The organism is Gordonia sp. NB41Y, assembly GCF_030718915.1.
Taxonomy (GTDB): domain Bacteria; phylum Actinomycetota; class Actinomycetes; order Mycobacteriales; family Mycobacteriaceae; genus Gordonia; species Gordonia desulfuricans.
In genome coordinates this window covers 5,180,871-5,238,541 of the sequence record NZ_CP132196.1, presented here as the reverse complement: position 1 = coordinate 5,238,541, position 57,671 = coordinate 5,180,871, and the positions used below count along the sequence as shown (strand labels likewise).

The following is a 57,671-nucleotide window of genomic DNA, read 5'->3' as shown; positions in this document are numbered from 1 at the left end:
GGGATCGGGTTGTCGGCGCACACCTCGCGGAAGGCCACCGCCAGTGCGGTGGTCAGGGCGGCGTCGGCGAGGTCGGCGAGGTAGGCGCCGACCTCCGGGAACCACATCACCTGCTCGTCCTCGACGGTCGAGGCGACGTCGTGGGCGGCGAGCTGCAGGACCAGGTTGCGGTAGGCGTCGCGCATCGCGACCACGGCCTTGGGTCCGCTGAACGCGGCGCGATAGATCTTGTTGCCCTGCTCCACCTCGCCGGGTTCGGCGACCGCACCGACCGAGGCGAGCATGTGCTCGTTGATCTCGGCGACGTCGGGCAGGGTGTCGCGGGTCAGCAGCCGCCAGCAGCCGACCCCGGCGGTCAGGTGGTCACCGAGGGTGTCCGACGACCCGATCACACCGAACAGACGTCCGCGGAAGCCGGTGTCGGTACGCAGCAGGGCGTCGATCTCCGACCAGTCGTCACCGACGGCCCCACGCAACCGCATGAGGGTACGCAGGGCCAGGTCGGCGTCCGGGGCACGCGAGAGCGCCCAGAGCAGCCCGACCGACCCCTCGTCGTCCCAGCCGAGTTCTGCGAGGTTCTCCGGCGCCGACGAGTCGAGGAACCCGAGCCGTCCCGCACTGGGCACGCCACCGCGGCCATAGAGCGAAGTCACGTAACGAAAATAGCGACTCGCCCGGACATGCGGGTGGGCGGTCCGCGTTTTGCGACGCAGAACCCGCCGTCGGCGCCCGGCCGGAAACCTCCACGGGTCTCCTCGGTGCGCCGACGGCGGGTTCGCGGGACGGCTACAGCGGCAGGTAGTTCTGCAGCTCGAACGGCGTGACCAGACTGCGGTAGTTGGTCCACTCCGTCCACTTGTTGCGCAGGAAGTAGTCGAAGACGTGCTCGCCGAGCGCCTCGGCCACCAGCTCCGAGTTCTCCATCGCGTGCAGGGCCTCGGCCAGGCTGCCGGGCAGTTCCTGGTAGCCCATCGCGCGACGCTCGGCCGGCGTGAGGGCCCAGACGTCGTCCTCGGCCTCCTCGGGCAGCTCGTAGTCCTCGGTGATGCCCTTGAGCCCCGCGGCCAGCAGCACCGCGAAGGTCAGGTACGGGTTGCAGGCCGAGTCCGGGCTGCGCACCTCGATCCGTCGCGACGACGCCTTGTTCGGGGTGTAGAGCGGCAGGCGGATGAGCGCCGACCGGTTGGCCCCGCCCCAGGTGGCCGCGGTGGGCGCCTCGCCGCCGTGGATCAGGCGCTTGTAGCTGTTGACCCACTGGTTGGTGACGGCACTGATCTCGGAGGCGTGGTGCAGGATGCCGGCGATGAACTTCTTGCCGGTCTCCGACAGCTGCATCGGGTCGTCGGGGTTGTGGAAGGCGTTGGTGTCACCCTCGAACAGGCTCATGTGGGTGTGCATGGCCGAGCCGGGGTGATCGCTGAACGGCTTGGGCATGAAGGTGGCCCACACGCCCTCGTTGATCGCCACTTCCTTGATCAGGTAGCGGAAGGTCATCACGTTGTCGGCCATCGACAGCGCGTCGGCGTAGCGCAGGTCGATCTCCTGCTGGCCGGGCGCACCCTCGTGATGGGAGAACTCCACCGAGATACCCATCGACTCGAGGGCGTCGATGGCGTGGCGCCGGAAGTTGGGGGCCGAGTCGTGTACGGCCTGGTCGAAGTAGCCGCCGGTGTCGGCGGGCACCGGGACGCTGCCGTCCAGCGGCGCCTCACGCAGCAGGAAGAACTCGATCTCGGGATGGACGTAGCAGCTGAAGCCCATCTCGGCGGCCTTGTTGAGCTGTCGGCGCAGCACGTGGCGCGAGTCGGCCCAGCTCGGGGTGCCGTCGGGCATCGCGATGTCGCAGAACATGCGGGCCGAGTGATGGCGGCCGGCCGAGGTGGTCCACGGCAGCACCTGGAAGGACGACGGGTCGGGTTTGGCGACGGTGTCGGCCTCCGACACCCGGGAGAAGCCCTCGATGGCAGAGCCGTCGAAGCCGATACCCTCCGAGAACGCACCCTCCAGTTCGGCCGGAGCGATCGCCACTGACTTCAGATAACCCAGGACGTCGGTGAACCACAGGCGTACGAATCGGATGTCGCGCTCCTCGAGAGTCCGCAGCACGAATTCCTTTTGGCGATCCATGGTCGCCGACATTAGGGATTCCCTGTTAAATCCGTGTTACAGACACAATTCGAACTCGACACCCTGGGGTTTTTCGGAAGTGATCTCACCATATGGACTTCAAGTATCGGTTCATGAGACCCATCCCGGTGAGCGGTGCTCGCCGATCCTAACCACACCCCCAACCCCCGGCCCCCGGGGTGGCCGTCGCGCCGCCGCCCCGGCCGCCACGCCGGTGTGACCAAATGCACAGCTCGTGGCGCCGATCACGCCCGATCCCGGTGCCACAATAGATGGCGTCCCACCCGCCCGGGTACCTGCGCCGCAGGACTCGAGGAAGAAAAGAGACAACGATGTCCGACGTTTCGATCTACGGCGCCTCGAACTCTGCCCCGGCCGGCGACTCCGCCGCCCCGCGCCGCCGTATCACCCGCGTGCACCACCTGGCCCAGATGAAGTCCGAGGGCGAGAAGTGGTCGATGCTCACCGCCTACGACTACTCCACCGCCCGGATCTTCGACGAGGCCGGCATCCCCGTCCTGCTGGTCGGCGACTCCGCCGCCAACGTCGTCCTCGGCTACGACACCACCATCCCGGTCTCCATCGACGAGCTGATCCCGCTGGCCCGTGCCGTGGTCCGCGGTGCCCCGCATGCCCTCGTCGTCGCCGACCTGCCGTTCGGCAGCTACGAGGCGAGCCCGCAGCAGGCCCTCGAGACCGCGGTGCGGTTCTTCAAGGAGACCGGCGCGCACGCGGTCAAGCTCGAGGGCGGCGAGCGCGTGGCCGATCAGATCGCGACGCTCACCGCCGCAGGCATCCCGGTGATGGCCCACATCGGCTTCACCCCGCAGAGCGTCAACGGCCTCGGCGGCTTCCGCGTGCAGGGCCGTGGCGACGGCGCCGACCAGCTGATCGCCGACGCCATCGCCGTCCAGGAGGCCGGCGCCTTCTCGGTCGTCATGGAGATGGTCCCGGCCGACATCGCCGGACAGGTCACCCGCAAACTCACCATCCCGACCATCGGCATCGGCGCGGGCAACGAGACCGACGCGCAGGTGCTGGTCTGGCAGGACATGGCAGGCATGACCCACGGCAAGACCGCCAAGTTCGTCAAGCGGTTCGCCGACGTGGGCGGCGAACTGCGCACCGCCGCAGCCCAATACGCCGACGAGGTACGCCGCGGCGCCTTCCCCGGCCCCGAGCACAGCTACTGACCCGACATCATCCGACGCCGCGCCGGCCTCCTCGGGGAGCGGCGCGGCGTCGCCTATTGTCTGCAGGTATGCGCGAGTTCTATCCGGAGATCGAGCCGTATGCCGACGGCCACCTGCCCACCACCGACGGCCACGAGATCTACTGGGAGACCTCGGGCAACCCCGAGGGCAAGCCGGTGGTGTTCGTGCACGGCGGTCCCGGCGGCGGCACCGCCGGCAACCAGCGCCGGTTCTTCGATCCCGCCCGCTATCGGATCGTGCTGTTCGATCAGCGCAACTGCGGCCGGTCACGCCCCCATGTCGCCGACGGCGCGGACCTGTCGACCAACACCACACCCCACCTGATCGCCGACATGGAGGCCCTGCGCGAGCACCTGGGCATCGAGTCCTGGCAGGTGTTCGGCGGGTCCTGGGGGTCGACGCTGGGCCTGGCCTACGCGCAGGCGCATCCCGACCGGGTCACCGAACTCGTGCTGCGCGGCATCTTCCTGCTGCGCCGTAGCGAGATCGACTGGTACTACAACGGCGGTGCGTCGCACATCTACCCGGATGTGTGGGAGAGCTACCTGGACCCGATCCCGGAGGCCGAACGCGACGGCGACCTCGTCGCCGCCTATCACCGGCTGCTCACCTCCGACGACCCGGCGGTGGCGCAGGCCGCGGCCCGGGCCTGGACCGGCTGGGAGCAGGCCACCAGCTATCTGCTGCCCAAGCCCGACGAGGCCGCGGCGGCCAAGGAGGACGCCGGCCCGCGTTTCGATCTGGCGTTCGCGGCCATCGAGAACCACTACTTCGTCAACCACGGCTTCCTCGAGGACGGTCAGCTGCTGCGCGACATCGATCGCATCGCCCACATCCCGGCCGTCATCGTGCAGGGCCGTTACGACGTCGTCTGTCCGATGCGCAGCGCCTGGGACCTGCATCGGGCGTGGCCGTCGGCGAGCCTGCACATCGTCGACGACGCCGGGCACGCGTCGTTCGAGCCCGGCATCGCCCATCACCTGATCGAGGCGACCGACGCGTTCGCCGATCGGTGAGCCGCCGACCTTCCGTGCCGCCGACCGGATCGACGCCGACCACCTAGACTCGGACACGTACGTCGTTTTCCGACAGGAGGATCCGTGGCCGCAGCCGAGCAGGTCGAGGTGGAGCTCAAGTTCGATGTCGAGGCAGGTGCCACCGCACCGGACCTGAGGGTCCTGCCCGGTGTCGTCGCACAGCGAGGACCGCAGACCTACGCCCTCGACGCCACCTATCTGGACACCGAGAATCTCGATCTCGCAGGGAACAAGATCACCCTGCGACGCCGCACCGGCGGCACCGACAGCGGATGGCATCTGAAGCGCCCCACCGGGATTCCCGGTGCACGCAAGGAGCTGCAGGTGACCTTCGACGAGGCCCCCGCCGCTGCCGGCGTGCCCGAGGACCTGCTCACGCCGGTACTCGCGATCACCCGCAACCGGCCGCTCGTCCCGGTCGCGGTGATCTCCACCACGCGTACCGTCACCACGTTGCTCGGCGTCGACGACCTGCCGCTGGCCGAGTTCGCCGAGGACGCGGTGACCGCACAGTCGCTGCTGCCCGACGGCGAGGCCCGGCAGTGGTCGGAGTGGGAGTTCGAACTGCTCGAGGGCGGCACCCCGCGCCTGCTGAAGGCGGCCGCCAAGTTACTCCGGGCGTCCGGCGGGAACGAGCCGTCGAGTGCGTCGAAACTCGCCCGCGCCATCGGCTCCACCCCCACCATCTCCGAACCGCGGATCGGGAAGCGACCCACCGCACTGGAATTGGTGGTCACCGACCTCGCGATCCACCGGAACTCCTTGCTCGCCTACGACCCGGAGGTCCGCGTCGACGCCTACGACGCGGTCCACCAGATGCGGGTGGCCACGCGCCGCATCCGCAGCATCCTGTCGGGATTCCCGACCGTGCTCGATCGTGGGCGCACCGCACACATCGACGGCGAACTGCGCCTGCTGGCACGAATCCTCGGCGATGCGCGCGACTCCGAGGTGCAGATGGAGATCGACTCGGGGCTGCTGCAAGGGCAGTCGGCGTCGCCGGCGCTGATCGCCGCGCTCACCGGAACCGGGACCGCGATCCACGACCGTGCCCTGCGCGCCGCCCATGCCGCGATGGGCTCGGATCGGTACTTCCGGTTGCTCGACGACCTGGACGCCCTGATCGTCGACCCACCCGTCGGCCCCGACGCCGACATCCCCGCGGTGGCCGCGGTCGACAAGGCGATCGCCAAGTCCCGCAAGCAGATCCGTAAGGCCCAAGCCGACCTCGCCGCACTCACCGAGGGGTCCGACGACTGGGAGGAACAACTCCACACCATCCGCAAACGCGCGAAGAAGCTGCGGTACGCGACGGATGCGGGTGAGCCGCTGCAGGTCAAGAAGCACCGTCAGATCGCCTCGGTCGCCAAACGGATCCAGAGTGCCCTCGGCGACTACAACGACACCCGGATCAACCGGGCCCGGCTCGCCGAACTCGCCGCCGGAGACAACGGTCTGGCCAACTCCGACCTGTTCCTGCTCGGTCGGATCGATGCTTTGCAGGAGGCCGCGGGCGATCGCGCGATCGCCGCCTACCGCCGCGCCGCCAAGGATCTGTGACCTGCGTGCGTTGTCGGTGGCCGTGGTCGCCGACAACGCTGCGTCACCGGATTTCGACACGGGTCCTCGCCCTACGGGGCTGTTGCAAAATGGCCGACAGCCAGAATGTTGAGGTCGAACGCTCAGTTCGCCGAAGGTGATTTGGTCCCCAAATCGCTTACGCGGCGATTCAGCCCCTCTTTTCCGAGGACCAGCTGGCTATGTTCTTGAAAATGAAACAGCCCCCTACAGGGCTCGGTCCCGGCTCAATCACCGTGGTAACCGCTGGTCAAGCCGGTCCCGGCCCGGTCACCGAGGTACCCCCGCTGATTGAGCCTCCACCCCTGCCCGACCAACGACGAGCCCCCGCTGATTGAGCCTCGACCTCGCCCGACCAACGACGAGCCCCCGATGGTTGAGCCGACGAGGAGCGCCAGCGACGAGACGTGTCGAAACCTCCGCCGCCCGACCACCCACGGCAACCACCCTCGACGCCGGCCACCGACACCGTCACCCCACCAGATTTCGACACGGGTCCTCGCCCTACAGGGCTCGGTCCCGGCTCAATCACCGTGGTAACCGCTGGTCAAGCCGGTCCCGGCCCGGTCACCGAGGTACCCCCGCTGATTGAGCCTCCACCCCTGCCCGACCAACGACGAGCCCCCGATGGTTGAGCCGACGAGGAGCGCCAGCGACGAGACGAGTCGAAACCTCCGCCACCCAACCACCCACGGCAACCACCCCCGACGCCGGCCACCGACACCGTCACCCCACCAGATTTCGACACGGGTCCTCGCCCTACAGGGCTCGGTCCCGGCTCAATCACCGTGGCACCCACTGGTCAAGCCGGTCCCGGCCCGGTCACCGAGGTACCCCCGCTGATTGAGCCTCCACCCCTGCCCGACCAACAACGAGCCCCCGATGGTTGAGCCGACGAGGAGCGCCAGCGACGAGACGAGTCGAAACCTCCGCCACCCAACCACCCACGGCAACCACCCCCGACGCCGGCCACCGACACCGTCACCCCACCAGATTTCGACACGGGTCCTCGCCCTACGGGGCTGTTTCAAAATGGCCGACAGCCAGAATGTTGAGGTCGAACGCTCAGTTCGCCGAAGGTGATTTGGTCCCCAAATCGCTTACGCGGCGATTCAGCCCCTCTTTTCCGAGGACCAGCTGGCTATGTTCTTGAAAATGAAACAGCCCCCTACAGGGCTCGGTCCCGGCTCAATCACCGTGGCACCCACTGGTCAAGCCGGCCCCTGCCCGATCACCGAGGCAACCACTGGTCAAGCCGGTCCCGGCTCGATCACCGTGGTAACCGCTGGTCAAGCCGGCCCCTGCCCGATCACCGAGGTAGCGGCGACCACATCCCACCATCACGCCGGCGCGAACTCGACGCTGCGCGTGTCCGGGTCGGCGGCGGCGAGGACGACGGGCAACCGGACGGCGGCGTCGGGGGTGCCGCTGCACGCGGCGATCACCGGGGGTTCGGTGACGAAGATCTTGGCCGGGCGCTTGTCCGTGCCCGCCGACAACACCACCGCGTCGAACCGCTCGCCCACCCGGCCAGCCAGGACCACCGATTCGGTCAGGTCGATGCTCTCCCGGTCCGCCGACGACCCGAGCGAGTCCGCCGACCGCAAGATCTTCGGCAGGGTCGGCAGGGCCCGGACCACCCAGTCGGGGACGGGGCGGCCCGCCGACACCGACAGGCACACCTCGGTGGCGAACCGGTCGCCGAGGCGCCGCAGCGGGGCGGTCACATGCGCATAGATCCCCCCGATCGCCGCATGCACCATCTCGTCGTGGGTCAGCTCGGGTTCCCCGGCGTCGAGCACCTTGTATCCGGCACCGCGCATCAGCGTCCCGGCGTGGCTCATCAACGCGAGCGTCGACGGCGCATCCTGCGGCAGACCCGCCAGGAACTCCCCCGGCGTCGCCCCGTCGGGCCACGGCACCCGCAACGCCGCGGCGGTGGCCCGCAACTGCTCGACGGCATCTGCCGGGGCGGGTGGCAGCGTCCGCAGCAATCCGATTCCGGCGTCGGCCATGATCGTGCCCGCGCACATCCCGGTCATCAGCGACACCTGCGAGTTCCACATGTCGGCGGGAGTGCGGGGCGCGATCTGCAGCGTCCACGGGCCGTCGGCCGGTGAGCGCACGACCTCCTGGTCGGGCAGGTCGAGTTCGATCGCCCCGCGCGCCAACGCCGTCCGGCGGCGGAGCTCGCCGAACCGCGGGAGGTCGACGATCGACGGGTGCAGTCGCCCGGCCGCGGCGTCGGCGGCCACTCCGGCGTAGTCGAGGCGCGCTCGTGAACGCACCCGGGCCCGCGCGACGCTCACCTCGACGACCTCGCCCGCGCCGCTGACCCGCATGGTCCACAGCACCGCAGCACGCTCGACGTCGGGCAGCAACGATCCGCGACCCTCCGACAGCACCCGCGGATGCAGTGGCACCGACCGGTCCGGGAAGTAGATGGTGGCGCCGCGGCGTCGGCTCTCGGCGTCGAGGGCGCCCTCCGGCTCGATCAGCGCGGCGACGTCGGCGATCGCATAGTCGACGACGATGTCGTCACCGTCGGCGCGCAGGCACACCGCCTGATCGAGGTCCATCGAACCGGGCGGATCGATGGTGACCAGCGGGATGTCGGTGCGGTCGATGCGGTCGGCGGCATGCCGGTCGACGGCGTTCTCGGCCTCGGTGAGCGCGTCCTGCCCGTAGTTCTCGTCGACGCCGAGTTCGCCACGGATGGCGTCGAAGTCGATGTCGGGGGCGGAGAGTCTGCGTTGCACTCCCCGACCCTAGCCAGAGCGGCCGGGGTGTGGGGCGAACGAGTCGGCGTGTAAGCCGGATCCTGTCCCGACCACGAGGGTCGGTGGCGACCATCCATCTGGGCACACCGTCGCCGGGTACCTCGAGCGGCCCACCCGCGGACTCGGGCGAGCAGCCCTCATACATCCGCGCACACGCACCTGACGGTCCGTGCTTCGGCCTTGCTCCGGGTGGGGTTTACCTAGCCGATGCGGTCACCCGTATCGCTGGTGCGCTCTTACCGCACCGTTTCACCCTTACCGACCTGACGGCCGGCGGTCTGTTCTCTGTGGCACTGTCCCGCGGGTCACCCCGGGTTGCCGTTGACAACCACCCTGCTCTGCGGAGTCCGGACTTTCCTCGGCGAGCGGCGTGTCCAGTGACTGGCCGTCCCGCGCGCCGCGGCCGCCCGGCCGACTCGTTCGCCTGTACAGGATACGCTGCGCGTCCCAGCGCTCAGAACAGGTGTGCGGTCTCGTTGACCGCCTTCACCGCGGCACCGCCGTCGGGATAGAACTCGGCGATCGACACCGACGCCAGATCCAGGTGCAACCGGAACAGCAGCTGCGGTCCGACGTCGAGGGCATGACGCAGCAACGACTTGATCGGGGTCACATGCGACACCACGAGCACGGTCTGCCCGGCGTACTCGGTGAGCAGCCGATCGGTGGCCTCGACGACGCGGCGCGCCACCTCGTCGAAGCTCTCCCCGCCCGGGGCGGGCAGCGAGGTGTCCGACAGCCAGTGCGTGTGCAGGTCCGGATCGCGACCGGCGGCCTCGGCGAAGGTCAGTCCCTCCCATCGCCCGAAGTCGGTCTCGATGAACCCGTCGTCGGTCACCACGTCGAGACCGAGTGCCGCGGCCGCGGCGTCGGCGGTCTGGCGGGTGCGGGTCAACGGCGACGACACGATGGCCGCGATGTCGGTCTCCCGGGCGACGCGGTGCGCGGCCGCCGCCGCCTGGGCGAGACCGAGTTCGGTCAGTTCCGGATTTCCGCGGCCGGAGTACCGACGCTGCACCGACAACGGGGTCTGCCCGTGGCGCAACAGGATCAGACGCGTGGGGGTGGTGCGCTGCCCCTGCCAGGTCGGCTGCGCCCTGCCCGCATCGGCGGCGAGGGCCGACCGGCCCTCGCCGGTGGCCGCGTCAGCCGTGTCGGTGGCGTCGGTGCTCATCAGAGGCCGGATTCGTGGTTGCGGACCAGGATCGCACCGCATTCCTCGCAGCGCACCACGTCGTCGTCGGCGAGGGCGGCGATCCGGGTGAGGGTGCCGCGGTCGATCTCCATCCGGCATGCCCCGCACCGGCGCTGACGCAGCAGTCCGGCACCGATCCGGTTGTCGGCGCGTTGGCGGTCGTAGATGGCGAGCAGTTCGGCGGGCACGTCCTGGGCGATCCCGGCGCGACGCTGCGCGGCCACCTCGCGCTCGGCGGTGACCGCACCCAGCGACTCGGCGCGGCGGGCCTGCAGGGTGTCGACCTGTTCCTGGAGCTGGGCCACGGTCGCCGAGGCGCGCTCCTGCTCGGTGGCCACGGCCTCCTGCTGCTCCATCAGCTGCAGCATGTCGTCCTCGAGTGCCGATCGGCGCCGGCCGAGTCCGTTCAGTTCGTGCTGCAGCTCGGAGAGGGCCCGCGGCGCCAGTCCGCCGGCGGTCAGCTGTGCGGAGTCCTTCTGCTCGCGGTCACGCATGCCGGTGATCTCGCTGTCCATCTTGCGATAGTCGCGGTCGAGATCCTCCGCGGAGATCTCGGCGCGCACCAGATCCTCACGCGCGGCCTCGATCCGGCTGGTGGCCTCGGCGATCTCGGCATCCTCGGGCAGGGTCCGGGCACGGTGGTCGAGTCGGGCCACAGCGGCGTCGGCGTCGGCCAGTTCGAGCAGGAGTCGTTGCCGGGCGGCATCGACCTTCATCGGGTGTCTCCTCGGTCGTGGGGTGAATCACCGGTGTCCGGAGCAGGGCTGTCGGGGTGGCCGGGATGAGATGACCACGTTACGCGCCCACCCGCCCCGTCAGGTACCGGCCGCCCGCCGCGGCCGTTCTCATGCCGTCGGCGCTGCACCGTTCACGACGAACGGGTCGGTGGTCGGACGGTGGACGTCGGCGGTCAGCCCGGTGTGCTCGGTGATCAGTGCCGCGGCCTGCGCGCACCACGGGAACTCGGTGGCCCAGTGCCCGGCGTCGACGAGGGCGGGCCCGCCGGTGCGCAACGACTCGTCCACCGGGTGATGCCGCAGGTCGCCGGTCAGGTAGACGTCCACCCCCGCACCCCGCACCGTCGACAGCAACGAGTCCCCGGCGCCGCCGCACACCGCCACGTGCTCGACGATGCGCGCCGGGTCACCTGCCCCGCGGACCCCCCACGGCCCGCCGAGAGCAGCCGCGGCATGGTCGACGAAGTCACGCAAGGTCATCGGCACCGGCAGCCGGCCGATCCGGCCGAGACCGAGATCGGTGGGCAGGGTGGCCAGTTCGAGGACGTCGAAGGCCGGTTCCTCGTACGGGTGGGCACCGCGCAGGGCGGCCAGCACCGCCGGGCGCAGGCCGCGCGCGGCGACCATCTCGACCCGCGACTCGTCGACGCGTTCGCGGACACCGATCTCCCCGATCGTCGGGTTGGCGCCGTCCTGCGCCTCGAACTGTCCGACGCCGACCACCGACCATGCGCAGTCGCGGTAGTCGCCGATCGCCCCGGCACCGGCGGCGAACATCGCCTCGCTGACCTGTTCGGCGTTGCCCTCGGGGACCATCACCACCCACTTGTCGAGCGGGGCGGCAGGCGCAGGCTCCAGCGGGCGCAGGTCGACCAGTCCGAGCGCCTCGGCGAGGGCGTCGGAGACGCCGGGGCGGGCCCGGTCGGCGTTGGTGTGGGCGCTGTAGAGGGAGATCCCGGCGCGGATGAGCCGGTGCAGCACCGACCCTTTCGCGGTGTCGGCGGCCACCGAGTCCACCCCGCGCAGCAGCAGCGGGTGATGGGCCAGGATCAGCCCGTATCCGCCGGCGATCGCGGCGTCGACGACGTCGGCGGTGACGTCCACGCAGACCAGCACCCGGCGCGCGGGTTCGGTGCGGTCACCACAGACCAGGCCGACCGAATCCCAGCTCTCGGCCAGCCGTGGCGGGTAGGCGGCGTCGAGGACGTCGAGCACCGTCGACACCGCCACCGAGCCCGCACCCGTCACCGAATCCGAGACGTCCGTGCCAGAAGAGTTGTCGGTAGTCACTCACTTCACCTCCGTCGGGACCCGACGGAGGGCCTCGACCAGGCGGGTCACCTGATCGTCGGACCGTACCGCCAGGCGCAGATGATCGTCGGTCAGGCCGACGAAGTTCGCGCAGCTTCGCACCGCGATACCGGTGCGCCGCAGTTCTTCCCGCACCGAGAGTGCATTCGCCACCTCGAACAGCACGTAGGGTGCGCGTGGGTCGGCGACAGGTCGCCACCCGACCTCGGCGAGCCGGGCGAGCATGGCGTCGCGCTCGACGGCCACCAGCCGGGCCTGCTCGTCGCAGTAGCTCTCCCCCTCCGGCCCGCAGCAGGCGGCGAGCGCGGCCAGTGCCGGGGTCGACATCGGCCAGGCCCGCCGGCCCGCCGACAACCGGGCCGCGAGCGCCGGGTCGGCGAGGAGATATCCGGCGCGCAGGCCGGCCAGTCCGAAGGTCTTGGTGACACTGCGGATCACCACCAGCCCGGGCAGCCGCACACCGGCCAGCGATTCCGGTTCACGCATCCCGGTGACCTCGTCGACGGTGAGATCGGCGAACGCCTCGTCCACCACGACGATCCGCCCGGGCCGGCACAGTGCCTCGATCGCGGTCCGCGGATGCAGCACCGACGTCGGATTGGTGGGGTTGCCGATCACGACGAGATCGGCGTCGTCGGGGATCCTCGCCGCCGCATGCGCATCGAGCGGCCGGGTGGGGTCGAGCGGCACCTGCACGATGGGCACGCCCGCAGCCCGCAGCACCAGTTCCGGTTCGGTGAACGACGGCTGCAGCAGCGCGGCCCGGCGCGCACCGAGGCGGCCGAGCAACTCGAATCCGTCGGAGGCCCCGGCCAGCAGCAGTACCTCGCCGGGGTCGCGCCCGTGCAGTGCGGCGATCTGCGCGGTGACGGCATCGAACAGTTCCGACGACGGGTATCGCGCCAGGTCGTCGAGCGTGGCGGCGATCGCCGACCGCACGAACCCCGGTGGCGCACCCCGGACGTTGACGGCGAAATCGAGCATTCCCGGCGCCCAGTCCCGGTCGCCGTGCCGGTCGAGTGCGAACAGCCCCGATGTCATGGACATCGAGCCTACGTGCACGATGGTGAGGTGATGTCGCGACCGGACCCCGCTGATCCCACCACCGTTCTGCTCGTCGATCTCGACGGCACGATCACCGACAGTTTCGCCGGAATCGCCAACAGTTTCCGGCATGCCCTCGTCGAGGTCGGCGCTCCGCCGGCCCCCGAATCCGTCGTCGCCGGGATCGCCGGACCCCCGATGATCGACACCCTGCTCGGGCTCGGACTCGAGCAGGCCACCGCCGACGCCGCGATGACCGCCTACCGCGCCCGCTACACCGACGTCGGATGGCTGGAGAACTCGGTGTTCGACGGGATGGGACAGCTGCTCGCCGATCTCGACGCCTCGGGCCGCACCCTGGCGATCGCCACGTCGAAGAACCAGACCACCGCCCATCGCATCCTGGAACATTTCGGTCTGGTCGACCACTTCCGGGTGGTCGCCGGCGCCGGGGACGACGGTGTGCGCCGCCACAAGCCCGACGTGATCGCCCATGCGCTGGCACAATTGGACATATCGCTCGACCCGGAGACCCGCCGGCCGGCTCGGCCGGTGGTGATGATCGGCGACCGATCCCACGACATCGAGGGAGCCGGACAATTCGGTATCCCCACGATCCACGTGCAGTGGGGTTACGCTCTGCCGGGGGAGCGCGACGCTGCCGCTTGGAGCGTCGAGTCCACAGCACATCTGCGCGAGGTACTCGGTGTCTGATCTACTCCATATCTGTTTCGTGTGTACCGGCAACATCTGCCGGTCACCGATGGCCCAGAACATCTTTGCCAAACTGCTCGCCGACGAGGGTCTGGCCGACCGCGTCGAGGTCAGCAGTTGCGGCACCAGCGGGTGGCATGTCGGCGAGCCGGCCGACAACCGGGCCCGCACCGAACTGCTGGCCAACGGTTACCCGGACGGGCACGCCGCCAGCCAGCTCGGCAGCGAACACATCGAGGCCGACCTGTTCGTCGCCGCCGATGCCGGTCATGTGAAGGAACTCGAACGCAAACGTCTCGGCGACCGCGTCCGGCTGCTGCGCAGCTTCGACCCGGCGGCCGGTGACGATCTCGACCTCGCCGAGCCGTACTACGGGACACCCGAGGATTTCGCGGCGACCCGCCGACAGATCGAGGCCGCGGTGCCCGGTCTGCTGCTCTGGGTGCGCGAACAACTCGACGACTGAACCCGTCACCCGCCCACCCCGGTGCACCTGAGTACCGTGGTGGGTATGCGCGTGCTGCGGACCCTTCTCCGGCCGGGCTGGATCGCCCTGGTCATCGTGGTCGTGGCGTTCGCGGCGGCCTGTTTCATGATCCTCGCCCCCTGGCAGCTGGGAAAGAACGCGTCCACCTCCGAACGCAACGACCTGATCAAACATGCGGTCGCGACCGGACCGGCCCCGATCGACGAGGTCGCGCCCGCCGGGGTGCCGTTCGTGAGGTCCACCGAATGGCGTGAGGTCACCCTCACCGGCACCTATCTGACCGACGAGCAGGCCCTGGTGCGGCTGCGTTCGGCCGGTGAGCGCCCGGCGATCGAGGTCCTCACCCCGTTCCGGGTCGCCGGCACCGACCGGGTCCTCGCCGTCGACCGCGGCTTCGTCCGCCCCGACCAGAGCCAGACGCCGGTGATCCCCGCCCCGCCCGCCGGGCAGACCACGATCACCGCCCGCATCCGGGCCAGCGAGGGGACGTCGGAGGGCCGTGGCGCCCGCGTCGAGGACGGCTCGCTGACCGTCTACACGATCGACCCGGCCGAACTGTCGAAGGCCACGGGTACCGCGATGGACCCGTTCTATCTGCAGTTGTCACCGGATCAGCCGGGTTCGCTGGGCGAGATCGCGCTCCCCCAGCTCGATTCCGGTCCGTATCTCTCCTATGGCCTGCAGTGGCTGGCCTTCGGCATCATGGCGCCGCTCGGCGTGGGGTACTTCCTGTACTCGGAGATCCGTCAGCGCCGTCGGTCCAAGGCCGCCGCCGCGGCCGCGGCCGCGAGCTCCCCCGCCGTGGCGGCGACATCCGGTGCCGAGACCTCGGAAGCCGGTGTGTCCGTGGCCGCACCGGTGGCCGACGCGGGCGGTCTCAGCCGGTCCGACCGGCGCAAACGACTCCGCGCCGAACTCCGCAACGCCGGGAGCACCGCCGCGCCCGAGGCGGAGGCCGACGACACCTCGATGCCCGTCGGCATCGGCGCCGGACCCGACACCGAGCATTCCGAGGGCGTGGTCCGCGACAAACTCACCCAGCGCTACGGCGGCTGAGCAGCACCGCCACCCCCGCCGACACCGCCAGCGCACCGAGCTGCACCCGCCGCGACAGTGCCACCGCCGCCCGGAGATCCGCGGTTCCCGGTGGTCGGCCGTCGCCGAGCACCGGCCGCTGTTCGACCCGATGCGGATACACCGTCTCCCCGCCCAGACGCAGACCGAGGGCCCCGGCGAAACTCGCCTCCACCACCCCCGCATTGGGGCTCGGGTGTGCGGCCGCGTCGTCTCGCCAGGCGCGCAGCGCACCGCGACGGTCCGGCCCCAGCGCCACCACCAGCAGCCCCGACAGCCGGGCCGGCACCAGGTTGAGTACGTCGTCGAACCGTGCTGCGGCCCACCCGAACCGCTCGTAGCGCCGATTGTGGTGGCCGATCATGGCGTCGAGGGTGTTGGCCATCCGGTAGCCGAGCAGACCGGGCAGGCCGGCGACCGCACCCCACACCAGGGGTCCGACGGTGGCGTCGGCGGTGTTCTCGGCGATCGATTCGGTGGCGGCCCGGCAGATCCCCGCGGCGTCGAGGGCCTGCGGATCTCGTCCGCACAGGCTGGGCACCAGCGCGCGACCGGCGTCGAGGTCACCGGCGTCGAGGGCGTCGGCCATCTGTTCGCCGACCCCGGCCAGGGTGGTCCCGCCGCACACCGCCCAGGTCGCGGCGGCGGTCACCAGGATGCGGGCGCCGGGATGCGAGGACACGACCGCCGCGGTGAGTCCACCGACTCCGGCAGCGGCTCCGACGCATACCGCGACCTGCACCACACCGGCACCGCGACGGTCGGCGTAGAGCCGGGCCTCCAGCGCGGCGGCACCCTGCCCCATCCCCGCGACGGGATGGAATCGGCGCGGATCCCCGAGGACGCGGTCGGCGAGCAGGCCCACCGCCAGGCCGGTCGGCGACGGTCGCAACGCCCGCCACATCATTCGGGTCATCCGACTCATCAGAACCCCGACACGATCGTCGTCGTCCGGCCGTCCCGGACCAGCACCGCCTGCTCGTCGCCGACGAAGTCCAGCGCGAACCGGTCGCCGAACTCGGTGCGGACCCGGTCGATCCGTTCGGGCGGATACCACGGCAGTTGTCCGTCGGCGTGGGGGATGACGACGTGGTCGATCAGGCCCAGCCCGCGCGGGTCGACCGGTCCGGGCGCCTCGGCCGGGTCGTCCATGTCGCCGATCGGTGCGATCGACGGGCCCACGATCACCGATCCGGCGCTGCACCCGATGTAGGGCAGACCGGCGCGGACACGCTCGGCGAGGACGTCGGCGGCACCGGCCCGGCGCAACGCCCACAGCAGGGCGTAGATGTTGCCGCCGGAGACGTACACGGCGTCGGCGGTGTCGAGGGTGGCGGTGAACGCGTCGAGGTCGAGCTCGGCCGCCGACACGTCGACCACCGCGCAGCCGAGTTCGGCCAGCCGGGCCCGCTCGGAATGCACCCACGGGGCGTCGGCATACGGGATCTGGGCGCCGCCGAGGTAGCCGATGGTCAGTGCCTCGGGAGCACGGCCGGTGGCCACGGTCAGGAAGTCGTGCGCCGCACCGAATCCCAGCGACAACAGCAGCAGGTTCACCCCGGCAACGCTACCGGTGCCGCCGGGAGCCCCCGACAGGTGAACCGCGCGGGCGCATAGACTGCGTCCCCGATGGCCCGACCACACCCCACCCCCGTCGCCGGCGAGTACCCGATCGACTGCGGGACCGCCCAGCTCGCACCCGACCCGGTGTCGGGCGGCTGGTTGCTGCAGATCAACGGCACGCATTCCTCGCACATCGATCCCGACGACCCGACCGTCCTGGACTTCGAGTACCTGCGGCAGATGGCCGCGGTGATCGAGGACCGCCATCCCGCCGACGCCCACCTGCGCGCACTGCATCTCGGCGGGGCGGCATGTGCGCTCCCCCGCTATCTCGCGCACCGGTACGCGTCGTCGCGGCAGGTGGCGGTGGAGATCGACGCCGAACTCGCGCGGCTGGTCCGCGAGTGGTTCGACCTGCCGCGCGCCCCACGGCTGCGTATCCGGGTCGGCGACGCCCGCGCCGTCGTCGAGTCGCTGCAGCCGCAGTCACGGGATGTGGTGGTGCGTGACACCTTCTCCGGTGACCGCACACCCGAACACCTGACGACGGTGGAGTTCGTGACCGCCGTGCACCGGGTTCTGGCGCCGGGCGGGCTGTACCTGGCCAACTGCGGGGACTCGCGTGATCTGGGCAATGTCCGTGCCGACGTCGCCGCGACCGCCGAGGTCTTCGCTCATGTGCTGCTGGTGGCCGATCCGGCGATGTTCAAGGGTCGACGCACCGGCAATGTGGTGATCGTCGGCAGCGACGCCCCGCTCGACCCATCGGCGGCGCTGGTCCGGCGGCTGCTCTCCGATCCGCTGCCGGCACACACCGTCGCCGGCGACGACGCCCGGGCGTTCGGTCGCGGACAGGCACGCCACGATCCGACCGGTCCGACCGGCTAGATCGAGTCGCCGACCGGCTCCTGCGGCGAGCCGGACGACCGGCTCCTGACTCGTGTGGCTCGGCTGACTCGTGTGGCTCGGCTAGATCGTGTAGTTCAGCGTGTCCAGGATGGCTGCGGCGAGGCCGGCATCCCCGGTCACGGTCACCGATGCGGGGTCGGCGCTGCGGCGTCCGCCGGCGAGCCGGGCCAGATCCACGCCGTCGACGGTGAGCGTGACGTCGGCGGTCGCGTCGCCACCGGGAAATGCCTCCACCAGGCCGGCCCGACCGTCCACCGCGATCCGTACGGTGCGCGGTGCGAGACCGGTCACCTCGATCACCACGCGGCTGCCGTCGGGTGCCCCGGCCCGTTTACCGACGACGAACGGCAACGACGCGGCGAGTTCGTCCAGGGCGAATCCGGCCGGAACCGGATCGGTGGGGGTCCCCGCGCCGCTGCCGTCACGCAGGTCGATCTCGTGGAACCAGCAGTCGAACACCCGGATTCGCATGAACCGGCCGTAGGTGTCGGTGCCCGCCGGGGTGAGCGCCTCGGCGTCGAAGTCGGTCTGCGTCATCGCCTGGAGTGCGGCGGTCCGAACCGCGGTGATCTCGTCGAGTGCGGCGAGCACGTCGGCCTGGGTGTGGCCCCGGAAGTGTTCCACCCATTTCTCGTTGAGTTCGGCGATCGGATTGTGGACGTGGTCGCGGTCGGCGAGGCCGGCCGGTGCGTCGACGTCGCGGCCGGCGAGCATCGACTCGGTGCCGATGATGTGGGCGACGATGTCGGCGTCGGACCAGCCGGGCAGGATCGACGGTGCGGTCCACTGCTGCGCCGACAGCCGTGCCGCGACCTCCCGGATCGCGGCCCACTGGGCGATCAGGGCGCCGGTGATCTCGACGACGGGGACGATCGTGCGTGCCATGGACGTTCTCCGGTTCGGTCTGAGTTCTGTGAGGTCTGAGTTCTGTGAGGTATGAGTGCCGGTGGGGCTGTTGGGTCATGTGTGGTGAGGCGGTTGTCCCCAACCCTAGGGCCGACCACCGACCATCGTGAGAGAAACGGCGGTCGCACCCTTTAGGCTGTTCCGGTGCGTGTGCGTCGGGTCGGTTCCCTGTGGTGTGGTGTCGTCGTCGTTCTCGGCGTGGTGGTCTCGGTGCTCGGCATCTCGGGACTCGGTGTCGCCGGATTCGGTGCCACCGCCGCGGCCTCGCCGGCCGGCACAGTGACCGAGGTCGCCGCCTGCACCACGCGTACCGCACTCGCCCCGGGCACCACCGTGCGCACCACCAAGGTCAAGGGCGTCAAGCGCAGCTATCGGCTGCACATCCCGCAGGGCTACAACCGTTCCCGGGCCTATCCGCTGATCCTCGCCTACCACGGCCATGCCGAGAACACCGCGGCCTTCGAGCGCTACACCGGACTGTCACGGCTGCCGGCCATCGTGGTGTACCCGACCGGCCTGGCCGGCACCGACGGCACCTCCTCGTGGCAGGGCGCACCGTATTCGGCGCCCAAGGCCGACGACATCGCCTTCACCTCGACCATCCTGCGCGAGGTCCGCGGCCTGGCGTGCGTGGACCGGGCGCGGACCTACGCGGTGGGCCGCTCCAACGGGGGCGGGCTGGTGTCCATGCTGACGTGTCGTCTGCCCCGCGAGTTCGCCGCCTACGCCGTGGTCAACCCCGCGCTGTACGCCCAGACCTGGCGGGCGTGTCCGAGTGCCCCGCCGGCCTCGGTGATCAGCTTCCACGGCACCGCCGACCCGGTGATCCACTACGCCGGCGGCGTGCGATTCGGGTCGCGCTACACCGGCATCGCCGACGCGACGCAGACCTGGGCCCGCCGCGCCGGATGCGTGCCGGTGCCGATCACCACTCCGGTCAACGGCGTTGTCGTGCGTGAGAACTGGCCGCTGTGCTCGTCGCTCGGAGAGGAGATCGTGCACTACCGGATCTCCGGTGGCAGCCATCTGTGGCCGGGCTCGTCGGTGCGCACCAGTCGCACCGGACCCAGCGACAGCATCTCCGCGACGTCCCTGATCTGGCAGTTCTTCGGCCGCCACCCCGCGTTCTGACGGAGGAACCGATGAGTCACCCCGACGATCGCTCGGGAACCACGCTCGGGCACTACCGGCTCGAGGAGTTGCTGGGCCGCGGCGGCATGGGCGAGGTCTACCGCGCCACCGACACCCGCAAGGAGCGCGTCGTCGCCCTCAAACTGCTGCATTCGACGCTGGCCGGCAACAGCAACTTCCGCGACCGGTTCCTCCGGGAATCGCGGGTCGCCGCACGGCTGAACGAGCCGCATGTGGTGCCGATCCACGACTGGGGCGAGATCGACGGACTGCTGTTCATCGACATGCGGCTGGTCGGCGGAGCCGACCTGCGCCGGCTGCTCACCGACTCGGGGGCGCTGGATCCGGCACGGGCGGTGATGATCCTGGGTCAGGTGGCCGACGCCCTCGACGCCGCACACGAGAGCGGGCTGGTCCATCGGGACGTCAAACCCGACAACATCCTGGTCGACGTCCGCGACTTCACCTATCTCGCGGATTTCGGTCTGGCCCAAGCCGATTCCGACACGCGACTGACCTCCACCGGTGCGGCGATCGGGTCGTTCGGCTACATGGCGCCCGAACGGTTCGGATCCGACGAGGTGGGTGCCGCCGGCGACATCTACGCCCTGGCGTGCGTCCTGTTCGAAAGTGTCACCGGCACACAGCCGTTCGCGTCGGCGACCAATATCGAACAGCTCATCACCGCCCATCTGCACAAACAGCCGCCGGCCACCGGGTCCCCGCTCGACCCGGTGATCGCCCGCGGCATGGCCAAGGATCCCGCCGCGCGCCATGCCACTGCCGGCGAGCTGATCGCCGCGGCCCGCGCGGCGCTCGAAGCACCGGCCCCACAGGGCGGTTCGGCCGTCTCGCCGCCCACCGTCGTGCCGTCGGCACCGACTCCCCCGCCGCCGTCGGAGCGGTTTCCCACGGTGACGCCCCCGCCGTCCGGACGGATTCCATCGGCCACGCCCCCGCCGCCGTCCGGGCGGATTCCGTCCACCACACCCACGCTGCCACCGTCGTCGTATCCGTCGGGTCCGCGTCCGGTCACCGGATCGACCAGCGCCTACGCGCCGACCGGCCAGGTTCCGTATCCGCCCGCCTCCTACCCGTATCCGGCGGCCCCCGCACAACCGAGGCGTGGCTCGGCGGCCGCGATCGCGCTGGGCGTGGTCGCAGTGCTGCTGCTGGCCGGGATCGGGATCGGCGGCTGGGTGCTGCTGTCGGGGGATTCGTCGTCGGGCACTGCGGCGTCGGGCGGCTCCGACGCGCAGATTCCCGCCACGGCCGCGACCACCGAGGCCACCACCGTGACCTCCGCCCCCACCGAGACCGCGACCGCCACCGTCACCCAGACGGCCACACCGACGACGCAGGCGCGCAGCTCGAGTGACCTGGGGCTGACCACCCCGATCAGTCACCCCGCCTGCGACGGCACCGGGATCGTCGTCGTCGGCAATGCCGTCACCCCCGGCCAGTACCCGGCCGACATCCAGCGCATCCTCGACCAGTACCCGGGGTCGAGCTATCTGCGCACCGACGAGTCGTGCGGGTCCCTGCGCGACCGTGACGACAACGGCAACGTGATCTATGCCGTCTACCAGGTGGCCGGGTCTTCGCTCGCCGACATCTGCCGGCTGCGTAACCAGCTCGGTGGCGAGTCCTACGGCAAGTGGCTCGACAACACCACCGACCCCACCACGTTCATCACGCCCAGTCAGTGCGGTGCCTGAGCGGGAGTCTCTGCCCAATGCGGACACCGGCTGTCCGCGATGTCCGGCACGATGGACGCCATGCTGGAGACCTCGGCCCGACTGTTGCAGTTGCTGTCGCTGCTGCAGGTTCGACGCGAATGGTCGGGACAGGAGCTCGCCGACCGGTTGCAGATCACCACGCGCACGGTGCGGCGCGACATCGACCGGCTGCGTGAACTCGGCTATCCGGTGGACGCCACGGTCGGCGTCGGCGGCGGGTATCGGCTCGGTGCGGGCGCCCAGATGCCGCCGCTGCTGCTCGACGACCAGGAGGTTCTCGCCGTCGCGCTCGGTCTCGACGCGGTGACCACCGGTCCGGTGTCGGACATGGCCGAGGCGTCGGCCGGCGCACTGTCCAAGTTGCGGCAGGTGATGCCGTCCCGATTGCGGCATCGGCTCGATGCCCTCGCGCTCGAAGCCATCCCCCACGAACCGCGGGCCGCCGACGTGTCGGCCGAGGTGCTCACCGACATCGCCACCACCTGCCATCGGTACGAGCGACTGCGGTTCGACTATCGGCGTCACGACGGCACCGAGTCCCGGCGTGATGTCGAGCCGTACCGGCTGGTCCGCAACGGGATGCGTTGGTATCTGGTCGCCTTCGACCCCGACCGCGACGACTGGCGGTCGTTCCGGATCGACCGCATGGTCCCCAAGACCCCGACCGGTCCCCGATTCGTCCCCCGCGAGCTGCCGGAGGGCGGGGCGTCGGCATTTCTCGAACGCAGTATCGGCGCGGTCTACCGTGCGGTGTCGGCGCGGGTGCGGATGCACGCGCCGCTGGAGACCATCGCCCCGATGATGTCGGATTCCTGGGGCACCATCGAGGCCGGTGACGAGTCGAGCTGTGAACTGCGCATGTACTCGTCGTCGCTCACCTCGATCGCCCGCTGGATGTATGCCTTCGGTGTCGACTTCACCGTGATCGAGCCCGACGCCCTGCGCGACGAATGCCGCAGTGTCGCCGACTATCACGACGAACTCGCGGCGCGATACCGCCGGGCCGCCCACCACGACGGCCCCTGACGATCTGCCCGGTTCCGGCCGGTTTGGGAGTTGCCCCGTTCAGCGACTACATTCGTTGACTGGTGCGGGCGTCGCGACGTCCGTCCCGCGCGTATAGCTCAGCGGTAGAGCTCTGGTCTTACACACCAGCGGTCAGGGGTTCGAATCCCTTTGCGCGCACCATCATCGACGCAGGCAGCGGGCTGTCCATACGATCGCGACCAGTGTCCCGATTCCCCGCAGTGTGCCGCGGGTGTGCCAACGCACGGTTGGCGAGCCCCAAGTTCAGACGGCCTTATCCGTCCGGTTCTCCGAACAATTGCTCACTACTCGTCCTCTTCGTCGGCGACACCGTCGCCGATATTGTCCAGCTCCTCGGACTCGCGGCGAGCAATCGACTCAGCACGGATGCCCTTCACGCCCTTCTTGCGGTTATCCCGCACCAGGATTCGCCGGCCAGACGGTCCGCTCTCGGCCGTATCCGGTCTCGGCCAGCATCATCGTCGACGGCCGCTGACACCGCTGCCCGTACGGCAGTGAGTCGTCGGCGACCCCGCCTTGACCACTGTAACAACGATCACCTACAGTCCCGCAAGAACGTTTGCGCAATCGTTCTTTCACCTTTCGGTCGCTCCCCCTGACGAGATGCGCCCCCGAGTGTGCGAGGTAGACATGGCCAAGGAGATCATCGTCAGCTTCGGTATCGACATCGATGCCGTCGCGGGTTGGATCGGTTCGTACGGCGGCGCCGACTCGCCGTCCGACATCCAGCGTGGAGTGTGGGCCGGACAGGTCGGCGTCCCGCGATTGCTCAAGATGTTCAAGCGTCACGGAATCCGGACCAGCTGGTTCATCCCCGGCCACAGCATCGAGACCTTCCCGGACGAGTGCGCGATGGTCGCCGCGGACGGCCACGAGATCGGTGCGCACGGCTACCTCCACGAGAACCCCGTGGCGATGACCGCGGCCCAGGAAGAGGACGTGCTCGCCCGCGCGGTGGAACTGGTCACCGAGCTCAGCGGCAAGGCGCCGCGCGGATACGTCGCACCGTGGTGGGAGCTGTCGTCCAACACCCCGGACCTGCTGCTCAAGTACGGGTTCGAGTACGACCACAGCCAGGGATTCAAGGACTTCGTCCCGTTCTACGCACGTTCGGGTGACTCGTGGACGGGCATCGACTACTCCAAGCAGGCCGCCGACTGGATGAAGCCGATGGTGCACGGCACCGAGATCGACCTGGTCGAGATCGGCGCCAACTGGTACGTCGACGACCTGCCCCCGATGATGTTCATGAAGGCCTCGCCCAACTCGCACGGATTCGTCAACCCGCGCGACATCGAAGAGCTCTGGCGTGACCAGTTCGACTGGGTGTACCGCGAACTGGACTACGCGATCTTCCCGATCACGATCCACCCGGACGTCTCCGGCCTGCCGCAGGTCCTGCTCATACTCGAGCGCCTCATCGACTACATCAACGGCCACGAAGGTGTCCGCTGGATGACCATGGAGGAGACCGCCGCCGACTTCCGCAGCCGCTTCCCCTTCGCCGGCACCGAACGCCCCGTCGACTACTGATCGACGGCAGCAGCTGAATGTGTGGGATGTGCGGGACACCCGTGCCGCCGGCGCAATGGTGCGGGGCGGGCATCGTCGACGACGCCGGTGCGCGCCGCCGCGCCCGCGCGGCATCGGTCCGGGTCCTCGCCGCGATGCTGGCCGGGTCGGCGGTCCGGGTGACCGCCGATCTGGCCGGCATCGGCTACACCGTCAGCTCGGCCGACGGACGCAGCCGCGTGGTGTCCGATCTCGCGGCCGTGTGGCCGACCCTCGCCGAACTGACCGGCCGGCCGTTCGATCCCCTCGACCCCGGCATGCTGGCTCGGCTGCGGGAGCTCGGAGCGGCCGACCGATGACCATCCACACCCCCGTCGACAGCCTGGACCGCCGGCTCTCGCTGACCGTCGTCGGCGGCTTCCTCGGTTCGGGCAAGACGACCCTGGTCGACCGCGCCTACCGTGACCCCGACACCGCGATCATCGTCAACGACGCCGGTGATCGAGCCCCCGACCTGGCGACCGGTGTGTACGCGCTGCTCGGCGGCTGCGCGTGTTGTGACCGACGAGATGCGCTGGCGGAGTTGCTCCGGGACCTGTGCGCAGCCCGACACTCCGGTGCGGGGCCGCGGCGCGCGGTCCTGGAGACCAGCGGCCTGGCCGATCCCGCCGGTGTGCTGCACGCGATCGAGGCAGATCCGGTCCTGTCATCGAATGTGGTCGTCGCCGACGTCGTCATCGTCGTCGATGCCGAGCGGGGGCTCTCCGACCTGGTGCATGAGCAGCTGGCCCGGGTCCAGTTGGAGCAGGCCGACTCGGTGATCGTGTCGAAGACCGACCTGGTCGACGCCGCCGCGCTCGCAACGGTGGCCGCGACGGTCACCGCACTGAACCCCGGAGCAGCGATACGGGCCGCGACGTTCGGCGACCTCCGACCGATGGGATCGTTCGACGGGGCCGCCGCGGTTCCGCTACCGGCGACGACCGACCTGTCCGCGCCCCGCTCGCGGTGGATACCGGTCCCCGGCACCGTCGACTGGACCGTGCTGTCACTGTGGCTCGGCGCCCTCGTCACCGCCCACCCGCAGCAGATCCTGCGGGTCAAGGGCCTCGTGCGCACCCCGGCCGGACCGGTGATCCTGCATGCCGCGCGCGGCGCCATCGGCGTGCCCACCCGTCGTCGCGACGCCGACGTCACCGACGACGACTGCGGCCTGCTCGGCCTCGTCCGCGACCTCGATCCCGATGCCGTCGCAGAGTCGTGGAACGTCCACCGCCGAGCGCTGAGCGCCGATCCCTGACCCCTCGACCACCGCCGGCCGCGCCGCGCCGATGATCTCAGCCGTACCCGTGATCTCCCCAGAAGGACAATCGTGACCGCAGCATCGTCCAGCTTGCCCCGCATCGACTACTTCGCCCTCGGCGGCACCATCGCCAGCGTCCGCGGTGACGTCGCCGGTGCGGTCCCCACCCTGACCGCCCAGGACATCGCCGACTCGGTCGACGGCCTCCACGAGGTGGCCGACGTCCGGGCGCACCAGTTCCTGCTCACACCGTCACCGGAGATCACGATCGAGGATCTCATCCGGCTGCGCGACGCCATCGCGGCCGCAGTCGCCGACGGGGCCGTCGGCGCGGTGGTCTCCCAGGGCACCGACTCCATCGAAGAGACGTCGTTCGTCCTGGATCTGCTGTGGTCCGGCGATCCGCCGATCGTGTTCACCGGCGCGATGCGCAATCCGTCGCTGCCGGGTTCCGAAGGGCCGGCGAATCTGCTCGGCGCCGTCCAGGTGGCCGCCTCGGCGCAGGCCGTCGGCACCGGCGTGACCGTCTGTCTCGGCGACGAGATCCATTCCGCCCGTTACGTTCACAAAGGTCACACGGCCAGCCCGGCCACCTTTGTCTCGCCGGGTCTCGGCCCCATCGGGTGGGTCGCCGAGGGGCGACCGGTCATCGCCCTGCGCCCGGCGACACGGCACCACCTCACCCTGCCTGACGATCCTGCGGTCCCGCCGGTGGCGCTGGTCCGGCTCGGACTCGGTGACGACGGTCGGCAGCTGCGGGCCCTCGCCGACCTCGGCTATCGCGGGGTGGTGATCGAGGCGTTCGGCGGTGGTCACGTCCCGGTGGCCGCACTGCCGGCGATCGCCGACCTGGTCGCGGTGATGCCGGTGGTCCTCGCGTCCCGCGCCGGGGCCGGTGAGGTTCTCACCGCCACCTACCGATTCCCCGGTTCGGAGATCGAGCTGATGGCGATGGGCCTGGTCCGGGCCGGAGCGCTCGACGGGCTCAAATCCCGCCTGCTGCTGACCCTCTGCCTCGCCGGTGATCTGGATGCGGATGCCATCGCGACCACATTCCAGTCGGTCGGTTCGACGACAGGACCGACCCGGATCTGAGGTGATCGCCGGTTCGCGAACCCTCATTCGGATCGCCGACGCGGACTCGCTCCTCGCCCACCGGTGCGCCGAAACACCCTAGGGTGCTTCACATGCTGGGCATCGTCGCGGTCTTCCTCCTGATCCTCGTGATGATCGCCGTCGCCGTCCCGATCGCGACCGTGGTGTTCAACAAGAACCGCGACCGGCGGCCGCCGGGCCACCCACCGAGTGGGCCGGTCGTCGGCCCCGGCAACGGCAACGGCAACGGCCACCAGATTCGTTGACCGGGTATCGGATTCACGAGCTGCCGATGACGTCCTGCTGCGGCAGCACCGACCGGATGCGGCGCGTCACCGCAGCCCGGACAGCGGCCGGTACCCGTGGTCCGGTGGCCAGGTAGAGGGGTACCGGCGGCAGTGGCGGGAGATCGCGCACCCGCTCGAGACCGTCCGGGCGCGCACCGATGCGCGGGAGCGGGGTCATGCCCTCCCGGTGGCGCACCGCCGACACCACCACGGTGCGACTCGCCCGTCCGCCACGGTCATGGGGTCACTCCCGGTGACCCCATGACCAGACCCCATGACCAGGCCCCATGATCGCGCCCCGACGACGGGGTCCGACCGCGGCGACACACCATTTCGGTATCGTCGACGCGGGCTGCACGGCCGGAGCATGCCGAGGGGACGGTTTTCTGTGAGCGGGGAGTATGTGGGCTCGATCGCGGGCTATCGCCTGCTCGGGCCGATACGCATCGACGGCATCGGGCAGGTGTTCCTCGGCGACCACGACACCCCGCCCCGACGCGAGGACGTGCGCGTCCTCCCTCCCGGGGCGACCGCCGACGATTCCGGCGCACGATTCGGTGCGCAGACGCGCGCACTCACCCATCTCGACCATCCCGGACTCCCCCGGATCACCCATCACGGCATCGATCAGCAGTACGCATGGGTCGCCACCACCCACGTGGACGGCGCGCCGCTCGGTCCCGGGCGCCGCGACGACGCCGAGGCCTTCGGTGTCGGCGCCCTGATCGCCGACGCCCTCGACCACGCCCACCGCAACGGAGTGCTGCATTCCGATCTCGCACCCGAGGGCATCCTGCTCACCGCCGCCTCGCCGCCCGGTGCTCCGGGAAGCGTCGTCGTCCTCGACATCGGCGTCATCGGCCTGATGCCCCGACGCTCGGCCAACCCGTTGTCCGGTGGGCCGTCCTACACTGCCCCGGAAGTACGCACGGGAGGCACAGCCGAGGCTCCTGCCGACCAGTATTCGCTGGCCGCCATCCTGCTCACCCTGCTCACCGGCACGCCGCCCGGTCCGGCGTTCACCGGGTTCGGCGCCCATCGCACCGATCTCACCGTGCTCGACCCGATCTTCGCCCGCGCCCTGGCCGACTCACCCGCCCACCGCTACCCCGATTGCCGCAGCTTCATCGGCTCGGTGACGGCAGCGCGCTCGGCGACGATCCCGGTCGCCGACCCGGTTCCCTCGCTCCGGGGCCGGGCGCAGCCGACGATCGTCCCCACCGGCGACCCGAAACACACCGGCAGCCCGAAACACGGCGACGCCCCGGAGCGCACCGGTATCCGGGCCGAGCTCCCACCGGCCGGCGGCCTCTCCGCCGGTTCACCCCCTGCCGCGTCACCCCCTGCCGCGTCACCCTCTGCTGCACCACCCCCTGCTGCGTCACCCTCTGCCGTTCTCCCCGCCGGCGGTGCCATCGACCGCCCCTCCGGCGACACGCTCCCGCCCCGAACGCTCCCACCCCAAGCCCCGCCCGCCAGGCCGACACCACCGGCCCCCGACGCGCCGACCGACGCCCACGCCGCCACCTCCGGCACCCACAGCACCGACCCCGCGTCCGGTGCGATCACCGAACCCGCACATCGGCGTCGGAGCACCCGCACGGTCGGCATGATCGCCGGCGGAATCGTATTGCTGCTGGTCGTAACCCTGGTCTCGGTGGGCACCACGCTCGCCCTCACCCGAGAACCCGCACTCGTCCAGACCACCACGTCGAGCCTCGCGATCGCCAACGCCACCACCTGCACCGTCCACGACGGTGCGGTCTGGTGCTGGGGCGACAACGCACACGGCGAGGTCGGCGACGGGACCACCGAGAACCGCAACGCCCCGACCCGGGTCCCCGGACTGGCCGACGTCACCAGCATCGCCGTCGGGTGGACGTCGGTCTGCGCGATCGCCGGCGGTTCGCTCTACTGCTGGGGCGGCAACGAGAACGGCCAGATCGGCGACGGGACCACCGCCGACCGGACCACGCCGACCAAGGTCGAGGCGCTCCACCATGTCACCTCCGTCTCGACCGGTACCGACATCGACCTCGTCGACGGCGAGATCACACCACGATCGACCACCTGCGCGGTGGCCGACGGCGGTGCGTACTGCTGGGGCGCCAACACCTACGGGCAGATCGGGGACGGGACCACCGAGAACCGACTCGTCCCGGCCCGCGTGCACGGCCCCGCCGACTTCACCGTGCTCGACACCGGGTCGGCGATCACCTGTGGTCTGACCGCCCCCGGCGATGTGTACTGCTGGGGCTACAACCGATCCGGCGGCATCGGCGACACCACGTTCACCGACCGCCACACCCCCACCCACGTCCCCGGACTCGGCCGGGCCGCCGCACTGACCACCGCGGTGGGCACCACATGCGTGATCAGCGATTCCGCACTCTATTGCTGGGGAAACAATCGATACGGCCAGGTGGGCGACGCGACCCGCCGATACGCGCGCACTCCCCTTCGCGTCGACGGGCTCCCGCCGGTGACCGCGGTCTCCACAAACACCCAGGCGATCTGCGCGGTCGCCGACCAGCGCCTGTTCTGCTGGGGCAACAATCTCGACAGCATGGTGCCCGACGACCGGCGGGGCTACCTGACCGCACCGGTGGAGGTGGGCCCGGACGACCTCGGCGGCCGGCTCGGCCCGGTGACCGGGGTCGTCACCGACTCGAGTACCACGTTCGTGCGCACCGACGCCGGGTTGTTCGCCTGGGGCCTCAATCGCAAGGGGCAGCTGGGCATCGGAACCGACGACTCCACCTTCCACCCCGTCGAGGTGCGGTTTTGAGCGCAACGCCGCCGATGCTGCCGCCCGCACCGGTCCCGACGACGAGAGGGCACCGCCCATGAGCCGACTCGATCCCGGCACCGAGTTCGCCGGCTACCGTGTGCTCGCCCGGCTCGGCGAGGGCGGGATGGGACAGGTCTTCCTCGTCGAGCACCCGCACCTGCTGCGGCGCGAGGCCATGAAGGTGATCTCGGTGACCGCCGCCGATCACGCCGATTTCCAGGAACGCTTCACCAACGAGGCCCGCACCGTGGCCCTGCTCCGGCATCCGGGCATCGTCGCGATCCACCACTACGGCGTGGAGGCCGGCGCCCCGTGGTTCACCATGACCTATCTCGACGGCGAGGACCTGTCGCGGAGCCCGCTCTCCGACGCCGAGATCGGTCTGGTCGCGGTCCGGTCGGCCGAGGCGCTCGACTACGCACACCGCCACCAGGTGATCCATCGCGACATCAAACCCGCGAACATCATCGTCACCCGCGAGGACGACGGCGTGATCGACCAGGTGGTGCTGCTCGACTTCGGCATCGCCCGGTTGATGGACTCCACCCGGATGACCGCCACCCAGGCCTTCATCGGCACCCTCGCCTATGCCGGGCCCGAGCTCATGGACGGACTGCCCGCCGGCCCGGCAACCGATCAATATGCGCTGGCCTGCACGATCTATGAACTGTTGACCGGTGTCACCCCGTTCGAGGCACCCACCCCGTCGGCGATGATGGCGGCCCTGTTGTCGCGGCCCGCACCGCCGCTGAGTGGACGACGCCCCGATCTGGCGTCGCTCGATCCGGTCTTCGCCCGCGCCCTGTCCAAGGATCCCGCGCTGCGCTACCCCGACTGCCAGTCCTTCGCCGCGGCCCTCTCGGGCGTCCTGGGTGCCTCCGACGCCGGCCCGCAGGCCGCGATCGCGGCACCCACACCGACGCGCTCGGCGTCGTTTCGACCGGCGGTCCCCGCCGAGGCGGCCCGCAAGTCCGGTGACACGACCGCCCCGGCCGACACGATCCTGCCGAGGCCGCCGACACCGTCCCGCCTACGACGGCTGCTCCCGGCCCTGCTCACCCTGGTCGCCGCAGTCCTCGTCGCCGCCGTCGCGGTAGGCGTCACGCTGGCCGTCGGTCGCTCCGACAGCACCGCGAGCGATCCCGTCGCGCTCACCGGTCAGGTCACCGAGCTGTCGGTGGACGTGTTCACCACCTGCGCGGTCCGTGACGCCGTCGGCTATTGCTGGGGCCAGAACGACGACGGACAACTCGGTGACGGCACCACGGTAGACCGGCACACACCGACCAGGGTGGCCGGGATCAGCGACGTCACCGACATCGCGACCGGCGGCTCCACCACCTGCGCGGTGGCCTCCCGCACGTTGTACTGCTGGGGATCGCCGGCACTGCAGCAGACGACGGTCCCGAAGGAGGTCGCCGGGCTCACCGATGTGACCGACGTCGACGTCGACGGGTCCAACATCTGCGCCATCGCCGGCAGTAGCCTCTACTGTTGGGGCGCCAACGGCTCCGGACAGCTCGGTGACGGCACCACCTCCCCGCGTACCGCCCCGGCCAAGGTCGAGAGCCTGAGCGGGGTCACCGCGATCTCCGTCGGCGACGACGTGACCTGCGCGGTCGCGGCGAACACCCCGTATTGCTGGGGATCGAACAAGAACGGGCAGCTCGGTGACGGCACCACCGTCGACCGGCACACGCCCACCCAGATCAAGGGTGTGGAGTACGCACCCGCGATCAGCACCGGCGGAACCATCGGCAATGCCACCACCTGCGCCGTCCAGGTCGACGATGTCGCCTACTGCTGGGGCTCCAACGATCAGGGCCAGATCGGTGACGGCACCACGACCGCCCGGTCCACGCCCACGCCCGTCCTGACCGATGCGCTGGCCGTGGTCACGGCCGCAGCCGAGGCGACATGTGCCATCACCCTGACCCGGGAACTGAAATGCTGGGGCGGCGTGGGAATCGCCGGCGGCGACGACACGGTCCGGCCGGCCTCGGTCCCCGGCCTCCACGATGTGACCACGCTCGCGGTGTCCGGATCGAATGTCTGCGCGGTGGCCGACGCCGAGACCTACTGCTGGGGTCTGAACTCGAAGGGCGAGGTGGGCGACGGCACCACCCAGACGCGCAATGCCCCGACAAAGGTGACGTTCCCGGCATAGGCGCCGTGCTCGCGACCGGTCCCGAGCTCACCGTGATCACCCGGTTATCAAGCTGTATCCCCCGCTGGATTGCGACAGGAGTGACCGGTGTAGTTCAGTGGGACCATTGTGACTATGCATCTGCGTCTTCGTCCCGCCCGTGGTCCGCGTAACCGTCACCGCCGGCTCCGGCGGCGTGTCGCCGCGGCGACCCTCGGTATGGCTGCGGCCGTGACCGTGCTCGGCGCGTCCCCGGCCGCGGCCGAACCGCTCGGGGATCTCGCCGGCGCACTGGGCACCTCGTCCGCCGATCTCCCCCTCGACGAGATCCTGGGCCTGATCCCCGGCCTCGACGGCCTGCTCCGTCCCGACGGCGCGGCCGGCACCACCCGCTGCACATCGGTGATCCAGGTCGGGGACTCCACATCGGTGGGCGTCGACGACGTCGCCCGGGTACCCACCCCCGACGACACCCTCACCGCGCAGTACAAGCGGGTCGGGGCCACACATGTGACCCTCGACGCCGACGGCGGCCGATCGATCGTCGAGGAGGTGGGCGGGCGGCCGAACGCCGCGGACGCGGTCCGGACACAGCTGGCCGGCGGCGCCCGCGGATGCTGGGTGATCGCGATGGGCGTCAACGACGCCGCAAACATCGCCGTGGGCAGCACGGTGGACGCCGACGAGCGCATCGATCGCATCATGGGCCAGCTCGCCGGGCAGCCCGTCCTGTGGCCCACCGTGGCCACGTCGAATCCGTCGAACAGCGCCTACCGCGCCGAATCGATGACCTCGTTCGACGCCGCCCTGCGTCGCGCCGTGGCACGCTATCCCAACCTCGCCGTGTACGACTGGGCCGCGGCCGCACGACCGGCATGGTTCGCCGACGGCATCCACTACACGGCCGCCGGGACCGCCGAACGCAACCGCCGATTCGCCGACGCACTCGCCACGGCCTTCCCTCCCGGAGCCGGCGTCGCACCCGCCACCCGGTGGGTCGCAGGCTGATCGTGCGGGCCACGGGCAGTGGTTGATTACGCAACCAGATCTGGTGCGCCACAAAAATTTACGCATTCCGAGCAAAACGTCGTACAACCGGACGACACGGCCGACGTGGCGGCTGGGTCCTTCGGTGGGCCCGGGCTAGACTCGGGGCGCCTGGTGCCCCTGTCCGGCACCGCGACAGCAGCGCTGTGCTGTCCCCCACCGACGCCGACCCGAAGACGCACTCTGCCTCTATGCCACGTCCCACTCATGCCGGAGCCACCTACCTCCCGGCCCTCGATGGTCTCCGCGCGCTCGCGGTCTGCTTTGTCGTCCTCTACCACCTCCATGTGCCGGGGTTCAGCAGCGGACTCCTCGGCGTCGGCGTCTTCTTCACACTCAGTGGCTTCCTGATCACCTCACTCCTGCTGGCCACCCGCGAGCGCACCGGAGGGTTCGCGCTCCAGCGCTTCTGGCTGGCGCGCCTGCGTCGGCTGCTGCCCGCGGTGGTGCTGGTGCTGGGCACCTCGCTGGTCGCCGCCTCGGTCGTGGCACCGGACAAGGTGGCGAAGTACTCGTGGCAGGCACTGTCGGCGCTGTTCTACGTGAACAACTGGTACAACATCGGGTCGGCCGACTCGTACTTCGACCGGTTCGGTGGCCCGGGGCCGTTCGACCATCTGTGGTCGCTGTCGATCGAGGAGCAGTTCTACCTGCTGTGGCCCCTGCTGCTCGCCGCACTGCTGGCCGTACTCAAGAAACGCATCTGGGTCACCCTGGCGATCCTCGCGCTCGCGATCGGATCGTTCCTGCTGCTCAACGGCATCGCCCATCCGGGATTCGACAACACCCGCGCCTACGAGGGCACCGACACCCGGGCCGGCGGCCTGCTCCTCGGGGCGGCGCTGGCGTTCTGGTGGCCGGCGCGGGCACGGACGGTCGGCCACAACGCCCGCTGCACCCTCGACGTCCTGGCCCTCGGGGGCCTCGCCCTCATCGGCTATCTGATCGCCACCACACCGGATGGCGACATCTCGCTCTACCGGAGCGGGATCGTGCTGCTCACCCTCGCGACGATGGCCGTACTGATGGCCACCGTCGTCCCGGAGACCCTGGTCGCCACCGTGCTCGCACTCCCCCCGCTGCGGTGGATCGGCGAGCGCTCCTACGGCATCTACCTCTGGCACATGCCGGTGATCGCGTTCCTCCCGGCGGCCTTCCGCTCCGAGAAACCCGTCGCGACCGCATCTGTCGTGATCATCACGACCCTCGTCCTGTCGGCGGTGTCGTGGCGCTACGTCGAGGACCCGATCCGCCGATTCGGTTTCCGTAAGGCCTTCACCACTCCGCGAGATCCGGAGGACACCCTCATGAACCACTTCCTCGCCTGGCTCATCGCGCTGACCACCCGGTTCACCGACCGGCTGACCGTTCTGCAGGAACGGATGGACGCCCGGCGCCGGGCCGACGCCGAGTCCGTGGCCTCACCCGCCCCCGAGGGCACGACCGACGCCCCGGAGACCACGGGACCGGACACGCCCCCCGACGCGGCCGCACCTGACGAGGCCCCCCACCTCGAAGTCCCCCACCTCGAGGCCACCGGGAGCGACGACTCGACCGACGGGGTGTCCGATACGGCCCCGGCCGACGGGGCCCGCACGGTGCCGATGCAGGCCGTGGCGGACACCGAGACCAGCACCGAGGTCACCGCGGCGGTCGACGCCGAGGCAGCTTCCGAGAATGCTTCCGAGGCCGAGGTACTGCCCTCGGATCTGCTGCCCGCAGACGACGACCTGCCCGCCGAGGTGGAGGCGGCCCTCGACGCCCGTTCCCCCCGCACGTCTCCGACAAGTCCTGCCGCGCCCGCCGGTGACGAGTCCACCGGGACCGACACCGACACCAGCACCGAGGTCTTCGACGACGACACCGACACCAGCCGGATCCCCGTCGCCGCCGGGCCGCACGGGCCGGCACACCCGCCGCACTCCGCACACGGCCCCGGCCAGGGGGCACGTGGTCAGAGCACCCCGTCGCCGACTCTGCGTCGCCGACGCCGTCCGCAGCTGCTCGCCTCGATCGTGCTGGTCGCGGCCCTGGCGATCGGTGGGCTCATCGCCCTGGGCAGCCTCGACGCGGACACCCCCGGCGACCTCGACACCGCGGCGCTCGCCGAGGACCTGCCGCCGACGTCGACCACCGCACCGGCGGGCCCGACACTGCCGGTCACCGAACGGCGCACCGATTGCAGCACCGTCGTCCACGTCGGGGACTCGACGTCGATCGGCATGAACAGTGCGGACACCCTGCCCGATCCGATCGACCGGATCACCGGCCGATACAAGGCCGTCGGGGCCAAGACGGTGATCACCGACATCGCCGGGGCCCGATCGAGCCTGGAGACGGTGAACGGCGAGCCCAACGCGGTGACCTCGATCGAGGGACAACTGGCCCGCGGTGTCCGGGGCTGCTGGGTGATGGCGATGGGGATCAACGACACGGCGAATGTCGAGGTGGGCGGACCGGGTCCGGTGGACATGCGGATCGACCGTCTGCTGGCGCCGCTCAAGGGGCAGCCGGTGTTGTGGCCGACGGTGATCACCAGCCCGCTCAACGAGAACCCGGCGTACGACAACCGGGCGATGCAGCAGTTCGACAAGGCACTCCTGCGCGCGTGCAAGCGATACCCGAATCTTCGCCTCTACGACTGGGCGGCAGAAGCACAGCCGGGCTGGTTCTCCGACGGCATCCACTACACGCCGGCCGGCTACACCGAGCGGGCCTACCGGTTCTCGATCGCGCTGGCGACGGTCTTCCCGGCCGAGGACGCCCCGCCGCGTGGGTGTCTGCTGCGGTCGTCGGACGTCACCGCGGTGCCGCCGTCACCGACCAGGCCGGCCCCGGGTCCCTCGACCCCTGCGCCGGTGAACGCCGGCCAGGCCGCACCGGCCCCCGATCGTCCGGTGAGCGCACAGGGCTGAGCCGGGTATAGGCCCAGCAAAACAGACGGGCGGTCACGGGACGACAGATCCCGGCCGGCCCCGGATGGGTCCGGCCGGTCGGACCGAACGGCCCGGATCAGGCCCGGGCCACCCCGAGTACCTGCTCCCAGAGTTTCTCCGAGCGTCCCTCGCCGGGTTCCATCACATCGGCGAACCGGATGGTGCCGTCGGGATCGACCAGGAACGTGCCGCGATCGGCGTATCCGCGGGTGTCGTTGAACACCCCGTACGCGTCGGCGACCGCACCGTGCGGCCAGAAGTCGGAGAGGATCGGGAACAGAAAACCCTGCGCCGACGACCACACCTTGTGGGTCGGCGGCGGGCCCACCGAGATCGCGACGGTCCGGAGTTCGTCGTCGACGAACTCCGGCAGATGGTCGCGGATGTAGCCCAGTTCGCCCTGGCAGGTGCCGGTGAATGCGAGTGGGAAGAACACCAGCAGGACCTTCTGTCCGGCATCACGCAACGCCGACAGCGACACACGCTGGTTGTTCTGGTCCCGCAACTCGAAGTCGGGAGCGATGTCACCCACACGCAGGTGACCGACGGGCGAACCCGTGGAAACGGTCATGGGCGCTTGCCGGTGGAGCGGGATTTCGGCTGCACCAGCCGTGACCCGGACCAGTCACCGAGGCTGACCACCGAGGTCTGGGTGAGTCCGGCGGTCGGCGCCGCCTCGGCGATCTCGCTGGGATCGACGTAGCCGTCGTTGCCGGTCTTGGGTGACACCACCCATACATATCCGTCGTCGGCCAGCGGGCCGATCGCATCCATCAGCCGGTCGACCAGATCCCCGTCGCCGTCGCGCCACCACAGCAGCACCACGTCGACGACATCGTCAGCGTCCTCGTCGACCATCTCGGCATCGATGGTGTCCTCGATGTCGACCCGCAGGTCGTCATCGGTGTCCTCGTCCCAGCCGAGTTCCTGGACCACCATGCCCTGGGCAAAGCCCAGCTTCTGTGCACTGCTGCCGTCGGAGCCAATGCCCCCTGAGGCGGCTACCACCGCGCGAGACCTCCTGAGATCTGTGTTCATGTCGTCGGGCGACACGTCCGTGTCAGCCGTAGCACACAGCGTAGTGCACCACCGGCCCGTTTACGTCGGCGAATCGCGACGCGTCCCCCGGATTGTCGTCCGATCGATCACCCGGCCGGCACCGGCACCACCGCCGAGGTGCGGGTGGCGATCCCCGGTGGCGGCGGCAGATACCGGGCACACACGTCGAGGACCGCCTGCTTGTCGGTGCTCCAGCGGGTGGCCACCGGGTTGAGTCCGGTCAGTTCGTGCGCGCCGATCGCGTCCTCGAGCCGGGTGGTACTGGCCAGGAAGGTGTTCACCGGCGTCGTGAGATCGGCCGGCACCTCCGGATCGCGGGCGTCACGGATCCGGTCGGCCCCCGCGATCAACGCCGCGCGCGCACGATCGTCGAGGTCACCGACCTTGTCATAGGAGTGGAAGCGGTTGAGTGCCTCGAGGAAGTCGTTGTACCCCTTGACCATCACGACCATCGAGGAGGTGGCCGTCCGGCACAGCGCGACCGTCGCGTCGTGCCGGTGCGCCGAGGCCGCCGACACCGACACCTCCGAGCTGTGGAGGGCCAGCTGATCCGACGGCGCCGTGCCCGATCCGGTCACCGAGGTGGCGCAACCGCTCACCACCGCCGCGACCAGTGCCACGCCGAGAGTGATCAATGACACAGCGAGTCCGCGCGTGCCCCGCACCGGCGTCGCCGGGGTGGGACCGTCCCCGGCCACACCGCCGCTGTCGGCGTCACCACGGCGGACACCCGTGCACGGGGCTTCGGCGCAGGACACATCGACGCAGGACAGACCACCACGGTGCCGCATCTCGCCACCCCTCACTTACTCGCCGGTAACGCCTGAGCGAACGCTACCGCAGGTCAGCGCGCGGATACCGAATCGCCACTCACCCGATGCCAAGCTTCGGCGCATGGGGCACGATAAGGAGTGGACACGTGAGCGGGCACACCATCCTCGCAGCCGTGTCCGCGTGTCATCGACCGCCGCGCACAACCCCACGCCGGCCCAGATCGAGGAGTAGGCATCACCGTGACCGAACAGGCAGAATCCACCGACGCGACAGCCACACACGGCGTCGCCCCGTCCGCGACATCCGGCGCCCGTGTCCGGGTCATCCGCGAGGGTGTCGCGTCGTATCTGCCCGACATCGACCCAGACGAGACCACCGAATGGCTGCAGTCCTTCGACCAGCTCGTCGCCCACGCCGGCCCCGCCCGAGCGCGCTACCTGATGTTGCGCCTGCTCGAACGCGCCGGTGAGCAGAACGTCGCGATCCCCTCGCTGACGTCCACCGACTACGTCAACACCATCCCCACCGAGAACGAACCGTGGTTCCCCGGCGACGAGTCCGTCGAACGCCAGTTCCGCCAGTTCATCCGGTGGAACGCCGCGATCATGGTGCACCGCGCGCAGCGCCCCGGAGTGGGCGTCGGCGGCCACATCTCCACCTACGCGTCGTCGGCGTCGTTGTACGAGGTCGGCTTCAACCACTTCTTCCGCGGGATCGACCATCCCGGCGGCGGTGACCAGATCTTCATCCAGGGTCACGCCTCCCCCGGCATCTACGCGCGCGCCTTCCTCGAAGGCCGGATCAGCGCCGAACGGATGGACGGCTTCCGTCAGGAGCACAGCCACGCCGGACCGGGCGGCGGCCTGCCGTCGTACCCGCACCCGCGGCTGATGCCGGAGTTCTGGCAGTTCCCGACGGTGTCGATGGGTCTGGGCCCGATGAACGCCATCTACCAGGCACGCTTCAACCACTACCTGCACGACCGCGGCATCAAGGACACCTCCGACCAGCACGTGTGGGCGTTCCTCGGCGACGGCGAGATGGACGAGACCGAGTCGCGTGGCTTCGCCAGCTTCGCCGCGACCGAGGGCCTGGACAACCTCACCTTCGTGGTCAACTGCAACCTGCAGCGGCTCGACGGCCCGGTGCGCGGCAACGGCAAGATCATCCAGGAACTCGAATCGTTCTTCCGCGGCGCCGGCTGGAACGTGATCAAGGTGATCTGGGGCCGCGAGTGGGACTCGCTGCTGCACGCCGACCGTGACGGTGCGCTGGTCAACCTGATGAACTCCACCCCCGACGGCGACTACCAGACCTACAAGGCCAACGACGGCGCCTTCGTCCGCGAGCACTTCTTCAACCGGGATCCGCGCACCAAGGAACTGGTCAAGAACATGACTGACGCGGAGATCTGGAACCTCAAGCGCGGCGGCCACGACTACCGCAAGATCCACGCCGCCTACGCCGCGGCGAAGGACCACAAGGGCCAGCCGACGGTGATCCTGGCGCACACCATCAAGGGCTACACGCTGGGCAAGCACTTCGAGGGCCGCAATGCCACGCACCAGATGAAGAAGCTGACGCTCGACGACCTCAAGGCGTTCCGCGACTCCACCCGCATCCCGATCACCGACGCGCAGCTGGAGGAGAACCCCTACCTGCCGCCGTACTACCACCCCGGGATGGACTCGCCGGAGATCCAGTACATGCTCGATCGGCGCAAGCACCTCGGTGGGTCGCTGCCGGTCCGTCGCACCGTCGCCAAGCCGCTGCACCCGGATGCGAGCAAGGCGCTCAAGACCACCGCCAAGGGGTCGGGCAAGCAGCAGGTGGCCACCACCATGGCGCTGGTCCGCATCTTCAAGGACCTGCTGCGCGACCCGGAGATCGGCAAGCGGATCGTGCCGATCATTCCCGACGAGGCCCGCACCTTCGGTATGGACTCGTGGTTCCCGACGCTCAAGATCTACAACCGCAACGGTCAGCTCTACACCTCGGTGGACGCCGAGCTGATGCTCGCCTACAAGGAGAGCAGCGAGGGTCAGATCCTGCACGAGGGCATCAACGAGGCCGGTTCGGCGGCCTCGTTCACCGCCGTGGGCACCTCGTATGCCACCCACGACGAGCCGATGATCCCGCTCTACATCTTCTATTCGATGTTCGGGTTCCAGCGCACCGGTGACAGCTTCTGGGCCGCCGCCGACCAGATGACCCGCGGCTTCGTGATCGGTGCGACCGCCGGCCGCACCACCCTGACCGGTGAGGGCCTGCAGCACGCCGACGGCCATTCGCCGCTGCTGGCGGCCACCAACCCCGGTGTGGTGGCCTACGACCCGGCGTTCGCCTACGAACTCGGCCACATCGTGACCGACGGTCTCAAGCGGATGTACGGCGACGACCCGGAGAACGTCTTCTACTACATCACCGTCTACAACGAGCCGATCAGTCAGCCGGCCCAGCCGGCCGACCTCGACGTCGAGGGCGTGCTCAAGGGTGTCTACCGGTTCCGTCCGGCCCCCGAGGGCAAGCAGTATCCGGCCAACATCCTGGTCTCGGGCGTCACCATGCCGGATGCGCTGCGCGCGCAGGAGCTGCTGGCCGACGAGTGGAATGTCGGCGCATCGGTGTACTCGGTGACCTCGTGGAGCGAGCTGGCCCGCGGCGGCGTGGAGATCGACCGGGCGGCGGTCCGTGAGCCGGGTGCCGCGGCCGGCACCCCGTATGTGACCGAGGTCCTCGGCCGCTCGTCGGGTCCGTTCGTCGGGGTCAGCGACTACATGCGCGGCGTCCAGGAGCAGATCCGGGCCTACGTGCCGGGCACCTACCTGACGCTGGGCACCGACGGATTCGGCTTCTCCGACACCCGCCCGGCCGCACGCCGGGTGTTCAACGTCGACGCCGAGTCGATCGTGGTGGCCGTGCTGGTCGCCCTGGCCCGCGACGGACACGTCGATGCATCGGTGGCCGCCGCGGCCGCCGAGCGGTACAAGATCACCGACGTCAACGCGGCGGCGGTGTCCTACGCCGACACCGGCAGCGCGTAGGTCGTCGGCATCCATCCGACGGGCCGGCCCGTCTGATCTGCCCGTGGCAGTCCCCACCGATCGCCGGTGAGGACTGCCACGGTGTCGTGTCGGGGCCGGTGGAGTGCCTCGCGGACTACATTGGATGGGTGTCCGATGCCCGGGTGAACCAGCCTCAACCACCGGCCGACGTCTTCGGGGAGCGCGGCGCCCACGTGCCCGCGCCGGCGACGGTGCACGACGCGCTGCCCGACACCCTGCTGCGCCGGGTCAAGCAGTACAGCGGCCGGCTGGCCACCGAGGCGATCCACTCGATGCAGGACCAGCTGCCCTATTTCGCCGATCTCGACGCCGCACAGCGCGCCAGCGTGCAGCTGGTGGTGCAGACCGCGGTGGTGAACTTCGTCGAGTGGATCCAGGATCCCGAGGGCAACGTCAAGTTCACGGTGCAGGCATTCCAGGTGGTCCCCCAGGATCTCGCCCGCCGCATCACGCTGCTGCAGACCGTCGAGATGGTCCGGGTGGCGATGGAGTTCTTCGAGAAGTGGTTGCCGCTGCTCGCCCGAAACGACGCGCAGCTGCGGGCCCTGACCGAGTCGGTGCTGCGGTACGGCCGGGAGATCGGTTTCGCCGCGGCGGCCATCTACGCCTCGGCCGCCGAGTCGCGCGGCGCGTGGGACTCCCGCCTCGAGGCCCTCGTCGTCGACGCGGTGGTCCGTGGTGACAGCGGCCCGCAGCTGATGTCGCGGGCCGCGGCGCTGAACTGGGATTCCGACGCCCCGGCGACGGTGATCATCGGGGCACCCCCGCCCGAGCAGAACGTCTCGGTCCCGCTGGCCATCCACAACACCGCCAAGGGGCACGACAGGGCGGCGCTGTCGGTGGTCCAGGGCACCCTCCTGGTGACCATCGTCTCCGGCCCGATCCGTCCCACCGATCGCTTCACCCTGGAGCTGCTCACCCACTTCGCCGACGGTCCGGTGGTGATCGGCCCGACGATGCCGAACCTGAATGCCGCACACACCAGCGCCACCGAGGCGATGGCCGGGATGACCGCGGTGGTGGGCTGGCCGGGTGCGCCGCGCCCCGTGCACAGTCTCGAGTTGCTACCGGAACGCGCACTCAACGGCGACTCCACCGCGACGGCGACCCTCATCGACACGCTCGTGCGACCGCTGACCCATGGCGGATCGACGTTGAACCACACTCTCGAGTCGTATCTGGACTGCGGCGGCTCGGTCGAGGCATGTGCGCGCGAACTGTATATCCATCCAAATACCGTCCGGTACAGACTGAAGAAAATTGCAGAAATCACAGGACGTGATCCAACTAACCCCCGCGACGCGTATGTCCTACGCATCGCGGCGACCGTCGGACGTTTGACACGCTTCAAGAACGAAACATCGACATCTGCCACATAGAACCCATCAGTAACATCACGGAGATACTGTTTGCGCTGGCAGCGGCCATATGGACACGGTTACGTAACGAATCTCGGTGTGATGACGATGCGGGTGACGCCACGATTACCTTTGTGGGAACCCTACAAATCCGTCCGGTGAGGTTCATTGACCTCTACACCCACTTTTCGGGCCCGGAGGGTGTTCTCTGGTCACGTGCTCACGATGCTCGCGCCCGGACAGGGCTCACAGACCCCCGGCATGCTGACGGCTTGGCTCGAACTGCCCGGCGTTCGTGATCAGCTCGAATTGTGGTCGAAGCTCACCCGGCTCGACCTGATCCGGCTGGGCACCACCGCCACCGCCGAGGAGATCACCGACACCGCGGTCACCCAGCCGCTGGTCGTCGCGACCGCTCTGCTCGCCTACGACGAGTACCGCAAGCGTGGCGAACTGCCCGCCGACGCGGTCGTCGCAGGCCACTCGGTGGGTGAGCTGGCCGCCGCCGCCATCACCGAGGTGATCAGCGCCGACGAGGCCGTGGCCCTGGCCGCCATCCGTGGCGCCGAGATGGCCAAGGCGTGCGCCCAGGAGGCCACCACCATGGCCGCGGTGCTCGGTGGCGACGAGGCCGAGGTCCTCGCCCGCCTCGACGAGCTCGACCTGGTCCCGGCCAACCGCAACGCCGCCGGCCAGATCGTCGCCGCCGGCCCGGTCGCCGCCATCGACGAGCTGGTCGCCAATCCGCCGGCCAAGGCCCGCACCCGCAAGCTCGCGGTGGCAGGCGCCTTCCACACCCGCTACATGGCTCCCGCGCAGGACGCGGTCGCAGCCGCAGCGGCCAGGATCACCCCGTCGGCCCCCACCCGCACGTTGCTGTCGAACTCCGACGGCCGCCCGGTCACCGACGGTGCCGACGCACTGTCGAAGCTGGTCACCCAGGTCACCAGCCCGGTCCGCTGGGACCTGTGCTCGGCACACATGCGTGAGGCCGGCGTCGCCGCGATCGTCGAGCTGCCGCCCGCCGGTGCGCTCGCCGGGATCGCCAAGCGCGAGCTGAAGGGCACCCCCACGGTTGCCTGGAAGACCCCGGACGACCTCGAGAAGGTCATCGAACTTGGATAGCGGTCGCGGCCCGTCCGCGACCCCCGGAAATCCGGCCATCGGCCGGATGTCCAAGCGTGCGTGAGCGTCACACGCCTCATCGCCGCTCCGGAAACAACCAACTGAATCGGAAGAAGGGAACCACCCAGTGGCTGCCACCCAGGAACAACTCATTGCCGGTATCGCCGAGATCATCGAAGAGGTCACCGGCATCGAGCCGTCCGAGGTGACGATGGACAAGTCGTTCGTCGACGACCTCGACATCGACTCGCTGTCGATGGTCGAGATCGCCGTGCAGACCGAGGACAAGTACGGCGTGAAGATCCCGGACGAGGATCTCGCCGGCCTGCGCACCGTCGGTGACGCGGTGACCTACATCCAGAAGCTCGAGGCAGAGAACCCCGATGCCGCTGCCGCCATCAAGGCGCAGATCGAGGCAGATCAGAACTCGTGAGCTCGCCGTCCCTCCGCGAATACTCCACGCTGGGCGGGAACTTCCCGAGCGTGGTGGTCACCTCCATGGTGGCGACCACCTCCCTCGGCGTCGATCTCGACTCGACCTGGCAGGGGCTGCTCGACGGTAAGACGGGCATCCGTGAGCTGACCGACGACTTCGTCACCAAGTACGGCGAGCTGCCGTGCCGTGTCGGTGGTCGTCTGCTGGCCGACCCTGCCGAAGAGGTCACCCGCGTCGAAGCACGCCGGATGGCCTACGTCGAGCGGATCGCGCACGTCATGAGCAAGCGCCTGTGGGCGCAGGCCGGCGAGCCCGAGGTCGACCCGGACCGCCTCGCGGTGGTCCTGGGTACCGGCCAGGGCGGCGGTGACGCGATGATCGACGCGGTCAAGGCGATGGAGTCCTCCGGCAACTACCGGAAGGTCTCCCCGCTGGCCGTCTCGATGGCCATGCCCAACGGTCCGGCCGCTGTGGTCGGGCTCAACATCGGCGCCCGCGCCGGTGTGATCACGCCGGTCTCGGCGTGCTCGTCGGGTGCCGAGGCCATCGCCCACGCATGGCGGCACATCGTCATGGGTGATGCCGACATGGTCGTCACCGGCGGCGTCGAGGGGCACATCGATGCGATTCCGATCGCGGCGTTCTCGATGATGCGGGCGATGAGTACCCGCAACGACGATCCGGCGGCCGCCTCGCGTCCGTTCGACAAGGACCGTGACGGCTTCGTGTTCGGCGAGGCGGCAGCGATGCTGATCCTCGAGCGCGAAGAGCATGCCGTCGCACGTGGTGCGCACATCCACGCCCGCGTCCTCGGCGCCGGGATCACCTCCGACGGCTTCCATCTGGTCGCCCCGGACCCCAGTGGTCAGGGCAACGCACGGGCCATGACCCGCGCGCTCCAGACGGCCGGCCTGACGAAGAACGACATCACCCACGTCAACGCACACGCCACCTCGACCCCCATCGGCGACACCGCCGAGGCCGTCGGGATCCGGGCTGCGATCGGTGACCACGCCGCGGTGTACGCACCGAAGTCGGCGCTGGGCCACTCGATCGGTGCGGTCGGCGCGCTGGAGTCGGTTCTGACCATCAAGTCGGTGGAAGAGAGCATCATCCCGGCAACGCTGAACCTGGAGAACCAGGATCCGGAGTGCGAACTCGATGTCGTACACGGGCAGCCGCGCCGCGGACAGATCGACTACGCGATCAACAACTCGTTCGGTTTCGGCGGTCACAACGTGGCGCTCGCCTTCGGGCGCTACTGACCCCGCGGTCGGACGACGCAGAACACGAACAGCAAGGGCACCGCTACTGCGGTGCCCTTGCTGTTCGTGTCGTCTCGCCGGAGGCGGCGGGTGGGGTCGGCCGTACGCATCACGGTGCACGACGCACCCCGGCCACGCGCGATGCCGGGGCGTGAACGCGGGTGGTCAGCCGACGCGCTGCTGCAGCCAGGTGGCCTCGGCGCCGTAGCCGCCCATCCGGTAGTCCTCCAGCGCGGTGTCCCACGCGGTGCCCAGGACGGCCTCGATCTCGGCGGCCAGTCCGGCGCTGTCGGGCTGTGAGTCGAGCATCGCGCGCAGCTGGGCCTCCCCCACGATCACATCGCCGTTGGCGCCCATCGAACCGCGCCACAGACCCAGTCCGGGCACATAGCAGAAGCGTTCGCCGTCGACGCCGTCGCTGGCGTTCTCGGTGACCTCGAACCGCAGTCCGGACCACTCGCGCAGCGCATTGACCAGCCGGGCCGCGGTACCGACCGGGCCCGTCCAGTCGACGGTGGCACGCTGCATCCCCGGTTCGGCATCCTGCGCCGACCACTTGAGATTCGCTCGCGCGTTCAGGGTCGACGACAGAGCCCACTCCACATGCGGGCACAGCGCCACCGGCGCCGAGTGGATGTACACCACTCCCGTTGTCACGTCCGCAAACTGGTTCAGATTGCGCACCTTTTCACCTCCGGTTGTCGACGAGGAACGTCTTCCCCAACACACCTCGGGACACCGGATAGCACATACCTTGGTTCGATTGTGCCTGACGATGCACGTGTTGCGCCAGTTTCTTGTGTCAATTCCTGTCATCCGATGAGATAACAGTGATTCACGATGCCCCAGTGGACACCGCTCCGGCGGACACCCTGACCGGCGCTCCGCGCACTGTCACCGTCCGGGTGCACCGTCACCGTCCGACAGAGAGCTCGGCGACCACGCTGTCGTTGAAACCCGACCACAGGGACTTCGCCCAGGGACCGAACCGGCGATCGGTGAGCACCACCCCGGCGGCGCCGAGCTCCGGGTCGACCCACAGGAAGGTACCGGCCTGGCCGAAGTGCCCGAAGGTCGACGGCGAGTTGGTGGTCCCGGTCCAATGCGGTGACTTGTGGCCGCGGATCTCGAAGCCCAGCCCCCAGTCGTTGGGGCGGTGCTTGCCGTAGCCCGGGACGAACCCGTCCAGACCCGGAAAGTTCACCGTCGTCGCGCGTGCGGCGAGACCGGCGGACAGGACCGTCGGCGCGAGCAGTTCGGCGGCGAATACGGCGAGGTCGGCGACGGTGGAGACGGCGCCGTGCCCGGCCGGCCCCTCGAGGGCCGTGCCGGTCAGGCCCAGCGGCTCGCATACGGCCCCGGCGAGGTAGTCGGGAAAGGCGATCTCGGTGGCCTGTTCGACGGTCTCGGCGAGGACCTCGAATCCGGCACTGGAGTAGATGCGCGCGGTGCCGACCGGCGCCTCGACGTCGCGGGTACCGAAGGCGAGCCCGGAGGCATGGGCGAGCAGGTGGGCGACGGTCGATCCGGGCGGACCGGCCGGATCGTCGAGATCGATCGCCCCTTCTTCCACCGCGACCAGAACCGCCTCGGCCACCAGCAGTTTGGTGACCGAGGCGAGTTCGTATGGACGGTCGGCGTCACCGTGGACGGTGATGTCACCGGAGGCGGTGATCACCGCCCCGGCGACGTTCTCCACGGGCCAGTCGTCGAGGGCAGCAAGCGCAGACACCCCGGCCACATTACTCGCGGCCCACGGGAGTCCGCCGGATCCGCGCCGCTCAGCGATCCGCGTCGGTGTAGCGGATCACCCCGCGAATGTTCTTGCCGTCCAGCATGTCCTGGTACCCCTCGTTGATCTGGTCGAGTCGGTACTGGCGGGTGATCATGTCGGCGATGTTGAGCTTGCCGATCTTGTACATCGACAGCAGCTGCGGGATGTCGAGTTTGGGGTTGGCGCCACCGAAGATGGTGCCCTGCAGGTTCTTCTGCAGCAGCGTCAGCATCGCCAGGTTCAGGGTCACATCGCTCTCGAGCATGTTGCCCATACCGGTCAGCACACAGGTGCCACCCTTGGCGGTGATGCCCATCCAGGTGTCGACATCGCTGCCGTGCACCTCCCCGACGGTCACGATCACCTTGTGCGCCATATGTCCGTAGGTGACCTCGGCGATCGTCATCGCCGCCTCGCCGACCGACGCGAAGGCATGTGTCGCACCGAATTTCAGTGCCTGTTCACGCTTCCACTCGACCGGGTCGATGGCGAAGACATTGCGCGCGCCCGCGATCACCGCACCCTGCAGTGCCGCGGTGCCCACGCCGCCGACACCGACGATCGCCACGTCCTCGCCCGGACGGACGTCACCGCTGCGGGTGGACGAGCCGTATCCGGTCGGGATACCGCAGCCACACAGGGCGGCCACCTCGAACGGGATGTCCTTCTCGATCTTCACCGCCGACGCCTCGTGCACCACCATGTACGGCGAGAAGGTACCCAGCAGGGTCATCGGGTAGACGTTCTCGCCGGCAGCGGTGTGAATCCGGAAGGTGTTGTCGGAGACGGCCTCCCCCTGCAGCAACATGGCACCCATGTCGCACAGGTTGGCCATCCCCGACTTACACGACGGACACTTGCCACACGACGGGATGAACGACAGCACGACATGGTCGCCCACCTCGAAGTCGGTGACACCCTCACCGATCTCCTCGACCACACCGGCACCTTCGTGGCCGCCGAGGATCGGGAAGCCGCCCATCGGGATACCGCCGGTCATCAGGTGATGGTCGGAGTGGCACATACCGGCCGCTTCCATGCGGATCTTGATCTCGTGCGCCTTGGGGTCGCCGATCTCGATCTCCTCGATCTGCCACGGCTTGTTGAGTTCGCGCAGCAGTGCGCCCTTGGTCTTCACCTGAATCCTCCACTCATGACCGGCCGACGTGTCCCCACCGGTTGGTTAAGTGAACGTGACCCCTGTCACGCCCCACAAAAATTGTAACGTGTTGCAGTTCTGCGTCCAGTAGCTGGACGAAACATTTTCGGTCAAACGTCTCAGAAGACGACGAAGGGCCCCGACCGGCCGCGCAGCGGCCGACGGAGCCCTCCGGTCATGCTCGGATCGGGCGTCGACGCTCAGTTGGCGAGGCCGGCGTCCTTGCTGCCGTAGCTGTTGCGCAGGGACGGCTTGACCACCTTGCCGCCGGCGTTGCGCGGCAACTCGTCGATGATCACGAGGTCCTTCGGGTGCTTGAACCGGGCGAGGTTCTCGTTCAGGTACGGCTCGAGTTCCTCGAGGGTGAGGTCGTCGACTCCCGCGGCGAGGACGACCACCGCGACCGGCACCTCGCCCCACTTCTCGTGTGCGCGTCCGATGACCGCGGCCTCGGCGATCTTCTCGTGGCCGAACAGGACGTTCTCGACCTCGGCGCAGTAGATGTTCTCGCCGCCGGAGATGATCATGTCCTTGGCCCGGTCGACGACGTAGAGGAAGCCCTCCTCGTCCTGGCGCACCAGGTCACCGGAGTGGAACCAGCCACCGGCGAAGGCGTCGGCGGTGCCCTGCGGGTTCTGCCAGTAGCCCTTCATCATGTTGGGGCCGCGGTAGACGATCTCACCGACCTCACCCGGCGCGACGTCGTTCATCTGCGGATCGACCACACGTGCGGTGACCGCCGGGACGGCCTTGCCGATCGACCCGAGCTTGCGCAGGGCGTCCTTGCCCTCGAGCACACAGGTGATCGGCGACATCTCGGTCTGGCCGAAGACCGCGACGTTGAGCGCCTCCGGGAAGGTCTCGCTCATCGCGCGCAACACCGTGTCCGACGCCGGGGCCGCACCCCAGCTGATCACCCGCAGGTCGAGCTTGCGCGGATTCGCCTGCTGCGCAGCGCACACCGCCTGCCACTGGGCCGGCACCAGGAAGATCGACGTGGTGCCCTCACGCTCGAGGGTGTCGAGCATGTCGTCGGGGTCGAAGGCACCGAGCGGATGGATCACCGACAGCGCACCCATGTAGAACAGCGGGGTCATCGCCCCGAGGCCGGCGATGTGGAACATCGGCGCCACGCACGACCCGACGTCGTCGGTCCGGGTGTTCAGGGCCTGCATACAGGTGACCGCCTGCGCCTGCAGGTTCTGGTGGGTCAGCATGGCGCCCTTGGGCTTTCCGGTGGTGCCCGAGGTGTACATGATGAGCGAGACGGTCTCCTCGGGGATGTCGACGTCGGTGAGATCCGACGCATCCTCGGCGACCAGCGCCTCGTACTGCAGGTGTCCCTCACCGGCGGTGTCCCCGACGACGACGGTGTGGTCGATCGCACCGGTCGACGCGGCGACGGCGTCGGCCAGCGGGGCGAGCAGGGTCTCGGTGACGATCACCTTGGCACCGCTGTCGGTGACGAGGAATGCGACCTCCGCCGGGCTCATCCGGATGTTCACCGGCACGGCGATCGCACCGATCAGGTTGGCGCCGATGACCGCCTCGACGTATTCGCTGCGGTTGAGCATCAGCAGCAGGACGCGGTCACCGAACTGCACGCCGCGACGCGACAGCGCGGCGCCGAAGGCCCGCGACCGATCGTCGAGTTGCTTCCAGGTGGTCACGGCACCGAGGAACTTCAGTGCCGGGCCGTCCGGGTTGGAGAACGCATGCCGGCGGATCTGGTTGTTCCAGTGGTTCCGACGTGAACGCAGCGGTTCGGTGGTGAGGTCGTTGGGATTGTCGAGTGTCGCGGTCATCGGCAGGATCTCCTTGGTCGTCGGGTCGGACGTGCGGTCCGGTGATGCGGGATGGTGAATTCGGTTGGCGATGGAAACGGTGGTGACGAGAGCGGGGGTGACGGGAGCAGGGGTGGTCAGCGGCGGCCGGTGAACGCGGCGAGCGCGGCCCGGAACTCGTCGGACTGCAGGAGTTCGGTCTGCCCGCGCAGCTCCCGCTCGAGCGCGGCGTCCATACCCGCCATGGTGTGGGCGTCGACGGCGGCCTTGGTCAGTCGCAGTGCGGCCGGCGAGGTGACGGCGAGTTTGGCGGCGACCGCCTCGACCTTCGCGTCGAGGGCGGCCCGGTCGGCGAGGGTCTCGGTGATCAGCCCGGCGTCGAATGCCGCCTGCGCGTGGAGTTTCTCACCGAGCATGGCCAGGGCGTTGGCGCGGGCGCGGCCGACCGAAGCGGCCACCGACATCGTCGCCCCACCGTCGGGCATCAGCCCGATGTTGATGAACGCGAGCAGGAAGTACGAACGTTCGGTGGCGTAGACGAGGTCGGAGGCGAAGGCCAGCGATGCCCCGATCCCGGCTGCGGCACCGTCCACCGAGGCCACCACCGGTACCGGCACCGCGCGCACCGCTCGGGCGAGATCTGTTCCGGCGGAGATGATTTCACGTGCTGATTCCGCGGTGAGTCCGTCGAGCCCACCGCCGTGTGCGATCGAGACGACGTCGGCTCCGGTACTGAAGCTACCCCCGGCGCCGTCGATCACGATCACGCGCACCGCCGGATCCGACGACCATGCGGTCAGACGTTCCATGATCGTGCGGGTCGCGGCGGTGTCGAGCGCGTTCATCCGTTCCGGACGCGAGATGGTCAGTCGCGCGACACCATGACGGTCGACGGTCGTCACGATCCCGTCGACCGATCCGGCGTTCGCGTTCTCACTGACATCGATGTTGGCGGTCACTGCTCCCCTGACTCCCATGAGACGGCTCGGCACCTGCGTGCCATGTCCAATTCGTACCACACTGAGACCCAGATCACGAGAATATCGATTTACTTATATGCGCATAAGCTGCGTCTGTACTGCAGTTTTACGAATATGTCCGATCTGCGAACAGAGGAACACCACACCCGACTAGGGTAATTCGAGTGACCGCCCGCAACGATCTGTCCACCTCCGGCGGCCGACCCCGACGCAGCCGCTCCACGGCCGTTCGGCGCCGGCCCGCCGACCGTCGGCAGCAGATCCTCGACGCCGCCGCCCGCGCGTTCAGCGAGGGCGGCTACCACGCGGTCCGGCTCGACCAGATCGCCGACGATGCCGGGATCTCCGCCGCGGCGCTGTACCGGCACTTCCCCAACAAGTACGCGCTGTTCTGCGAGACCACCTCCGGCCTCGCCGAACGGCTGGCGGTGGCGATCGCCGGCGTCGAGTCCGATCAGCCCGATCCCCGGACCGAGTTGTCGGAGTTGCTCGCGACGATCGCCACGACCGCGATCGACAACCGGCGCACCGGCGGCCTGTACCGATGGGAGTCGCAGTATCTGGATCGCTCGGATGCCGAGCCGGTCCGCTCGGTGGTGATCACCCAGCACCGGCGGATGCGTACCCAACTCATCCGGATCCGGCCCGAATTGTCCCGTGCCGACGCCGATCTCATCACCTCGGCGATGACGAGTGTGGTGGCCAGCCCGGCCACGCACCGCGCGTCGCTGCCGATCCGGGACGCCCAGACACTGCTGCGCGACGTGGCGGCGGGACTGGTCGACGTGGAACTGCCCGTACCCCGACCCGAGCCCCCGGCGCCCACGGGTCTCGCCCCGTCGGCCAAGCGCGAGATCATTCTCGCCGCGTCGATCTCGCTGTTCGCCGCCCGCGGTTTCCACGATGTGACGATCGAGGAGATCGGCGCCGCGTCGGGTGTCCCGGCATCGGGGGTGTATCGCCACTTCAGCGGCAAGGCGGCGATCCTGGAGGCCGCGTTCTGGCGTGCCTCCGACCGCACCACCGCCTGCATCACCGATGCCCTCGCCGTGTCGTCGACGCCGCGTGAGGCGATCGTCGAGCTGGTCCGCCGCTACGTCGAGGTGTGGTGCGGCAACCGCGATCTGATCATGGTCTACGCCTCGGAGATCGGGCATCTGGAACCCGATCGCCGGACCGCGCTGCGCCGACAGCAACGCATCAACGTCGAGGAGTGGACCACCTGGGTGGTGCGCAGCCGCCCCGAACTCGGTGCGGCCCGGGCCCGGTACCTGGTGCACGCCGCGCTGGCCGCGATCTCGGATCTGGTCCGCCTGGATCGCTCGTCCGAGCCGGCCCGGATCGGCCCGCTGGCACAGCGAATCCTGTTGGGCGCCTGACGCCCTGCGCTACCGGCCCGCCCCGCGCCACCCGATCACCCCGCGCCACCCGATCACCCTGCGCCAGAAGATCACCCTGCGCCAGAAGATCACCCTGCGTTAGAAGATCACACCGTCGACAGCTCGTCGAGCTTCCATTCGCCGTCACGTTCGGCCAGCGTGATCTGCACCCGCGACTGATACGGAATCCCGTCCGGCACCTGCTTGCCGATCTCCGGCGAGGTGACGGTCTGGTCCAGGGCGACGAGCACCACCGCCCGGTCGGGGGTCATCGACACGATCCCGGCGTGCTCGGCGACGGCGGTGGACGTCCCCTTCGCCTGGGTGTTGCCCGCGCGTGCGTCCTGCGACGACTGGATGTAGGTGCGGGCGAACTCCGGGGTGGAGATCTCCCGGATCCGACGATCCAGATCGGCGTAGTTCGCCGAGTCGTAGGTGGTGAGGGTGACCGCATACCGCTCGGCGGTGTCGAGGGCCGTGCGGCGCGCGGCGTCGTCGGGGGTCGACGCCACGGTCGACCGGGCGTCGTGCAGTGCCACGGCGAGCACCGCGGTCGAGATGGCCAGGGCAACCACGGCGACGACGAGGATCCCGACCGCCACGAACAACCGCCGGCTGCCCGCGATCTGCCGGCGCCTGCCTGCAGAGCGTCCGGGAGGACCGGCGATCTTGCCGGGCACCCGGTCGTCGGCAGGCTCCGGCGCCGCGCCCCGACGCGCCTTGCGGGCGGACTTACGTGCCGCCTCGTCGCGATGACGTTCCCGGTTGCGGCGGTTGGCGGCCAGGAAGTCGTCGCCGTCGAGCGGCGTCACATCGCCGGACTCCTCGTTGGCACCGATGTTCTCGTCGGCGCCGGTCTTCTCGTCCACGCGGGTGTTCTCGTCCGCCCCGGTGTTCTCGTCCGCCCCGGCCTTCTCGTCCACGGTGTCGGCGGTCTCGGCGGTCTCCGTACTCGACGTGGTCCCCGGGTGCGCTGACGAGGGCGCTGACTTCGGCATGGCCACCAATGTAGCGGCCCCGACTGTGTCGCCCGTCACCGACACTCATATCAAATATATGTGATGTAATGACGACGATCGATCCGCCGGCCGCGGATCGATCCACCCACCACCGAGACGAGGGGAACCGGAATGGGTAACTTCACCGAGGAACAGACCGCCTTCGCACAGGCCGTCGCCGATTTCTGCCGCCGCGAGGCCGGTACCCGTGAGCAGCGCGACGCACTCACCGCCGGCGGCACCGAACTGCACTCGCAGGAGCTGTATCAGAAGATGGCCGCGCTCGGCTGGGCCGGAATCCTGGTACCCGAGGAGTACGGCGGTGCCGGGGCGGGCAACGTCGAGATGTGCATCCTGCTCGAGGAGGCCATGCGCGGCAACGCGCCGATCGGCGGCATCGGCCCCACCCTGATCACGGCGGCGGCCTATCAGAAGTTCGCCGACGAGCAGCTCAAGAAGGAGGTCCTCACCGGCGTCGCGAACGGTGATTCGCTGTCGATCTCGATGTCCGAGCCGGAGGCCGGTTCCGATGTGGCCAACCTGACCTGCCGGGCGGAGAAGGTCGACGGCGGGTGGATCATCAACGGGCAGAAGACATGGTGTTCCAACGCCCATTTCGCCACGTCGATCCTGCTGGTCGCCCGCACCGAACGCACACCCCAGAAACACGAGGGGCTCACCCAGTTCCACATCCCCGCCGGCACACCCGGTCTGGAGATCCAGGGCATCGACACCCTGGGCGGGCGAGAGGTCAACGATCTGTACTTCACCAACTGTCGGGTACCCGACTCGGCGGTCGTCGGCCGGGTGGGCAACGGCTGGAACCAGCTGATGGCCGGGCTCAACACCGAACGTCTGATCCTGGCCGCGATGCAGTTGGGTGTGGCCGAGCGCTCCTTTGCCGACACCTTGGCGTTCATCTCCGATCGCAAGCAGTTCGGTCGCCCGGTCGGCACGTTCCAGGCGCTCCGACACCGGATGGCCGATCTGGCCACCGAGATCGAGTGCACCCGCCTGCTGGTCTACTCGGTGGCCGAGCAGGCCGACGCGCACCCCGACAAGCTGCTGCCCCGCGAGGCGTCGATGGCCAAACTCAAGGCCACCGAGACGTCCAAGCGGATGACCATCGACGCCATGCAGATGATGGGTGGTTACGGGTATGCGACGGAATTCGACGCGGAGCGACTGATGCGTGGCGCGATCATCTCGACGGTCTACGGTGGCACCAATGAAATCCAGCGCGACATCATCGGCAAAACCTTCGGGCTCTGACGGCTCGGAGACGCGCGCAGGTGGGACTCGGGGGCAGTCCCGGCTGCGGCGGCGTCCCCAGCTGTCCGAGGAGGTGGCCGCACACCTGCGGCATCTGATCATGACCGCCGACTTCAGGCCCGGTGAGTTCATCCGGCTCGACGACACCGCCGAGCGTCTGGGCGTCAGTGTCACCCCCGTCCGCGAGGCGCTGCTGACCCTGCGGGGCGAGGGCATGGTCAGCCTCGAGCCGCACCGCGGCTACATGGTGTCCGAGCTCGACCGCATCGACGTCGACGACCTGTTCTGGCTGCAGGGCGAGATCGCGATCAAACTCGCGCTGCGTACCGCCGAGGTGATCACCACCGAGCAACTCGACGAGCTCGCCTGGTGCAACCAGAAGCTGCGGGTGGCGGTGACCGCCGGGGACTCGACGGCGGTCACCGATGCCGAGTTCGAGTTCCACCGTCAGCACAATCTGATCGCCGCGGGCAAGAAGCTGGCATGGTTCCTGCTGTCGGCGACCCGCTACACCCCGACGCAGCTCTACGCCTCGGATTCGGAGTGGGGCGCGGTGGCCGTGGACAGTCATGACAAGCTGATCGCCGCCTACCGTGCCGGTGATCGCGACGAGGTGATCGTCCAGACCCGCCGTCAGTTCACCGATGGCGCCGCCCGCCTGGTCAAACACCTGGAGCAGACCGGCATCTGGGACTGACCCGCCCCGCCGGCGATCGGGCGGGACCATGCCCGACGCCGGTTGCGCAGGTCACTCTCGCGACGGCACGCGATCCCCGAGCCGGCGCCGACGAGCACTGGCCGTCGGTCGACAACCGATGAGACAACCGCGCCCGCAACCACTTCCACGATCGGACCGGTCGCCGGAGCGTTCCGGCGATCAGCCGCGCTCGGGCGCTGCGATCACGAGACGCGACCCATGTCCGCGCCGAGCCAGTGGTCGAGCCGAACGGTGACACGCACCTGATCGGGTAGCCCGGCCGACGCAGCGGAGACGTATCCGCCGACGGCCTCGGCCGGCAGGTAGCGGTTGGCCATCGTGGAGAGGTCGGCGAGGGTGGCGGGCGTCGTCGAGACGACGGTTCCCGACGCCGACACGTACCGGATGCTGGGCGACCACCGTTCGACCATCATCGTGCACTTGCCGGCGGCCTCGAGTAGCGCCACCTTGCGAGATCTGGCGCCGGTGAGGAACCAGAGGTCACCGCCGGGGCTGTAGTCGTACCAGATCGGGATCAGCAGCGGCGCTGCGTCCGGGCCTGCGGCGATCGAGAGCGCACCGATATGGGGCTCGGCCAGAAACGCTTGTCGTTCGTCGGTGCTCAGTGCCATGAGCCCGAGGGTAGGCGCGTCCACCGACGTCTGGGTCCGCCTTCGGCCACATCGGCAGCGGGCGTGCGAGCGTCGCGCTTCGCAGATGTCGTGTCCGTGCCGGATGATGTCCACGGAGCGGGCGCCGAGGACCGATCCGCGAAGAACCAGATCGGGGAGCATGACGATGACCCACCCCGAACCCGCGCCGCGGCACGGTCGCGGCACCGTGTGGGTGCTCGGCGTCGTGGCGTTCGGGCTCGTCGCGGCGCTGACCGTCGCGATCGTCTACCTCGTCACCCGCGGCGACGACACCGGCCGGGCCGCGTCGTCGGCGACCACCGTGACGGTGTCGCAGGGCGGTTCCGACGGGCGGAAGGCTTCCGCCGACACTTCCGCCGACACTTCCCCGGCGAGCGCATCGCCTGTGCCCTCCCCGGCACCGGCACCCACGCAGACGGTCACCGAGACCGCCCCCGCCGCGGTGCCCACCGGTTCGGTTGCCGCCGAGGGCAGTCCGTGCCTCGAGTCCGAGGCCCGCTCATTCGGTACCGCCGCCGACGGCACCAGCCTCGTATGCGTTTTCCTGGGAGCCGACGCCGGCCACCGGTGGGTTCGGCATGCCGAGGACGACGGCTCGGTCCACACCATCGGCGAGCCGTGTGACAGCAGCGTCGACCGGGTCGCACGGGATCGGCAGGGACGGGCGATCCTGTGCGGCGGCACCACCTGGACGGCGGGTCCGTGATTCCCGCACCCCCGGTTTCCGGGCGCGCCCATCCCCTCGCCTGACCCGAATCGCGTTCGCCGTCGGCACGGCACAACGTGGGCATGGCCACACTCGTTAAGCATCCCCGAAGCATGGTTGGGACAGGATGCGCTCATGGCCTCAATGTTCGATGGTGCGCCCCGCCGGCCGGCGACGGGCGCGATGACCGGTTGTCCCGGTGAATGAGAACGCGGCCCCGGACGCTCCCAGCGGGTCTCGGGTACCGCGGTTCTCGCGGCGCGCACTCCTCGGGGCGGCCGCGGGTGCCGGCGTAGCCGGAATCGCCGCCGGCGTCACCGCGACGGAAATCGCCGGCGCGCGCACCCCGCAGCCGCCGTCGCAGGTGGTGGCCTTCCGGGGCGACCGGCAGGCCGGGATCATCACCGCCGCCCAGGACCGGTTGCATTTCGCCGCCTTCGACGTGATCACCACCGATCGCTCACAGCTGGTCGCCCTCCTGCAGCAGTGGACGACGGCGGCCGAACGGATGACGCGGGGTGAGGAGACCTTCGAGAACGGGGCGGTCGGGCTCAGCGACTATCGGCCGCCCACCGACACCGGCGAAGCGCTCGGCCTGGCCGCCTCGTCGCTGACGCTGACGATCGGCTTCGGCCCCGGCCTGTTCGGTCCTGACGCCGAGAACCCCACTCGGCCCGACCGGTTCGGCATCGCCGCACGTCGGCCCGCCGCCCTCGCCCGCTGCCGGTCTTCCCCCTCGACGAGCTCGAACCTGCACGCTCGGGTGGCGACATCTGCATCCAGGCATGCGCCGACGACCCCCAGGTCGCGGTCCACGCGATCCGCAATCTCGCCCGGATGGGTTTCGGCGTGGTCAGTGTGCGCTGGTCCCAGTTGGGTTTCGGCCGTACGTCGAGTACCTCCGTCGACCAGCAGACACCGCGAAACATGTTCGGCTTCAAGGACGGTACGGCCAATCTGAAGGCCGAGGAACCCGAGCAGCTCGACACATGGGTGTGGGTCCAGCCCGCCGACAATCCCGCCGCCGCACAGTGGATGACCGGCGGCAGCTACCTCGTCGCCCGGCGGATCCGGATGCACATCGAACGATGGGATCGGGCCTCGCTGTTCGAGCAGGAGCGGGTGATCGGCCGGTCCAAGGGAGAAGGTGCACCGCTCGGACAGTCCGGCGAGTTCGATGCCCCCAACTTCGATCTCAGCAATGGTCGGAGCCCGGTGATCGCACGCGACGCACACGTGCGCCTCGCCCACGCCGACAACCTCGACGGCGTCCAGATCCTGCGCCGGGGATACAACTTCACCGACGGCAGTGACGGTTTCGGGCACCTCGACGCCGGACTGTTCTTCATCGCGTTCTGTCGCAATCCGGCCGACCAGTTCGTCCCCATGCAGCAAGCACTCGCCGCGAAGGACGCCCTGGGCGAGTACATCACCCACAACGGGTCGGCCCTGTTCGCCTGCCCGCCCGGTGTCGCTC

At 69.5% G+C, this 57,671-nt stretch carries 48 protein-coding genes, 1 tRNA gene, 1 other RNA gene and 2 pseudogenes (2 of these 52 cut by a window edge); 30 read left to right on the top strand and 22 right to left on the bottom strand.

Annotation, left to right across the window (positions count from 1 at the left end; all coding sequences use genetic code 11):
* Together Q9K23_RS22915 and glnA are read right to left on the bottom strand one after the other, a co-directional pair.
* Positions 1 to 653, bottom strand: the 5' end (the start) of a protein-coding gene (locus Q9K23_RS22915) for a bifunctional [glutamine synthetase] adenylyltransferase/[glutamine synthetase]-adenylyl-L-tyrosine phosphorylase (protein WP_053777519.1). The gene continues 2,356 nt to the left of window position 1, outside the view; 653 of the gene's 3,009 nt are visible here — the first part of the coding sequence; the start codon lies at positions 651 to 653; its stop codon lies beyond the left edge, outside the window.
* Positions 654 to 786: 133 nt separating this feature from the next.
* On the bottom strand, positions 787 to 2,127 hold the full coding sequence (gene glnA / locus Q9K23_RS22910; protein WP_053777598.1) for a type I glutamate--ammonia ligase: 1,341 nt from the start codon (positions 2,125 to 2,127) through the stop codon (positions 787 to 789).
* Positions 2,128 to 2,459: 332 nt separating this feature from the next.
* On the opposite strand from glnA, the gene panB reads away from it, so the two are divergent.
* From panB to Q9K23_RS22895, 3 genes are all read left to right on the top strand, one after another.
* Entirely contained in the window at positions 2,460 to 3,320 is an 861-nt protein-coding gene (gene panB, locus Q9K23_RS22905) for a 3-methyl-2-oxobutanoate hydroxymethyltransferase (RefSeq protein WP_053777520.1), read from the top strand.
* A gap of 68 nt (positions 3,321 to 3,388) precedes the next feature.
* Entirely contained in the window at positions 3,389 to 4,357 is a 969-nt protein-coding gene (gene pip, locus Q9K23_RS22900; protein ID WP_059034846.1) for a prolyl aminopeptidase, read from the top strand.
* 84 nt (positions 4,358 to 4,441) lie between these two features.
* Positions 4,442 to 5,938: a CYTH and CHAD domain-containing protein gene (locus tag Q9K23_RS22895; protein WP_053777522.1), complete on the top strand. Its 1,497-nt coding sequence runs from the start codon at positions 4,442 to 4,444 to the stop codon at positions 5,936 to 5,938.
* Positions 5,939 to 7,296: 1,358 nt separating this feature from the next.
* Here the strand turns inward: Q9K23_RS22895 and Q9K23_RS22890 are convergent.
* The 6 genes and pseudogenes from Q9K23_RS22890 to cobC form a co-directional block, all read right to left on the bottom strand.
* The gene (locus tag Q9K23_RS22890; protein WP_305950294.1) at positions 7,297 to 8,715 is read right to left on the bottom strand and encodes an RNB domain-containing ribonuclease; all 1,419 of its coding nucleotides are present in this window, start codon (positions 8,713 to 8,715) and stop codon (positions 7,297 to 7,299) included.
* A 35-nt stretch (positions 8,716 to 8,750) separates the two neighbouring features.
* Positions 8,751 to 9,155: RNase P RNA component class A (rnpB, locus tag Q9K23_RS22885), an RNA gene on the bottom strand.
* Between the two features lie 35 nt (positions 9,156 to 9,190).
* A pseudogene (locus Q9K23_RS22880) lies at positions 9,191 to 9,910 on the bottom strand (bifunctional RNase H/acid phosphatase); the annotation flags it as partial.
* A complete protein-coding gene (locus tag Q9K23_RS22875) occupies positions 9,910 to 10,647 on the bottom strand; it encodes a C4-type zinc ribbon domain-containing protein (RefSeq protein WP_053777524.1) in 738 nt (245 codons plus the stop codon). The gene Q9K23_RS22875 and the pseudogene Q9K23_RS22880, both read right to left, overlap by 1 nt.
* Positions 10,648 to 10,776: 129 nt before the next feature.
* Positions 10,777 to 11,916: a Nif3-like dinuclear metal center hexameric protein gene (locus Q9K23_RS22870; protein ID WP_053777525.1), complete on the bottom strand. Its 1,140-nt coding sequence runs from the start codon at positions 11,914 to 11,916 to the stop codon at positions 10,777 to 10,779.
* Between the two features lie 42 nt (positions 11,917 to 11,958).
* Positions 11,959 to 13,020 (bottom strand): Rv2231c family pyridoxal phosphate-dependent protein CobC, encoded by a 1,062-nt coding sequence (cobC, locus tag Q9K23_RS22865; protein ID WP_053777526.1) that lies wholly within the window; start codon positions 13,018 to 13,020, stop codon positions 11,959 to 11,961.
* 33 nt (positions 13,021 to 13,053) lie between these two features.
* Here cobC and Q9K23_RS22860 point away from each other — a divergent pair, with 33 nt between their 5' ends.
* The 3 genes from Q9K23_RS22860 to Q9K23_RS22850 are packed head-to-tail and all read left to right on the top strand — an operon-like array spanning position 13,054 to position 15,280.
* Complete coding sequence (locus tag Q9K23_RS22860; RefSeq protein WP_053777600.1) at positions 13,054 to 13,737, top strand: HAD hydrolase-like protein; 684 nt, start codon at positions 13,054 to 13,056, stop codon at positions 13,735 to 13,737.
* A complete protein-coding gene (locus Q9K23_RS22855; RefSeq protein WP_053777527.1) occupies positions 13,730 to 14,203 on the top strand; it encodes a low molecular weight protein-tyrosine-phosphatase in 474 nt (157 codons plus the stop codon). The genes Q9K23_RS22860 and Q9K23_RS22855 overlap by 8 nt, the downstream gene beginning before the upstream one ends.
* 45 nt (positions 14,204 to 14,248) lie before the next feature.
* Entirely contained in the window at positions 14,249 to 15,280 is a 1,032-nt protein-coding gene (locus tag Q9K23_RS22850) for an SURF1 family cytochrome oxidase biogenesis protein (RefSeq protein WP_305950293.1), read from the top strand.
* Here the strand turns inward: Q9K23_RS22850 and Q9K23_RS22845 are convergent.
* Both Q9K23_RS22845 and Q9K23_RS22840 read right to left on the bottom strand, forming a co-directional pair.
* Positions 15,258 to 16,205 (bottom strand): cobalamin biosynthesis protein, encoded by a 948-nt coding sequence (locus tag Q9K23_RS22845; protein WP_053777601.1) that lies wholly within the window; start codon positions 16,203 to 16,205, stop codon positions 15,258 to 15,260. The genes Q9K23_RS22850 and Q9K23_RS22845 overlap by 23 nt on opposite strands.
* Positions 16,206 to 16,222: 17 nt before the next feature.
* Positions 16,223 to 16,855: a Type 1 glutamine amidotransferase-like domain-containing protein gene (locus tag Q9K23_RS22840; RefSeq protein WP_053777528.1), complete on the bottom strand. Its 633-nt coding sequence runs from the start codon at positions 16,853 to 16,855 to the stop codon at positions 16,223 to 16,225.
* Positions 16,856 to 16,927: 72 nt separating this feature from the next.
* Here Q9K23_RS22840 and Q9K23_RS22835 point away from each other — a divergent pair, with 72 nt between their 5' ends.
* Positions 16,928 to 17,749 (top strand): fused MFS/spermidine synthase, encoded by an 822-nt coding sequence (locus Q9K23_RS22835; RefSeq protein WP_053777529.1) that lies wholly within the window; start codon positions 16,928 to 16,930, stop codon positions 17,747 to 17,749.
* 81 nt (positions 17,750 to 17,830) lie between these two features.
* On the opposite strand, the gene Q9K23_RS22830 is transcribed toward Q9K23_RS22835, so the two are convergent.
* Positions 17,831 to 18,655: a maleylpyruvate isomerase family mycothiol-dependent enzyme gene (locus tag Q9K23_RS22830; protein ID WP_305950292.1), complete on the bottom strand. Its 825-nt coding sequence runs from the start codon at positions 18,653 to 18,655 to the stop codon at positions 17,831 to 17,833.
* Between the two features lie 165 nt (positions 18,656 to 18,820).
* Here Q9K23_RS22830 and Q9K23_RS22825 point away from each other — a divergent pair, with 165 nt between their 5' ends.
* From Q9K23_RS22825 to Q9K23_RS22785, 9 genes are all read left to right on the top strand, one after another.
* Positions 18,821 to 19,807, top strand: coding sequence for a PHB depolymerase family esterase (locus Q9K23_RS22825; RefSeq protein WP_261977961.1), 987 nt, complete (start codon positions 18,821 to 18,823; stop codon positions 19,805 to 19,807).
* An 11-nt stretch (positions 19,808 to 19,818) separates the two neighbouring features.
* Positions 19,819 to 21,525, top strand: a complete 1,707-nt coding sequence (locus tag Q9K23_RS22820; protein WP_053777530.1) for a serine/threonine-protein kinase — start codon at positions 19,819 to 19,821, stop codon at positions 21,523 to 21,525.
* 60 nt (positions 21,526 to 21,585) lie between these two features.
* On the top strand, positions 21,586 to 22,572 hold the full coding sequence (locus tag Q9K23_RS22815; protein ID WP_053777604.1) for a YafY family protein: 987 nt from the start codon (positions 21,586 to 21,588) through the stop codon (positions 22,570 to 22,572).
* 87 nt (positions 22,573 to 22,659) lie between these two features.
* Positions 22,660 to 22,734, top strand: a tRNA-Val gene (locus Q9K23_RS22810).
* 489 nt (positions 22,735 to 23,223) lie between these two features.
* Positions 23,224 to 24,126 (top strand): polysaccharide deacetylase, encoded by a 903-nt coding sequence (locus Q9K23_RS22805; RefSeq protein ID WP_053777531.1) that lies wholly within the window; start codon positions 23,224 to 23,226, stop codon positions 24,124 to 24,126.
* Between the two features lie 26 nt (positions 24,127 to 24,152).
* Positions 24,153 to 24,464 carry a hypothetical protein gene (locus Q9K23_RS22800; RefSeq protein WP_053777532.1) on the top strand — a complete coding sequence of 104 codons (312 nt, stop codon included), beginning with the start codon at positions 24,153 to 24,155 and terminating at the stop codon, positions 24,462 to 24,464.
* Complete coding sequence (locus Q9K23_RS22795) at positions 24,461 to 25,405, top strand: GTP-binding protein (RefSeq protein WP_053777533.1); 945 nt, start codon at positions 24,461 to 24,463, stop codon at positions 25,403 to 25,405. Before Q9K23_RS22800 ends, Q9K23_RS22795 begins: the two co-directional genes overlap by 4 nt.
* A 72-nt stretch (positions 25,406 to 25,477) precedes the next feature.
* On the top strand, positions 25,478 to 26,503 hold the full coding sequence (locus Q9K23_RS22790; protein ID WP_053777534.1) for an asparaginase: 1,026 nt from the start codon (positions 25,478 to 25,480) through the stop codon (positions 26,501 to 26,503).
* Between the two features lie 92 nt (positions 26,504 to 26,595).
* The gene (locus Q9K23_RS22785; RefSeq protein WP_160319601.1) at positions 26,596 to 26,769 is read left to right on the top strand and encodes a hypothetical protein; all 174 of its coding nucleotides are present in this window, start codon (positions 26,596 to 26,598) and stop codon (positions 26,767 to 26,769) included.
* A 13-nt stretch (positions 26,770 to 26,782) separates the two neighbouring features.
* Here Q9K23_RS22785 and Q9K23_RS22780 read toward each other — a convergent pair whose 3' ends face one another.
* Positions 26,783 to 26,968 carry a hypothetical protein gene (locus Q9K23_RS22780; RefSeq protein ID WP_152972774.1) on the bottom strand — a complete coding sequence of 62 codons (186 nt, stop codon included), beginning with the start codon at positions 26,966 to 26,968 and terminating at the stop codon, positions 26,783 to 26,785.
* A 210-nt stretch (positions 26,969 to 27,178) separates the two neighbouring features.
* Here Q9K23_RS22780 and Q9K23_RS22775 point away from each other — a divergent pair, with 210 nt between their 5' ends.
* The 4 genes from Q9K23_RS22775 to Q9K23_RS22760 all read left to right on the top strand — a co-directional run bounded on the left by Q9K23_RS22775 (position 27,179) and on the right by Q9K23_RS22760 (position 35,689).
* The gene (locus Q9K23_RS22775) at positions 27,179 to 29,578 is read left to right on the top strand and encodes a serine/threonine protein kinase (protein WP_305950291.1); all 2,400 of its coding nucleotides are present in this window, start codon (positions 27,179 to 27,181) and stop codon (positions 29,576 to 29,578) included.
* Between the two features lie 58 nt (positions 29,579 to 29,636).
* Entirely contained in the window at positions 29,637 to 31,748 is a 2,112-nt protein-coding gene (locus Q9K23_RS22770) for a protein kinase (protein ID WP_053777536.1), read from the top strand.
* Positions 31,749 to 31,862: 114 nt separating this feature from the next.
* Positions 31,863 to 32,735, top strand: a complete 873-nt coding sequence (locus tag Q9K23_RS22765; protein WP_053777537.1) for an SGNH/GDSL hydrolase family protein — start codon at positions 31,863 to 31,865, stop codon at positions 32,733 to 32,735.
* Positions 32,736 to 32,965: 230 nt separating this feature from the next.
* Complete coding sequence (locus Q9K23_RS22760; protein ID WP_082365922.1) at positions 32,966 to 35,689, top strand: acyltransferase family protein; 2,724 nt, start codon at positions 32,966 to 32,968, stop codon at positions 35,687 to 35,689.
* A gap of 97 nt (positions 35,690 to 35,786) precedes the next feature.
* Here Q9K23_RS22760 and Q9K23_RS22755 read toward each other — a convergent pair whose 3' ends face one another.
* The 3 genes from Q9K23_RS22755 to Q9K23_RS22745 all read right to left on the bottom strand — a co-directional run bounded on the left by Q9K23_RS22755 (position 35,787) and on the right by Q9K23_RS22745 (position 37,410).
* On the bottom strand, positions 35,787 to 36,281 hold the full coding sequence (locus Q9K23_RS22755) for a peroxiredoxin (RefSeq protein WP_053777538.1): 495 nt from the start codon (positions 36,279 to 36,281) through the stop codon (positions 35,787 to 35,789).
* A complete protein-coding gene (locus Q9K23_RS22750) occupies positions 36,278 to 36,718 on the bottom strand; it encodes a DUF3052 domain-containing protein (protein ID WP_053777539.1) in 441 nt (146 codons plus the stop codon). Before Q9K23_RS22750 ends, Q9K23_RS22755 begins: the two co-directional genes overlap by 4 nt.
* A 137-nt stretch (positions 36,719 to 36,855) precedes the next feature.
* Positions 36,856 to 37,410, bottom strand: a complete 555-nt coding sequence (locus Q9K23_RS22745; protein ID WP_261977962.1) for a hypothetical protein — start codon at positions 37,408 to 37,410, stop codon at positions 36,856 to 36,858.
* 456 nt (positions 37,411 to 37,866) lie between these two features.
* Here Q9K23_RS22745 and aceE point away from each other — a divergent pair, with 456 nt between their 5' ends.
* The 5 genes from aceE (at position 37,867) to Q9K23_RS22720 (ending at position 44,792) form a co-directional block, all read left to right on the top strand.
* The gene (aceE, locus tag Q9K23_RS22740; RefSeq protein ID WP_261977969.1) at positions 37,867 to 40,587 is read left to right on the top strand and encodes a pyruvate dehydrogenase (acetyl-transferring), homodimeric type; all 2,721 of its coding nucleotides are present in this window, start codon (positions 37,867 to 37,869) and stop codon (positions 40,585 to 40,587) included.
* A 128-nt stretch (positions 40,588 to 40,715) separates the two neighbouring features.
* Positions 40,716 to 41,987: a helix-turn-helix domain-containing protein gene (locus tag Q9K23_RS22735; protein ID WP_053777606.1), complete on the top strand. Its 1,272-nt coding sequence runs from the start codon at positions 40,716 to 40,718 to the stop codon at positions 41,985 to 41,987.
* A 195-nt stretch (positions 41,988 to 42,182) separates the two neighbouring features.
* The gene (locus Q9K23_RS22730; RefSeq protein WP_162491051.1) at positions 42,183 to 43,091 is read left to right on the top strand and encodes an ACP S-malonyltransferase; all 909 of its coding nucleotides are present in this window, start codon (positions 42,183 to 42,185) and stop codon (positions 43,089 to 43,091) included.
* 127 nt (positions 43,092 to 43,218) lie between these two features.
* The gene (gene acpM / locus Q9K23_RS22725) at positions 43,219 to 43,524 is read left to right on the top strand and encodes a meromycolate extension acyl carrier protein AcpM (RefSeq protein WP_053777541.1); all 306 of its coding nucleotides are present in this window, start codon (positions 43,219 to 43,221) and stop codon (positions 43,522 to 43,524) included.
* On the top strand, positions 43,521 to 44,792 hold the full coding sequence (locus tag Q9K23_RS22720) for a KasA/KasB family beta-ketoacyl-ACP synthase (protein WP_053777542.1): 1,272 nt from the start codon (positions 43,521 to 43,523) through the stop codon (positions 44,790 to 44,792). The genes acpM and Q9K23_RS22720 overlap by 4 nt, the downstream gene beginning before the upstream one ends.
* 165 nt (positions 44,793 to 44,957) lie before the next feature.
* On the opposite strand, the gene Q9K23_RS22715 is transcribed toward Q9K23_RS22720, so the two are convergent.
* From Q9K23_RS22715 to Q9K23_RS22695, 5 genes are all read right to left on the bottom strand, one after another.
* Positions 44,958 to 45,476, bottom strand: coding sequence for a DUF3145 domain-containing protein (locus Q9K23_RS22715; RefSeq protein ID WP_053777543.1), 519 nt, complete (start codon positions 45,474 to 45,476; stop codon positions 44,958 to 44,960).
* 229 nt (positions 45,477 to 45,705) lie between these two features.
* A complete protein-coding gene (locus Q9K23_RS22710; RefSeq protein WP_348533951.1) occupies positions 45,706 to 46,533 on the bottom strand; it encodes a serine hydrolase domain-containing protein in 828 nt (275 codons plus the stop codon).
* Positions 46,534 to 46,573: 40 nt separating this feature from the next.
* Complete coding sequence (locus Q9K23_RS22705) at positions 46,574 to 47,704, bottom strand: NDMA-dependent alcohol dehydrogenase (RefSeq protein ID WP_020793113.1); 1,131 nt, start codon at positions 47,702 to 47,704, stop codon at positions 46,574 to 46,576.
* Positions 47,705 to 47,925: 221 nt separating this feature from the next.
* On the bottom strand, positions 47,926 to 49,530 hold the full coding sequence (fadD5, locus tag Q9K23_RS22700; protein ID WP_020793112.1) for a fatty-acid--CoA ligase FadD5: 1,605 nt from the start codon (positions 49,528 to 49,530) through the stop codon (positions 47,926 to 47,928).
* Positions 49,531 to 49,646: 116 nt separating this feature from the next.
* Positions 49,647 to 50,468 (bottom strand): enoyl-CoA hydratase-related protein, encoded by an 822-nt coding sequence (locus Q9K23_RS22695; RefSeq protein ID WP_280513253.1) that lies wholly within the window; start codon positions 50,466 to 50,468, stop codon positions 49,647 to 49,649.
* Between the two features lie 185 nt (positions 50,469 to 50,653).
* Between Q9K23_RS22695 and Q9K23_RS22690 the strand changes: the two genes are divergently transcribed.
* A complete protein-coding gene (locus Q9K23_RS22690; protein WP_261977963.1) occupies positions 50,654 to 51,868 on the top strand; it encodes a TetR/AcrR family transcriptional regulator in 1,215 nt (404 codons plus the stop codon).
* Positions 51,869 to 51,975: 107 nt separating this feature from the next.
* Here Q9K23_RS22690 and Q9K23_RS22685 read toward each other — a convergent pair whose 3' ends face one another.
* Entirely contained in the window at positions 51,976 to 52,866 is an 891-nt protein-coding gene (locus Q9K23_RS22685) for a hypothetical protein (protein WP_305950290.1), read from the bottom strand.
* A 132-nt stretch (positions 52,867 to 52,998) separates the two neighbouring features.
* On the opposite strand from Q9K23_RS22685, the gene Q9K23_RS22680 reads away from it, so the two are divergent.
* Together Q9K23_RS22680 and Q9K23_RS22675 are read left to right on the top strand one after the other, a co-directional pair.
* Entirely contained in the window at positions 52,999 to 54,138 is a 1,140-nt protein-coding gene (locus Q9K23_RS22680) for an acyl-CoA dehydrogenase family protein (RefSeq protein WP_020792799.1), read from the top strand.
* The gene (locus Q9K23_RS22675) at positions 54,095 to 54,835 is read left to right on the top strand and encodes a GntR family transcriptional regulator (RefSeq protein ID WP_082365924.1); all 741 of its coding nucleotides are present in this window, start codon (positions 54,095 to 54,097) and stop codon (positions 54,833 to 54,835) included. Before Q9K23_RS22680 ends, Q9K23_RS22675 begins: the two co-directional genes overlap by 44 nt.
* 203 nt (positions 54,836 to 55,038) lie before the next feature.
* Here Q9K23_RS22675 and Q9K23_RS22670 read toward each other — a convergent pair whose 3' ends face one another.
* Positions 55,039 to 55,467, bottom strand: coding sequence for a pyridoxamine 5'-phosphate oxidase family protein (locus tag Q9K23_RS22670; protein ID WP_053777611.1), 429 nt, complete (start codon positions 55,465 to 55,467; stop codon positions 55,039 to 55,041).
* A gap of 166 nt (positions 55,468 to 55,633) precedes the next feature.
* Here Q9K23_RS22670 and Q9K23_RS22665 point away from each other — a divergent pair, with 166 nt between their 5' ends.
* Both Q9K23_RS22665 and efeB read left to right on the top strand, forming a co-directional pair.
* A complete protein-coding gene (locus tag Q9K23_RS22665) occupies positions 55,634 to 56,194 on the top strand; it encodes a hypothetical protein (protein WP_261977964.1) in 561 nt (186 codons plus the stop codon).
* Positions 56,195 to 56,393: 199 nt separating this feature from the next.
* Positions 56,394 to 57,671, top strand: a pseudogene (efeB, locus tag Q9K23_RS22660) (iron uptake transporter deferrochelatase/peroxidase subunit); it runs 38 nt beyond the window's last position.

Coding starts and splice junctions, on each gene's coding strand:
- Q9K23_RS22805 (WP_053777531.1), top strand. CDS start 23,224: ATGGCCAAGGAGATCATCGTCAGCTTCGGTATCGACATCGATGCCGTC.
- Q9K23_RS22830 (WP_305950292.1), bottom strand. CDS start 18,655: ATGGCACGCACGATCGTCCCCGTCGTCGAGATCACCGGCGCCCTGATC.
- Q9K23_RS22680 (WP_020792799.1), top strand. CDS start 52,999: ATGGGTAACTTCACCGAGGAACAGACCGCCTTCGCACAGGCCGTCGCC.
- pip (WP_059034846.1), top strand. CDS start 3,389: ATGCGCGAGTTCTATCCGGAGATCGAGCCGTATGCCGACGGCCACCTG.
- Q9K23_RS22815 (WP_053777604.1), top strand. CDS start 21,586: ATGCTGGAGACCTCGGCCCGACTGTTGCAGTTGCTGTCGCTGCTGCAG.
- Q9K23_RS22850 (WP_305950293.1), top strand. CDS start 14,249: ATGCGCGTGCTGCGGACCCTTCTCCGGCCGGGCTGGATCGCCCTGGTC.
- Q9K23_RS22835 (WP_053777529.1), top strand. CDS start 16,928: ATGGCCCGACCACACCCCACCCCCGTCGCCGGCGAGTACCCGATCGAC.
- Q9K23_RS22860 (WP_053777600.1), top strand. CDS start 13,054: ATGTCGCGACCGGACCCCGCTGATCCCACCACCGTTCTGCTCGTCGAT.
- Q9K23_RS22755 (WP_053777538.1), bottom strand. CDS start 36,281: ATGACCGTTTCCACGGGTTCGCCCGTCGGTCACCTGCGTGTGGGTGAC.
- Q9K23_RS22760 (WP_082365922.1), top strand. CDS start 32,966: ATGCCACGTCCCACTCATGCCGGAGCCACCTACCTCCCGGCCCTCGAT.
- Q9K23_RS22845 (WP_053777601.1), bottom strand. CDS start 16,205: ATGATGTGGCGGGCGTTGCGACCGTCGCCGACCGGCCTGGCGGTGGGC.
- glnA (WP_053777598.1), bottom strand. CDS start 2,127: ATGGATCGCCAAAAGGAATTCGTGCTGCGGACTCTCGAGGAGCGCGAC.
- Q9K23_RS22800 (WP_053777532.1), top strand. CDS start 24,153: ATGTGCGGGACACCCGTGCCGCCGGCGCAATGGTGCGGGGCGGGCATC.
- Q9K23_RS22780 (WP_152972774.1), bottom strand. CDS start 26,968: ATGACCCCGCTCCCGCGCATCGGTGCGCGCCCGGACGGTCTCGAGCGG.
- Q9K23_RS22770 (WP_053777536.1), top strand. CDS start 29,637: ATGAGCCGACTCGATCCCGGCACCGAGTTCGCCGGCTACCGTGTGCTC.
- Q9K23_RS22785 (WP_160319601.1), top strand. CDS start 26,596: ATGCTGGGCATCGTCGCGGTCTTCCTCCTGATCCTCGTGATGATCGCC.
- Q9K23_RS22875 (WP_053777524.1), bottom strand. CDS start 10,647: ATGAAGGTCGATGCCGCCCGGCAACGACTCCTGCTCGAACTGGCCGAC.
- cobC (WP_053777526.1), bottom strand. CDS start 13,020: ATGACATCGGGGCTGTTCGCACTCGACCGGCACGGCGACCGGGACTGG.
- panB (WP_053777520.1), top strand. CDS start 2,460: ATGTCCGACGTTTCGATCTACGGCGCCTCGAACTCTGCCCCGGCCGGC.
- Q9K23_RS22685 (WP_305950290.1), bottom strand. CDS start 52,866: ATGCCGAAGTCAGCGCCCTCGTCAGCGCACCCGGGGACCACGTCGAGT.
- fadD5 (WP_020793112.1), bottom strand. CDS start 49,530: ATGACCGCGACACTCGACAATCCCAACGACCTCACCACCGAACCGCTG.
- Q9K23_RS22795 (WP_053777533.1), top strand. CDS start 24,461: ATGACCATCCACACCCCCGTCGACAGCCTGGACCGCCGGCTCTCGCTG.
- Q9K23_RS22675 (WP_082365924.1), top strand. CDS start 54,095: ATGAAATCCAGCGCGACATCATCGGCAAAACCTTCGGGCTCTGACGGC.
- Q9K23_RS22820 (WP_053777530.1), top strand. CDS start 19,819: ATGAGTCACCCCGACGATCGCTCGGGAACCACGCTCGGGCACTACCGG.
- Q9K23_RS22665 (WP_261977964.1), top strand. CDS start 55,634: ATGACCCACCCCGAACCCGCGCCGCGGCACGGTCGCGGCACCGTGTGG.
- Q9K23_RS22670 (WP_053777611.1), bottom strand. CDS start 55,467: ATGGCACTGAGCACCGACGAACGACAAGCGTTTCTGGCCGAGCCCCAT.
- Q9K23_RS22765 (WP_053777537.1), top strand. CDS start 31,863: ATGCATCTGCGTCTTCGTCCCGCCCGTGGTCCGCGTAACCGTCACCGC.